The organism is Vagococcus sp. 211 (assembly GCF_056322705.1).
On the sequence record NZ_CM150475.1, the window covers coordinates 1,209,032 to 1,266,702 of the forward strand.

Annotated in this window: 55 protein-coding genes (2 of these 55 running past the window's edge); 5 read left to right on the forward strand and 50 right to left on the reverse strand. The window is 38.3% G+C overall.

All coding sequences use genetic code 11. The features are described from left to right. Positions 1-796, reverse strand: the 5' end (the start) of a protein-coding gene (gene alaS, locus ACVWM0_RS06040; RefSeq protein ID WP_476471747.1) for an alanine--tRNA ligase. 1,847 nt of this gene lie to the left of the window's left edge; the window shows 796 of its 2,643 coding nt (coding positions 1-796); its start codon is at positions 794-796; its stop codon lies beyond the left edge, outside the window. A gap of 381 nt (positions 797-1,177) precedes the next feature. Between alaS and ACVWM0_RS06045 the strand changes: the two genes are divergently transcribed. Then, entirely contained in the window at positions 1,178-1,654 is a 477-nt protein-coding gene (locus ACVWM0_RS06045) for a GNAT family N-acetyltransferase (RefSeq protein ID WP_476471748.1), read from the forward strand. A 41-nt stretch (positions 1,655-1,695) separates the two neighbouring features. Here ACVWM0_RS06045 and clpB read toward each other — a convergent pair whose 3' ends face one another. From clpB to ACVWM0_RS06070, 5 genes are all read right to left on the reverse strand, one after another. After that, a complete protein-coding gene (gene clpB / locus ACVWM0_RS06050) occupies positions 1,696-4,299 on the reverse strand; it encodes an ATP-dependent chaperone ClpB (protein ID WP_476471749.1) in 2,604 nt (867 codons plus the stop codon). A 91-nt stretch (positions 4,300-4,390) separates the two neighbouring features. Further along, positions 4,391-5,353 (reverse strand): glycosyltransferase family 2 protein, encoded by a 963-nt coding sequence (locus ACVWM0_RS06055; RefSeq protein ID WP_476471750.1) that lies wholly within the window; start codon positions 5,351-5,353, stop codon positions 4,391-4,393. A gap of 120 nt (positions 5,354-5,473) precedes the next feature. Next, complete coding sequence (gene pepT / locus ACVWM0_RS06060) at positions 5,474-6,709, reverse strand: peptidase T (RefSeq protein WP_476471751.1); 1,236 nt, start codon at positions 6,707-6,709, stop codon at positions 5,474-5,476. Between the two features lie 13 nt (positions 6,710-6,722). Further along, a complete protein-coding gene (locus ACVWM0_RS06065) occupies positions 6,723-7,850 on the reverse strand; it encodes a Nif3-like dinuclear metal center hexameric protein (protein ID WP_476473675.1) in 1,128 nt (375 codons plus the stop codon). Next, positions 7,838-8,542, reverse strand: a complete 705-nt coding sequence (locus tag ACVWM0_RS06070; RefSeq protein ID WP_476471752.1) for a tRNA (adenine(22)-N(1))-methyltransferase — start codon at positions 8,540-8,542, stop codon at positions 7,838-7,840. The genes ACVWM0_RS06065 and ACVWM0_RS06070 overlap by 13 nt, the downstream gene beginning before the upstream one ends. 198 nt (positions 8,543-8,740) lie before the next feature. Here ACVWM0_RS06070 and ACVWM0_RS06075 point away from each other — a divergent pair, with 198 nt between their 5' ends. Beyond that, entirely contained in the window at positions 8,741-9,016 is a 276-nt protein-coding gene (locus ACVWM0_RS06075) for a hypothetical protein (protein ID WP_476471753.1), read from the forward strand. Between the two features lie 39 nt (positions 9,017-9,055). Here the strand turns inward: ACVWM0_RS06075 and ACVWM0_RS06080 are convergent, their stop codons facing one another. From ACVWM0_RS06080 to ACVWM0_RS06205, 26 genes are all read right to left on the reverse strand, one after another. Further along, complete coding sequence (locus ACVWM0_RS06080; RefSeq protein WP_476471754.1) at positions 9,056-9,589, reverse strand: DUF3278 domain-containing protein; 534 nt, start codon at positions 9,587-9,589, stop codon at positions 9,056-9,058. Between the two features lie 3 nt (positions 9,590-9,592). After that, on the reverse strand, positions 9,593-9,781 hold the full coding sequence (locus ACVWM0_RS06085) for a helix-turn-helix transcriptional regulator (RefSeq protein ID WP_476471755.1): 189 nt from the start codon (positions 9,779-9,781) through the stop codon (positions 9,593-9,595). A gap of 168 nt (positions 9,782-9,949) precedes the next feature. Then, positions 9,950-10,735, reverse strand: coding sequence for a zinc ribbon domain-containing protein (locus tag ACVWM0_RS06090; protein WP_476471756.1), 786 nt, complete (start codon positions 10,733-10,735; stop codon positions 9,950-9,952). A 25-nt stretch (positions 10,736-10,760) separates the two neighbouring features. After that, positions 10,761-12,323: a zinc ribbon domain-containing protein gene (locus ACVWM0_RS06095; RefSeq protein WP_476471757.1), complete on the reverse strand. Its 1,563-nt coding sequence runs from the start codon at positions 12,321-12,323 to the stop codon at positions 10,761-10,763. A gap of 100 nt (positions 12,324-12,423) precedes the next feature. Beyond that, entirely contained in the window at positions 12,424-14,019 is a 1,596-nt protein-coding gene (locus ACVWM0_RS06100; protein WP_476471758.1) for a zinc ribbon domain-containing protein, read from the reverse strand. Beyond that, positions 14,016-14,933 (reverse strand): serine hydrolase, encoded by a 918-nt coding sequence (locus ACVWM0_RS06105; RefSeq protein WP_476471759.1) that lies wholly within the window; start codon positions 14,931-14,933, stop codon positions 14,016-14,018. The genes ACVWM0_RS06100 and ACVWM0_RS06105 overlap by 4 nt, the downstream gene beginning before the upstream one ends. Before the next feature lie 9 nt (positions 14,934-14,942). Further along, a complete protein-coding gene (locus ACVWM0_RS06110) occupies positions 14,943-15,905 on the reverse strand; it encodes a zinc ribbon domain-containing protein (RefSeq protein ID WP_476471760.1) in 963 nt (320 codons plus the stop codon). Positions 15,906-15,908: 3 nt separating this feature from the next. Next, positions 15,909-17,123, reverse strand: coding sequence for a glycoside hydrolase family 3 protein (locus tag ACVWM0_RS06115; RefSeq protein WP_476471761.1), 1,215 nt, complete (start codon positions 17,121-17,123; stop codon positions 15,909-15,911). Positions 17,124-17,126: 3 nt separating this feature from the next. After that, complete coding sequence (locus tag ACVWM0_RS06120; RefSeq protein ID WP_476471762.1) at positions 17,127-18,626, reverse strand: zinc ribbon domain-containing protein; 1,500 nt, start codon at positions 18,624-18,626, stop codon at positions 17,127-17,129. A gap of 188 nt (positions 18,627-18,814) precedes the next feature. Further along, positions 18,815-19,942: an RNA polymerase sigma factor RpoD gene (gene rpoD / locus ACVWM0_RS06125; RefSeq protein WP_476471763.1), complete on the reverse strand. Its 1,128-nt coding sequence runs from the start codon at positions 19,940-19,942 to the stop codon at positions 18,815-18,817. 14 nt (positions 19,943-19,956) lie between these two features. Beyond that, complete coding sequence (gene dnaG, locus ACVWM0_RS06130; protein WP_476471764.1) at positions 19,957-21,804, reverse strand: DNA primase; 1,848 nt, start codon at positions 21,802-21,804, stop codon at positions 19,957-19,959. A gap of 128 nt (positions 21,805-21,932) precedes the next feature. Next, complete coding sequence (locus ACVWM0_RS06135; RefSeq protein ID WP_476471765.1) at positions 21,933-24,257, reverse strand: cation-translocating P-type ATPase; 2,325 nt, start codon at positions 24,255-24,257, stop codon at positions 21,933-21,935. Between the two features lie 70 nt (positions 24,258-24,327). Further along, a complete protein-coding gene (locus ACVWM0_RS06140) occupies positions 24,328-25,842 on the reverse strand; it encodes a PASTA domain-containing protein (protein ID WP_476471766.1) in 1,515 nt (504 codons plus the stop codon). Further along, positions 25,835-26,509: an ABC transporter ATP-binding protein gene (locus ACVWM0_RS06145; RefSeq protein WP_476471767.1), complete on the reverse strand. Its 675-nt coding sequence runs from the start codon at positions 26,507-26,509 to the stop codon at positions 25,835-25,837. Before ACVWM0_RS06145 ends, ACVWM0_RS06140 begins: the two co-directional genes overlap by 8 nt. A 15-nt stretch (positions 26,510-26,524) precedes the next feature. After that, positions 26,525-28,078 (reverse strand): ABC transporter permease, encoded by a 1,554-nt coding sequence (locus ACVWM0_RS06150; RefSeq protein ID WP_476471768.1) that lies wholly within the window; start codon positions 28,076-28,078, stop codon positions 26,525-26,527. Positions 28,079-28,212: 134 nt separating this feature from the next. Beyond that, positions 28,213-30,288, reverse strand: a complete 2,076-nt coding sequence (glyS, locus tag ACVWM0_RS06155; RefSeq protein WP_476471769.1) for a glycine--tRNA ligase subunit beta — start codon at positions 30,286-30,288, stop codon at positions 28,213-28,215. Position 30,289: 1 nt separating this feature from the next. After that, the gene (gene glyQ, locus ACVWM0_RS06160; protein ID WP_476471770.1) at positions 30,290-31,186 is read right to left on the reverse strand and encodes a glycine--tRNA ligase subunit alpha; all 897 of its coding nucleotides are present in this window, start codon (positions 31,184-31,186) and stop codon (positions 30,290-30,292) included. Positions 31,187-31,462: 276 nt separating this feature from the next. After that, positions 31,463-32,236, reverse strand: a complete 774-nt coding sequence (gene recO / locus ACVWM0_RS06165; protein WP_476471771.1) for a DNA repair protein RecO — start codon at positions 32,234-32,236, stop codon at positions 31,463-31,465. Between the two features lie 30 nt (positions 32,237-32,266). After that, positions 32,267-33,172, reverse strand: a complete 906-nt coding sequence (era, locus tag ACVWM0_RS06170) for a GTPase Era (RefSeq protein ID WP_476471772.1) — start codon at positions 33,170-33,172, stop codon at positions 32,267-32,269. Positions 33,173-33,185: 13 nt separating this feature from the next. Continuing rightward, positions 33,186-33,578: a diacylglycerol kinase family protein gene (locus tag ACVWM0_RS06175; protein WP_476471773.1), complete on the reverse strand. Its 393-nt coding sequence runs from the start codon at positions 33,576-33,578 to the stop codon at positions 33,186-33,188. Beyond that, on the reverse strand, positions 33,562-34,038 hold the full coding sequence (gene ybeY, locus ACVWM0_RS06180; RefSeq protein ID WP_476471774.1) for an rRNA maturation RNase YbeY: 477 nt from the start codon (positions 34,036-34,038) through the stop codon (positions 33,562-33,564). Before ybeY ends, ACVWM0_RS06175 begins: the two co-directional genes overlap by 17 nt. A 1-nt stretch (position 34,039) precedes the next feature. After that, positions 34,040-36,244, reverse strand: coding sequence for an HD family phosphohydrolase (locus tag ACVWM0_RS06185; protein ID WP_476471775.1), 2,205 nt, complete (start codon positions 36,242-36,244; stop codon positions 34,040-34,042). A gap of 34 nt (positions 36,245-36,278) precedes the next feature. Continuing rightward, entirely contained in the window at positions 36,279-37,238 is a 960-nt protein-coding gene (locus ACVWM0_RS06190; RefSeq protein WP_476473676.1) for a PhoH family protein, read from the reverse strand. A gap of 116 nt (positions 37,239-37,354) precedes the next feature. Then, complete coding sequence (locus tag ACVWM0_RS06195) at positions 37,355-37,798, reverse strand: GatB/YqeY domain-containing protein (RefSeq protein ID WP_476471776.1); 444 nt, start codon at positions 37,796-37,798, stop codon at positions 37,355-37,357. A gap of 24 nt (positions 37,799-37,822) precedes the next feature. Then, positions 37,823-37,999 (reverse strand): 30S ribosomal protein S21, encoded by a 177-nt coding sequence (gene rpsU / locus ACVWM0_RS06200; RefSeq protein ID WP_476471777.1) that lies wholly within the window; start codon positions 37,997-37,999, stop codon positions 37,823-37,825. A 110-nt stretch (positions 38,000-38,109) separates the two neighbouring features. Continuing rightward, entirely contained in the window at positions 38,110-38,523 is a 414-nt protein-coding gene (locus ACVWM0_RS06205) for a Fur family transcriptional regulator (protein WP_476473677.1), read from the reverse strand. A 104-nt stretch (positions 38,524-38,627) separates the two neighbouring features. On the opposite strand from ACVWM0_RS06205, the gene ACVWM0_RS06210 reads away from it, so the two are divergent. Continuing rightward, positions 38,628-39,461, forward strand: a complete 834-nt coding sequence (locus ACVWM0_RS06210; protein WP_476471778.1) for a pyruvate, water dikinase regulatory protein — start codon at positions 38,628-38,630, stop codon at positions 39,459-39,461. A 30-nt stretch (positions 39,462-39,491) separates the two neighbouring features. Here the strand turns inward: ACVWM0_RS06210 and ACVWM0_RS06215 are convergent, their stop codons facing one another. The 16 genes from ACVWM0_RS06215 to ACVWM0_RS06290 all read right to left on the reverse strand — a co-directional run bounded on the left by ACVWM0_RS06215 (position 39,492) and on the right by ACVWM0_RS06290 (position 55,218). Further along, the gene (locus ACVWM0_RS06215) at positions 39,492-40,364 is read right to left on the reverse strand and encodes an aldose 1-epimerase family protein (protein ID WP_476471779.1); all 873 of its coding nucleotides are present in this window, start codon (positions 40,362-40,364) and stop codon (positions 39,492-39,494) included. A gap of 15 nt (positions 40,365-40,379) precedes the next feature. Beyond that, entirely contained in the window at positions 40,380-41,174 is a 795-nt protein-coding gene (gene codY, locus ACVWM0_RS06220; RefSeq protein WP_476471780.1) for a GTP-sensing pleiotropic transcriptional regulator CodY, read from the reverse strand. A gap of 25 nt (positions 41,175-41,199) precedes the next feature. Next, positions 41,200-42,597, reverse strand: a complete 1,398-nt coding sequence (hslU, locus tag ACVWM0_RS06225) for an ATP-dependent protease ATPase subunit HslU (protein WP_476471781.1) — start codon at positions 42,595-42,597, stop codon at positions 41,200-41,202. A gap of 14 nt (positions 42,598-42,611) precedes the next feature. Then, the gene (gene hslV, locus ACVWM0_RS06230) at positions 42,612-43,160 is read right to left on the reverse strand and encodes an ATP-dependent protease subunit HslV (protein WP_476471782.1); all 549 of its coding nucleotides are present in this window, start codon (positions 43,158-43,160) and stop codon (positions 42,612-42,614) included. 28 nt (positions 43,161-43,188) lie between these two features. Further along, positions 43,189-44,082, reverse strand: a complete 894-nt coding sequence (gene xerC, locus ACVWM0_RS06235; RefSeq protein WP_476471783.1) for a tyrosine recombinase XerC — start codon at positions 44,080-44,082, stop codon at positions 43,189-43,191. Between the two features lie 191 nt (positions 44,083-44,273). Next, complete coding sequence (gene trmFO / locus ACVWM0_RS06240; RefSeq protein ID WP_476471784.1) at positions 44,274-45,587, reverse strand: methylenetetrahydrofolate--tRNA-(uracil(54)-C(5))-methyltransferase (FADH(2)-oxidizing) TrmFO; 1,314 nt, start codon at positions 45,585-45,587, stop codon at positions 44,274-44,276. Between the two features lie 115 nt (positions 45,588-45,702). Continuing rightward, entirely contained in the window at positions 45,703-47,784 is a 2,082-nt protein-coding gene (gene topA / locus ACVWM0_RS06245) for a type I DNA topoisomerase (protein ID WP_476471785.1), read from the reverse strand. Positions 47,785-47,904: 120 nt separating this feature from the next. Beyond that, positions 47,905-48,771, reverse strand: coding sequence for a DNA-processing protein DprA (dprA, locus tag ACVWM0_RS06250; protein WP_476471786.1), 867 nt, complete (start codon positions 48,769-48,771; stop codon positions 47,905-47,907). A gap of 57 nt (positions 48,772-48,828) precedes the next feature. After that, entirely contained in the window at positions 48,829-49,593 is a 765-nt protein-coding gene (locus tag ACVWM0_RS06255) for a ribonuclease HII (protein ID WP_476471787.1), read from the reverse strand. Beyond that, a complete protein-coding gene (gene ylqF, locus ACVWM0_RS06260; protein ID WP_476471788.1) occupies positions 49,586-50,434 on the reverse strand; it encodes a ribosome biogenesis GTPase YlqF in 849 nt (282 codons plus the stop codon). The genes ACVWM0_RS06255 and ylqF overlap by 8 nt, the downstream gene beginning before the upstream one ends. Positions 50,435-50,449: 15 nt before the next feature. Continuing rightward, positions 50,450-50,992: a signal peptidase I gene (gene lepB, locus ACVWM0_RS06265; RefSeq protein WP_476471789.1), complete on the reverse strand. Its 543-nt coding sequence runs from the start codon at positions 50,990-50,992 to the stop codon at positions 50,450-50,452. A gap of 83 nt (positions 50,993-51,075) precedes the next feature. Then, complete coding sequence (locus ACVWM0_RS06270) at positions 51,076-52,527, reverse strand: S41 family peptidase (protein WP_476471790.1); 1,452 nt, start codon at positions 52,525-52,527, stop codon at positions 51,076-51,078. Between the two features lie 20 nt (positions 52,528-52,547). Next, on the reverse strand, positions 52,548-52,766 hold the full coding sequence (locus ACVWM0_RS06275; protein WP_476471791.1) for a YozE family protein: 219 nt from the start codon (positions 52,764-52,766) through the stop codon (positions 52,548-52,550). Between the two features lie 31 nt (positions 52,767-52,797). Then, the gene (locus tag ACVWM0_RS06280; RefSeq protein WP_476471792.1) at positions 52,798-53,436 is read right to left on the reverse strand and encodes a YpmS family protein; all 639 of its coding nucleotides are present in this window, start codon (positions 53,434-53,436) and stop codon (positions 52,798-52,800) included. Positions 53,437-53,446: 10 nt separating this feature from the next. Next, on the reverse strand, positions 53,447-54,322 hold the full coding sequence (locus ACVWM0_RS06285; protein WP_476471793.1) for an SGNH/GDSL hydrolase family protein: 876 nt from the start codon (positions 54,320-54,322) through the stop codon (positions 53,447-53,449). 56 nt (positions 54,323-54,378) lie between these two features. After that, positions 54,379-55,218 carry a DegV family protein gene (locus ACVWM0_RS06290; protein WP_476471794.1) on the reverse strand — a complete coding sequence of 280 codons (840 nt, stop codon included), beginning with the start codon at positions 55,216-55,218 and terminating at the stop codon, positions 54,379-54,381. A 115-nt stretch (positions 55,219-55,333) separates the two neighbouring features. Between ACVWM0_RS06290 and trhA the strand changes: the two genes are divergently transcribed. After that, on the forward strand, positions 55,334-55,978 hold the full coding sequence (trhA, locus tag ACVWM0_RS06295; protein ID WP_476471795.1) for a PAQR family membrane homeostasis protein TrhA: 645 nt from the start codon (positions 55,334-55,336) through the stop codon (positions 55,976-55,978). A 119-nt stretch (positions 55,979-56,097) separates the two neighbouring features. Further along, complete coding sequence (locus ACVWM0_RS06300) at positions 56,098-56,649, forward strand: hypothetical protein (RefSeq protein WP_476471796.1); 552 nt, start codon at positions 56,098-56,100, stop codon at positions 56,647-56,649. A gap of 44 nt (positions 56,650-56,693) precedes the next feature. Here the strand turns inward: ACVWM0_RS06300 and ACVWM0_RS06305 are convergent, their stop codons facing one another. Further along, positions 56,694-57,188, reverse strand: coding sequence for a dihydrofolate reductase (locus ACVWM0_RS06305; RefSeq protein WP_476471797.1), 495 nt, complete (start codon positions 57,186-57,188; stop codon positions 56,694-56,696). 28 nt (positions 57,189-57,216) lie between these two features. Then, positions 57,217-57,671: the final stretch of a thymidylate synthase gene (locus ACVWM0_RS06310; protein ID WP_476471798.1), read on the reverse strand. 493 nt of this gene lie beyond the right edge of the window; the window shows 455 of its 948 coding nt (coding positions 494-948); its start codon lies off the right edge, out of view — the gene reads right to left on this strand; its stop codon occupies positions 57,217-57,219.

Genomic DNA, 57,671 nt, shown 5'->3' on the forward strand with positions numbered 1-57,671 from the left:
TAGCAGTGTCAGTTAATTCAGACGTTGCCGCGATGATTGGTAAGAATAGATCCGTTTCAAAGTTAGTTGGTGCATCTTGGAAGATTGACACCATACGTTCTAATCCCATCCCCGTATCAATGTTTTTATGTGGCAATGGTAAGTATTCATTGTTATCTGTGTGGTTAAATTCAGAGAACACTAAGTTCCAGATTTCTAAGTAACGTTCGTTTTCCCCACCCGGGTAATTTTCTGGATCGTCTTCTGCCACATCATTGTACTCTTCCCCGCGGTCATAGAAGATTTCAGAGTTAGGACCACATGGACCTGCGCCAATGTCCCAGAAATTATCCTCAATATCAATAATAGATGTTTGAGGTAAGCCAATTTCTTCATGCCAAATACGACGCGCTTCTTTGTCGTCTGGATGAACCGTTACATATAATTTATCTTTGTCCATAGCATACCACTCTTCAGACGTTAGTAACTCCCATGCCCAGTGGATCGCTTCGTTTTTGAAGTAGTCTCCAACTGAGAAGTTACCTAACATTTCAAACATGGTATGGTGGCGGGCTGTTTTTCCCACGTTCTCGATATCATTCGTACGGATACTCTTTTGTGCATTGGTGATTCTTGGGTTTTTCGGTACAACAGACCCATCAAAATATTTTTTCAATGTAGCAACCCCAGAGTTAATCCATAAAAGGGTTGGGTCCTCTACAGGAACGAGAGATGCACTTGGCTCAATACTATGGCCTTTAGCTTTAAAAAAGTCCAGATACATTTGACGGACTTCACGACTTGTTAGTTGTTTCATTTGATTTCCTCCTAAAATAAATAAAAAGACCCCTTGCAGACAAGGACGAACACACGCGGTACCACCTTGATTGCAACGATGCCTTTGACATTCATTACCTCTTCGCTTCCTTAACGCGGAAAAGACGTGACAGTTTCCTGCCAACATTAAAGGGAGCATTTTGTATTTAAGTTGCTTCTTTTCCACCAACCAAGAAGCTCTCTGAGTCTTACAAAAATAGAAAATATGGCCTTTACTCGCATACAAATTATAATGAAAAACACAGACTATGTCAACCACAAAAGTCGGTCTTATCCCCTTTAAAAGACAAAAAAGACCCCTAACATTCTTCACAGAGTATGATACACTTAATATAAGAAACTTAAAGGAGAGAAGCTTTAAATGATTAACGTTCAATTCAGCAAACAACAATGGGTGAAAGCCGCGTCCTTTTACCTCAGAACTTTAGTCTTTGTCCGAGAACAAAAGATTTCACCAAAGGCTGAATTTGATGCCTTTGACACAGACGATACCTTTTATTTGGTGATTTTTCATAACAATGAGCCCATTGCAACAGGTCGCTACCAACAAGATAGCCCTGATGTGGTGAGACCTGACCGGTTGTGTGTCCACCCTTCGTGGCGTCAAAAAGGATTAGGACGTCGTGTTATTTTAGAACTAGAACATCAAGGGCGTCACAATCACTGTACCTTATCACGCATTCATGGAGAAAAACATGCCATTCCTTTTTACGAAAAGCTTGGGTACACCGTGGTCTCTGATGAATTCATTGAAGATGGTATCATTTGTGTCAAACTCGAGAAAAACCTCTCGCCCTTAACAAGACCCGTACCATCCTTTGCACAAAAGACAAAATAAAACAGGGTTACACGCCATTACGGGTGTCCCTGTTTTATTTTTTAGTCTTCCCTTACAGCGGATTCAAAGGCTAAAGCATTGTCTTTCAAAGCAACGGTAACGAGAGATTTCGGCATCACTCGACCGGACAATATTTCTTTGGCTAAAGGTGTTTCTACTTCACGAGTTAAGAAGCGTTTAATTGGACGTGCGCCATAAATCGGATCATAGGCTTGTTCAGCAATCCAGGTTTGTGCCTCTTCTGATATACGCAAGGCAATGTCTTGCTCTTCTAAGCGTTTTGTTAGAGAACTTACCATTTTAACAATGATGCCTTTCACGTTATCTAAACTTAATGGTGTAAAGAGAATCGTATCATCAATACGGTTCAAGAATTCTGGCTTGAAGTGGCCTTTTAAGAGCGTCATCACAGCTTCACTTGTGGCTTCTTCAATGTGCCCATCTTCTGATACTCCTTCAAGTAACAACTGAGAGCCTATGTTGCTTGTCATAATCAACACCGTGTTTTTAAAGTCAACCACGCGTCCTTTAGAATCTGTTAAACGACCATCGTCTAAGACTTGAAGTAAAATATTGAACACATCTGGGTGTGCTTTTTCAATTTCATCTAATAACACGATGGTATAAGGCTTGCGACGAACAGACTCTGTTAATTGCCCCCCTTCTTCATACCCTACATAACCAGGAGGTGCGCCAACTAAACGAGAGACACTGTGTTTTTCCATGTACTCACTCATGTCTAATCGCACCATGTGTTCTTCTGAATCAAACAAGTTTTCAGCTAAAGATTTAGCTAGTTCTGTTTTCCCTACTCCTGTTGGTCCTAAGAATAAGAACGAACCTAAAGGACGATTCGGGTCTTGAAGGCCTGCACGAGCACGAATCACTGCATCTGACACAGCATCTACGGCTTCATCTTGCCCAATCACCCGTTCATGAAGGGTTTCATTCAAGCGCAGGATTTTTTCCCGTTCTCCTTCTTCAAGTTTGGACACAGGAATACCTGTTAAACGGCCAACCACTGTGGCAATTTCTTTTTCTGTGACCACTTCTTGAACCAATTGACGGCTCGTATCTTCCGTTGCCGCTTCTAATTCTGCTAATTCTTTTTGAAGTTTTGGAATCGTGCCATGGCGTAAAATAGCCGCTTGTTCTAAATCATAGTCATTTTCAGCATTCTGAAGAGCCGTTTTGGCTTGGTCAATTTCGCTTCGTTTGTCGCTTAGCTTATTGACTTCTTCTTTCTCTGTTTCCCATTGCATTTTCAAGGCATTGGTTTCTTCTCTCAGTTCTGCCAATTCTTCTTGAAGAATACCTAAGCGTTTTTTACTGGCTTCGTCTTCTTCTTTTTTTAGTGCCGCCTCTTCAATTTCTAACTGCATCAAACGTCGAGTCACTTGGTCAAGCTCTGTTGGCATGGAATTCATTTCCACACGAATAGTGGCACAGGCTTCATCCACCAAGTCAATGGCTTTATCGGGTAAGAAACGGTCCGTAATGTAGCGGTTCGATAGACCCGCTGCTGCTACTAAGGCATTGTCATGAATGTTCACCCCATGATGAATTTCAAAACGCTCTTTCAAACCTCTTAAAATACTGATGGTATCTTCTACTGTTGGTTCTTTCACTAATACTTTTTGGAAACGTCGTTCTAACGCTTTGTCTTTTTCCATGTTTTCACGGTACTCATCTAAAGTGGTCGCACCAATACAGTGCAATTCACCTCGAGCAAGCATAGGTTTTAGTAAGTTACCTGCATCCATACTGCCTTCTGTTTTACCTGCTCCTACAATGGTATGAATCTCATCGATGAAGAGAATAATCTGACCATCGCTTTTTTTGATTTCTTTTAACACAGCTTTCAACCGTTCCTCAAACTCACCACGGAATTTTGCCCCCGCAATTAGTGAGCCCATGTCCAAAGAAAAGATAATTTTATCTTTTAAGTTTTCTGGGACGTCTTTGTTTACGATACGTTGAGCCAACCCTTCAATGATCGCTGTTTTACCTACCCCAGGTTCCCCGATTAAGACAGGGTTATTTTTTGTTTTTCGCGATAAAATACGTACCACATCACGAATCTCTTCGTCACGCCCAATGACTGGGTCTTGTTTACCACTTTTTACCGCTTCGTTTAAGTTCACTGCGTATTTTTTTAATGCTTCATATTGTTCTTCTTGATTTTGTGATGTCACACGCTCTCCTCCTCGTATGTCTTTGATTTTGTCCTCTAAAGCTCGGTACGTTAGCCCTTGTTTGACCAACTCTTCTGTTAAACTAAAGCGTTTCATGGTCATCAAAGCCAACAACACGGTTTCTGTGGCTAAATAGTCATCTTCAAATTGCTCTCTTATTTTGTCTGCTTCTTGTAATAAGTTAAATAAATTTTGGCTTAGGCTTTGACCATATTGCACGTTTCCACCAGATACACTTGGATAACGGTCTAATTCTTGATCAATTACAGCCTCAAATCCAGCCACATCCACACCTAATTCTTGGTACAGATTGCGAGCAAAGTGGTTCGGTTGCATCAATATCTTAAACACATGAAGAATGTCAATATCTTGATGCTGTCTTGTGATCGCCACTTGTTGCCCTTGTGCGATGGCTTCTTGCAAGGTTGTTGTCATTTTTTCAATGTTCATAGTCATTCCTCCTCTTGCTTACATTCTTAGTTTATTACATTGGTCAAAATTGGTCAAATAATACGACTTGAAAAAAGAACCTTCATAAGCATTACTTATCAAGGTCTTTCTTCGGGCGTGGCATACTGGATTCTCTTAAAATATAAATGGGGCGTTGCTTGGTTTCTAAAAAGGTTTTGCCTAAATACTGACCTAGAATACCCAAACAAAATAACTGCAAACCGCCCAATGCTAAAACAATGGATACCATCGACGGCCAACCTGATGTGGGATCGCCAAACAGTAACGCACGAATCACAATAAAGATTAAAGACACACAAGCTACCACAAAAGATAACATGCCTACAATGGCTGCAAAAGCTAAAGGCGCAATAGAAAAGGCCACAATGCCGTCTAAGGAATAACTCACTAATTGCCAAAAAGACCAAGAGGAGTTTCCTTCTTCTCGCTCAATGTTCTCATATTCTAAGTAATAAGTCTCAAAACCAACCCAACTAAATAAGCCCTTAGAAAAGCGATTGTATTCTTTTAACTCTAAGATAGCATCTACCATTTGCCGTGTCATCAGTCTAAAGTCCCTAGCACCATCAACAATTTCAACATCAGATAATTTATTATAAATTTTATAAAATTTCTTAGCAAAATAGGACCTTATCTTAGGTTCCCCTTCACGACTCACTCGCCGTGTGCCGATACAGTCATACGTACCAGATTGAAGCAAAGCATACATCTCTGGCAACAAACTAGGTGGGTCCTGTAAATCCGCGTCCATAACGGTGACGTAATCACCTGTCGCATGTTCTAATCCGGCATAAAGGGCCGATTCTTTTCCGAAATTTCTAGAAAAAGACAAATAATTCACTTTATCAGGATATTCCTGTTCTAACGCTTTTAATTTTGTTAACGTGTTATCTTTTGAACCATCGTTAACAAACAGATACTTAACATCAACTTCTTTGATTTCCTTGACCGCTTCTTCCACGGCAGAAAAAAAAGCACTCACGGTTTCTTCCTCATTATAACAAGGCACTACAATGGATATAACATCCTTCATATTATTTACCTTCCTTTTTTAATCTCTTATCCCTATTTTAGATTATCTACCCCATAAAGGAAAGCCATACCAAACAAAAAAGCAGGAGAGCCTTCAGAAAGCTCCCCTACTCTTCAGTTATTATGCTTTTGCTTCATTCAAACGAGCAATTTCAACAATCAAGCTTGTTGCTTTTTCCATGCTTTCAACGGCTACGTATTCAAAACGGCCATGCATGTTTTCCCCACCAGCAAAAATGTTTGGTGTTGGTAAGCCCATGTATGAAATTTTAGACCCATCTGTTCCACCACGAACAGGTTCTTTGTTTGGTTCGATATCTAAGTTACGCATAGCCTCTTCTACTAAATCAATGATGCTCATGTCTTTTTCAATCACTTCACGCATGTTGTAATATTGGTCAAATAAGTTCATCTTAATGCGTTCTTGACCGAAATCAGCATTCATTTTATCAACGATTGCTGTTAACAATGCTTTGCGTCCTTCAAATTTATCATGATTGTGGTCACGAATAATATACGTCATCGTTGCTTCATCTGGCACACCATCCAATTGTAATAAATGGAAGAAGCCTTCGTAACCTTCTGTTTTTTCAGGTACTTCATCTGCTGGTAATTGGTTATGTAGATTAATCCCAACTTGCAACGCATTAATCATGGTATCTTTCGCTGTTCCTGGGTGAACGTTTTTACCTTCAATAGAAATCTCGGCTTGTGCCGCACTAAAGGTTTCAAATTGTAATTCCCCAACAGGACCACCGTCCATTGTGTAAGCAAAATCAACGTCAAATTGAGACACGTCAAACTTATCAGCCCCGACACCAATCTCTTCGTCTGGACCAAAAGCAACCATGATTTTCCCATGTTTAATTTCTGGGTTTTCGATTAGGTGTTCCATGGCTGTCATAATTTCAGCAATCCCTGATTTGTCATCCGCTCCTAAAAGAGTGCTACCGTCTGTTGTGATCAATGTTTGACCTTTGTAATTTTTAAGATTCGGGAAGTCTGATACCGTTAATTTGAATTTTCCTTCTTTATCTAAAGGAATGTCTGATACGCCGTCATAGTTTTCAACAAACTGAGGGGTCACATTCACTGCGTTAAAGTCTGCTGTGTCCATGTGAGCGATGAATCCCATGCTACGAACCTCTTTGTCAGTGTTGCTAGGTAATGTAGCAATCACAAAGCCGTTTTCTTCGTTATAAAAAACATCTGACATGCCAATGCTTTCTAGTTCCGCTTTCAATTCTTTCGCAAAAGCGATTTGCGTTGGTGTTGAAGGGGTAGTTGTACTTGTTGCGTCTGAGCGTGTTTCTGTTTTAACATATTTGATAAATCTAGGTACTAAATTCGTATACATAAAATCTCTCCTCTTATATGATTTCAAAAGGATTGGTGTCTGTTTCACTAACAAAAAAGGACACATCCCATTGGTTCTCTTCTTTCCATTCGTTGAATAACTCAACAAATTTTTCCTTACATAATTCCTCAATATAATGACCCGGATCAAGCACTGTTAGCTGATCTTCAATCATGTCGTGAGCCGTGTGATAATACACGTCACCCGTAATATACACATCTGCGCCCTTTTTCAGAGCCTCTCGGTAAAATTTCTCTCCACTACCCCCACAAATGGCGATGGTTTTGATCATTTTATCCTTTCGGTCTGTCACCAAGCGCAAGTGATCCACTTTAAAGACCTGTTTCGCTAAGTCAATAAAATCAGTTAAAGGCATCGCTTCAGGCAGCGTTGCCATACGGCCAATCCCATAATCTTTTGTCAAATGACTCAATTCAAAAACATCAAAGGCTGGTTCCTCATAAGGATGAACCGCACTGACTGCTTTTAGTACCTCATTTACCTGATGACTCAAAATAATCGTCTCGATTTTTTCTTCAGGTACGGCTTCTAATGTATTCAATTGACCAATATGCGGGGTCGCGTGATGAATCGGTCTAAACCTACCCGTTCCTTCACTAGTAAAACTACACCCATCATAGTCTTCTCCGTATTGTCCAGCACCAACAGACATCAAGGTCTGCCTAACATCTTCTACCGCACTTTTAGGCGTATAGACTACGACTTTGGAATAAGGGTAAGAATGGGTTTGTTGAATGTAATCATAAGGCTCTGCCCCAAGTTCTTCGCAAAACCAATCATTCAGACCATTCTCAATAATATCCATGTTAGTATGCGCTGCATAGATAGCAATGTCATGCTTCAATAAATCAGCATACATGTTTGTTTGAAAATCATCCGTTGTCAATCTCCCAATTTTTCTGAAAATAGGCGGGTGCTTGGCAACAATTAAATCAATGTTTTTGTCAATGGCTTCTTGCACCACGGCTGGACGAACGTCTAATGTCATCATGACGCGTTGAATGGGTTTATTTAATGTCCCAATGTGTAAGCCCACAGGATCTCCTGATTCAGCTAATTCTAAAGGACAAAAGGCTTCAAATCTTTTAATAAACGTCTGGCCTGTTATCACGACTCTAATACCTCCTCAATCATTCGAATCTGCTCTTCAAATTCTGCTTGTTTGACACGGTTGTCTTTGTCAGATTGTTTTATTTGTTTCAAGACATAACGGCGTTGTTGTAATTCTTGTTGCCATTTTTCTTTAAATATATCACTTTTTTCTCTCACTAGATGAGGGCCAAATAACAGCTCTCTTGGCGTTAAGGCCACGGGTTTATCTGATTTTTCTGCTACGATGATTTCGTAGCGCTTTTCATTTTCTTCTAGAATTTCCTCTGCCACAATCGCGTACTGATGGGCCACTAACCACTGTCTTAAGGTCGGTTCCCCAATATTTGGCTGTAAAACTAAGCGCTCTTTGCCAGATAAACGCCCCCCCTTAGCACCTCGGTCTAAGATATCTCTAATCAAGGAGCCTCCCATACCACAAATACTAATCGCGGTCACTTCATCGGCTAAACTGACCACATCTAGTCCATCTCCAAGACGCACGTCAATGGCATCTGTTATCCCTAGAGTCGTCACAAGATGCTTGGCTGATTCAAAGGGACCCGTCACCACTTCTCCAGCAATCCCACGAGACATTTTTTCATTTAAATATAAATATGCGGGTAAATAGGCATGGTCTGACCCAATATCTGCTAATACCGCTCCTTTTGGAATGTAAGTTCCTGCTTGATGCAAACGTTTTGATAATTTTGTATGATCCATAAATGACCCTCTCTGATTTTAATCGATACTCGTATTATAACACTCTTTTATTATTTTTAAATTGATTCAAACTGAAAAAGCAAAAAAAGAAAGTAAAAAGCAACTCCTTTGTCTCCACACATCACTATTTTATATAAAACCTAGCTTTTTTGACTTAATAGGCAAAATGTGGTATAATTGTATATAAGGAGGGATAGTATGAAAAAATTAACGCTTTTCATATCAACTCTAGGACTTTTTGGTATGTTAGCTATTGCCCCAATGACAAACGTGACAGCTGAAAGTCAACTATTACCACGGGGTGTGACTGAGTGTCCATCACCCAATCATCACCCACAATTCAAACAACATCAAGGGCATAAAAGCAAACACAACCAAGAAGAGAGACGAGAGCACGGCAGAGGACATGGACATAAACGTCATGCTACAAACAAACATTACCAAAGACAAACCCACTGCTATCGTCTCCAATAAATGAAAAAGTAAGGGCGTGTTAACGCGCCCTTACTTTTTTTATTCTTCCACAGTTTGAATGTTCGTCACACCAATAACATACATCACCGAACCAAAAAACAGACCACTAAGACTATAAATCAAAATATTTTTCAAGGTGAAGGCATGTAACAAGTTGCCTTTTTGGGATATCTCTGTAAAAATAATCTCGTTCATCACAAACATCCACCCTCCAAAGAAAAGACCTGCACGTCTTCCCTTTTTCTTCATGCGTTGTTTTTCAACGTCGTACTGTTTCTTTTCCACTTCTACTTGCCCTAAGCCTAAAGAGATTGTCGCAGACATAATGTACAACCCAATCCCAAAAATTCCCACCACAGCATTCCCAATGAGTAGGATCCATAGAGCCCATGTAGGATGGTTCATTCCCACCACGACTGCTACAAAACTCGACAGCAACATGTACGCCCACAACATCATGAAGCTATTATTCCCGATGCGATTGATTTCTTGTCTTTTATATTCATCCAAGACACCACTCACACCATAAAAACGTTTGACGGCCTTAACCCCAATACTCTCTTTTTTCTCCATTATCTATTCCTCCCAAAATAACCCATTCAAATCAGTCCCTAAAGCTTTTGCTAGTTTCAAACACAAGTCAAGAGACGGGTTGTACTTGTTGTTTTCTATTAAATTAATGGTCTGTCTTGCCACGCCAACTTCTTTAGCTAAGGCAAGCTGTGATACTTTTTTCTCTGTTCTAAAAGCTTTCACACGGTTCATAATAATCCTTTCTTTTTGTCATATATATATGACATTTATTCTATGACTAGCATATAACTCTCACACCTATATGTCAACTATATATGACACATTTTCCGATAACCATCCCATAAAAAAACACCCCACATTCATTCCTATCGAATGGATGAAGGGTGTTGAAAGTGCGACTTATCTGCGATTTAATTCAAGGACATCAATTCCACTAAATGACCAGACCAGAGTATCCTTGCCTTTTTTGGTAAAGCCGTACTCTCCTACCATAGCCTCACTGAAAAGATCAACGAAATCACTCATAATATCCACATCGGATTGATCAAACTCAGTAAAACTATCTAAATCTTTTGCTTTCACTGTAAAAGAAATGCCGTTGTCTTTGTATTTAATCGATTTAATAAACTGCTTCATTTGCTTACGTTGAGCCGTGGTTAAAGTGGCTTCGCTTAATTCATCTTCAAATTCTTTTATAAAGTCATCGTACTCTCCTCTATTATCAAACTCATCAGCAAGGACCACATGAGCCGTCATACTTGATAATGGCATCTTATAGGTTTCGCCTTTATCTTTGGCTAATTTCCCAGAGATTGCTACATCTGTATCTGAGCTGTATGGCGTATTGATCGTGATTTTACTTCCTTTAATCGTCACCACAATTTCCTCATCACCTGCCTTGTATACCCACTCTCCACTCAACGGGCTACGGTTCATTAGAAAAATAGCTGCTATAACAACTACTACAACAACGCCCGCTATCATCATGTTTTGTTTAACCCAATTCACCAAACTTGCTAGATTGAAAGCTCCAGAAGCTCCTTCTTTTATGGGTTCTTTCTCAATGCGTCTCGCTTGTCCCAATTCCACTTCCTCTACACTTTCACCAAATTGAGTCCCACATTTTGTACAAAACTTGCTTTCTTCTGGTAATTGATTCCCACACTTATTACAAATTTTAGCCATTGTCATTCTCCTTTTATTCTTGCTATTATAGGTCTTTTAAATCTTTTTCTTTGATTACTTTTCCTGTGTCAAGATTGACCAACATCACTTTATTTTCTTCTTGGATCAATAAGGTATTGTCTACAAACTGGTAAAAGACAGCCTCTTCTGATAACGTCGTTCCATCTTCATACAAAATCCACATCTCTTTCCCATCGTTATCACGAGGTAGGATATAGGTATTCCCTCTGTATCGACTCAGTGCTGGTATGGCAATAGACGCATTTAAGACCTCTTCCCCTTGACTGTTATAAACTTTGGTATACATCTCATCTCCAAATAATTGTTCTTCAAACAAATTCGTATCTGCAATGGCATAAAAATTTTCTTTAAAATCATCTTTTATGACGTCTTCTTCTATTGTCATAATCCCTTGGTGTTCTCCTTTTTTGAAGGTTAACACCCCTTCTTTATTAGGAGAACTTAAAGAATCATACTTAGCATCGATCACGACATCCCCTGATAAAGTTGCCAGACCGTCTTTATCATTATCTCTAAACACAAAGTATTTCCCATCAGATGAAACACTAGAAGAGATGTACGTCCATTTAGGTGGTAGGACTTCTTCTAGTTTATCATTCATGATTCCTTTTTTACCTAAAGCATTTGTCACAACAAAATAGCCTGGTAAATCATAAAAGGAAGATATGTCATTATAAGACGTTTCTTCTAACACATTGCCCTCCATATCAACAATCATAAAAGAATCAGACTCATTTTTTTGAATACCTATTAATTTTTCACTAATGATTGTTACCCAATTGTTAACAGGTTCAACCACAACCTCCCCTGTTTCTGATAAAACACCTTGACCACCAGACCCATTTGTCTTGTAATATTCTGTCATGGTTCTTCCCATAAAAGGACTAATAAAGACTTCTCCAGGTTCAAATACTATGTCTCCTTTGGTATTCATTAACCCCATCAAACTGCTATCAGATTCTAACACTTGGATATCCAATACCCCAGATTTGGACTGATAAGAGACAACTGGATACCCATTACCATGCATCACACCAAAGTGGCCCATATTAGAATCGGTCATCTCTGACACAGCTTCTCCTTTAATATCGATTAATCCTGCCTTCCCATTTTGATAAGCCACACCAACACCATGCTTATTAAATTCTACAGGAGAAGCACTCACATTTTCGTTAATTACCGTTAATTTACTATCTAATATCCCGTAACCTTCTCCATTTTTATAGGCATAGATTTTGGGACTCTCTGTTTTGATTGCCTTTTCTTTTTGTTTTTTGATTTCTTTTTCAGATGCTTTCTTTTTCACTTTGGCTGTTTTAGGTTGTTTGTCTGAAATATTAAGAGCATCGTCCCCTAAAAAAGACATAACGCCAAACAACACAACAGCTCCTAAAGCACAAGCGCTACCAATAACGATCCATTTATTCAAGCCTTTCTTAAGGGTTTGTCCCACCACAGTTTGATCCGTATCAATACCAAAATCAGTCCCGTCATTTAATGTCCCACAGCTCGTACAAAATTTGGCTCCCTCAATCAAAGGTTGCCCACATTTTTTACACTTATCCATCTTTATTCCTCCTACTCATTCCTTTTATATCTCTGTTTCTCGGATAATTTTACCCGTTTCTTTGTTTACTAATCTCACCGTTGTCATTTCCTACAACTCCTTATTCATTTGCCATGTTATCTGAGACTTTCACACCTCCATCGCCCATATTCATAAATTTGAACCCAGTAATGCGTTTCCCACCTTCATCGTACTCTAACTTGACTCTTGCCCTAGTATAATCAAAGCCTTCGTCCCGTCTTTTTTTCTTCGTTTTATAAGGGTACGTGGTGGAATACATCACATTGTAATTGATGTCGTAGGTATCATTTGTCACAAGCTCTATGTCATTTACTTCAATAGAGAAAGACACACCTTGATATTCTCCCTTAGCAGAGCGATCACGGCACCACTGGATGTAATCTCTAATCCCAGTAAAGCTATTGTTGTTCTCGCCACCCTCATAAAAAGTATTCGCGAAAATTTCCGCATCAAAAGGATTTTCTGCATCCACAGCTTGTCTAAAGCCATCGTAAAACAAGCGTAAGCCCGTTTTTATTTCTGAATCGTTGGCCTCTCTGATTAGTAAGTTCATGGTATCTGAATGGACATTTTTTCCAGTGCCCTTTGGTTTCTTGATTTCTTCTTTCTCCGTTCTTACTTCCCCATCCTCTGTTTCTTTGACGACTTCCACCATCATGCCTTCTCGCCATAAAAAGGGCCCGATTTCTTCCGTACCCTCAGTGATTTTACCCACTTCTTTACCATCTAATAGTATTTTGCTATTTTTGAGGTTAGAATACACACCCACTGTGGTCATCTGAAAGGACATATCCACTTCTTTTGCCTTCTCTTCTTTCCTATCAGGCAGCAAGTTCACTGTCTCTTGTTTCGTTTCTTTTTGCTCTTTTACAGTGGCTGTAAACGTGTACTCACCAGGGATTAAAGGGCCAACCTCTTGTCTAAAATCATCCCCTTTTGTTGTGGCAAGTAATTCACCGTTCATTTCAATCACACTGCCAGAGACATTTGACGTAACGGTGGTATAAACAGGGGTTACTTCTACTTTGTATTGAGGGAAAAAGACCATCTCTTTACCCGTTTCTTTTAATTTAAACCCTTGATACGCTTTTCCTTGCTCAAAGGCTTCTTTTATTTTAGATACGTCCTCTTTATTGTTCTTAAAATAGACAAACATTGGAGACAACCCTTCTTGTGTCACTTTCAAGTCTCCCTCGCTTACGACCATGTTATTGGCTAAAAAGGCCCCATCTTGTTGATTCATTGCCTTGATTAGCGCGTCAATTTGTTTGTCTTGGCTATACTTATCTTTGAAATAAAGAAAGCCACCGCCTGCACCTATAACTATCAGAGCAACCAAGACAAGACTGATTTTTTTCCCTGTCCCCATTTTCTTTTTATCCTTAGGTAAGGGTGTGATTGGTTCTGTTGGTGTGGGGGTTACCTGTTCTGATAGGACCTGTGGTTGCGGTGGAACTGGAGCTGCTTGGCGTGTGTGCTGTGGCTGTCTTTTTTCTTGTTCTGGAAATTTAGTCCCACAACCTTCACAAAAAAGGGAATTAGCTACTCGCTCTGTTCCGCAATGCTCACAAAATTCTTTACTGACGGGCTCAAACTGTACGATTTTTGTTCCACACTGTTCGCAAAAAACAGCCCCTTGTTCATTTCCATGCCCACATGTTTGACACTGACTCATTTTGTCTCTCCTCCCTCTAATAACGCATCGATTTCTTTGATAATCTTCTCGAGTTCCTCATTGCTATATCCTTCACTCAAAACACTTAACACATAAGGTTTATGACTCATCACAATACCAACATCGTGATTAAACGCCTCGTTTGTTCCAATTTTATGATAGGTCGGTTTATCCAACACCCCAATTTTTTCCTTTTGCCATGCAGTCTCTTTAAAATAATCCAAACCAACCTGATTATGATAAATAGCCTGCATCAAGTTTCCTGCCGTTTGTGCTGTCATATTTTTAGTAAATACAGGTAGTTCAAAAGTGTAATAAGGCTGTATGGCTTGAAGGAACGCCTCTCCGTTCCTTTGTCCCACATAATAGCCCAACATATTGCTGGCTAAATTGTCAGACTGAGTAATGCTCCACCCCAACAACTCATCCACTTGAAACGCTTGACGTATCTCTAGCATGCCTTGCATGATCCCTGTACCTCCTCGAATCATAGCCCCAGGAATCTCATTGACCGCGCCCGTATAATCGTAATAGGTATCACCTGTGATTGTCTCGGCTTTTAATTGCTCTTGGGTGTACAAAATAATCGGTAATTTCGCAATGCTCGCTCCGTACATAACTGTGGTCTCATTAACCCCGTAGCTTGCCTCACCCTCTATTTCTTTAATATAGATACTCAACGGCTTCTCTTTAAATTGGGTCAAATACAATGTAAGAGCATCTTCTGAAAAGGTCTCAGAAGATGCTTCGCTTGTTGATGCTATTGTTTCTAATGCTGTCGTGCTACTTATGATAGGGACCTGTTCCGTGGAAATATTTGCGGACGAACCAGTTGTGGCAGTATCCATCCCTCCACAACTCGTAAGTCCTAACAGTAACATCCCTAAAGACGCAATGCGTTTATTCTTTATCATCAGAAACGATTAGAATCCTATAATACGGGAAGTAATTGACTTAGTCGCTGTCTCGAATAATTCCATGATGCTTGTCCCAATCATATCGCTTAATAACACATTGATAATCAGTTGTACAATCAACGTGCCAACCATGATACCAATCGTCCAATAAAATTTATTTCTCGTAGAACCAAGGTTCTCAATTGCCCAAATGTTAGCGAAATACGAAATGTTGATAAAGAACATCGTCAATAATAACAACATAGTGTACATGAAACTAAAGCCGTATTTCGAAACAAAAGTTAAGAAAAACATCACAGCAGCAAAATAGAAAACAATACTAATAGGAGCATAAATGTGTTCAAAAATATCTGCCATATTGGTTTTGTTCTTAAATATTTTGCTAGATAACACATAAATCGCTAACACATTAATAAATTGGCCGATCATCAACAACATTAATACTGGGAACAACATTTCAAACTTAAAGTTCATTCCATGAATTGATTTTCCTAAAGCATGACTAATTGCTAAACTAATCAATAGGTTAAAAACAAAGAAAGATATTACACCAAATGATCGATTTTGACTCATGCCACCTAACAACGGGTTTTTAATATTACCATTAATATATGACAAATAATTTTTACCTTTATCAGCAAATTGATTCACAGATTGATTGACCGCTTCTTGATTAATATTAATGAGTGGTGTCTGTTGAGACTGCTGCGTATTCTGAGTTTGTTGTTGGTACTGTTGTTGCGTGTTCTCTTGTTGTTGGTAATGGTTTTGTTGAGACTCTTGGTAAGTATTTTCTTCCCCAGATTCGTAATTCGCTTCCTGAATAACTTCTTCTTCATAAATAGGTGCGTCGTCCATGATAGGCGTTTCTTGAGACGTTGGTTCTACTTCTTTTTGCACCCCACCACAAAATGCACAGAATTTTACCGTATCTTTAATTTCTTTCCCACAATGCATACAAAATTTCATTTCCTATTCCTCCAATGTTATAATTCCTAATTTGTGTTTCCATGTCATAATTCTTGTGACCGACCTATTCAAGTCCTCTTCTTTATAATCACCCGTCGCTATAGCTGCTTTAATCGCAGGAATCTGTGTTTTATAACTAGACGATAAGATAAGGTCATTGCCGGCCTTCACAGCTTTTAGTCCCGCTTCTTCTTGGCTAATAAAATCTGCCAAACCGTCCATATCCATGTCATCTGTCATCACAACGCCCTCAAAGCCTAATTCCTTGCGTAACACATCGTGCACACGAGGGGAAATAGACGCTGGTAAGCTGTCATCTAGTGCCGTCACAATATTATGGGACACTAGAATGCTATCTGCTCCGGCATCAATCCCAGCTTTAAAAGGAGGGATGGCTTCTTTGTCCAATTCCTCCCTACTCCGATTGTCGTGAACAATGTCTGTATGAGAATCCTCATTGTCCCCATATCCTGGGAAATGCTTCAAGGTAGAGCCCGTGCCTTCCTTGGTTAGCTCTTCCACCACCGATGTGACAAATGTCGACGTCCCTGCCACATCTAACCCAATCGTTCTTGGATAAATAAAACTTTCCTTATGTGTCGATACATCTGCTACAGGATACAATCCCGTATGAATCCCTAGTTCTTTAAAAATAGCTGACTTAGTCCGAACGTCCTGCCTGATACCAGTCATGCCATCTGTGTCATAAATCTTTTGTGGCGATTTAAACTGCTCCGGCACGACCTCTTTGTTTCGACTAATTCGAGTCACGGTGCCACCTTCTTCGTCTGAAGCAACCATAAAGGGCGTCTTAGCTGTGTCTTGATAGCTTTTGATTTTTTCAGTTAAACTCTCTTTGGTTTCTCCCTCAATGTCACGGCTAAAGAGCAGATACCCACCTAAATGGTATGTGGCAATATCCGCTAGTTGGTCCTCAACAGGTACCCTCACTAAGAATAATTGGCCGATTTTTTCATCCAATGTCATCTGCTGAACCAAGTCATCCAGTTGCTCCTCAAGGCTTGGAAGTACCTCAACCGTCGAATTGACCTCCAACTCTGTGCTTGATTCTGAGATAGAGCTATACTGCGTCTGACTAATGTCCGTTGAGTTTTCCTTGGGTGGTGAGGACTCTTTCACAAGCAACACAATGCCTGTCGCCACAGCACCTATCAAAAGAATACTCGCAAAGATGGCCTTTTTAGTACTTGTTGTCATCTACTAAGACACGCCTCCATCATCTATGACTTCAAAATTTTCTTTCCCACCTAAATCAACAATCTGTAACTTATCCTCTTCCTCGTTATAGCGTAACGTGGCTTTCGTGTACTTAAAGGTTTGAACCACTTCATCTCTTTTCATAGCCTTATATCGCGTACGGTATTCGATGAAATATTGGACTTCATACAAATCTTTCCCAATCATGTCAAAACTTTCAACCTTCGGGGTTCCCATAACACTTGATTTTTCTTCGCTTTCACGAACACTTTTAATAAAGGTAAGAAAATCATTGTAATCCTCATTGTTTGCCCCCTCGTCAAAGTATCCCGTTAAAGACTCAATCTGATAATCTCTCAAACTACCCGAGCCTCGAGTCATATCTGTTACATGACTATACATCTCGTCTAATGAAGATTGAGCCATCTCTTTTGTTTGGACTCCTTCAACTATTAAGTTGATCTCCGAGCCTACGTCCTCGTAATTCTCACTCCAATAGATGCCTTCTTCCACTTCTCGTTCTTCAGATACAATCGTTTCTTTGTTGATTTTTTTCTCCACTCTAACCGACATACCTTGATGCCACACAAGGTCTTTAACCTCAAGTTCTCCTTTTTTTAGGGTGCCGATTTTCTTATTATCTACAAAAACATCCCCACCCTCTAAATTAGACATTACTTTAAACGATACTTTATGAAAATCCATTTTTAAGGTGCTCGCTTCCTCAAAATCAGGATGGTCATATCGAACCAATACAACGTCGCTTTCAGTGTCCACTTTATCTAAACTACCTTTCACCTTGTATACGCCTGGAGTCAAAGGTCCAATCTTCATTTCTCCTGTATCATCCATCGTTTCTTCTTTATTATCTACCGTTACTTTTACATCTGGTTCATTCGCATATACCGTTAAATACACTGGTGTTAGTTCTAAGCTATAATGATCAAATAAAAAGAAGTCCTTCCCTTCTTTAACCACAGAGAAGTCTGTCGCTTCCTCCTGTTTCTGGCTTAATCCTTTAACTATGTCAGAAAAAGCCTCTTTTTGATCCGCTTCACTGTAATAATCTGTCATTTTTTTTAAGCTAGCCGCGCTGATTTTAAAATTAGGGTCACTAGATATCGTAATCTCTGCCCATTTCTTAGGATCCTTTGTCTTTATCACTTCTTGCATCCGTTCAACTTGTTGATCATAACTGTAGTAATTTTCGCCATATTTGTACGTTCCTACAATCGCTGATACAAGAATGACCCCTACAATCGCCCCTGCTTTTTGTTTTTTAGACCACTTTTTCTTTTCAATTAATGGCCCCTCAAAATAAGGGACACTCTCTGGTTCTTTAGGGTTACCATTTTCTTGTTGGGTTACCATCATCGGTGACGCCTCAGGGATATCACTGGTAACCAAAGAATGATCTTCGACTCCTAAACGAAGATCTGAACCACAATTTTCACAAAAATGAAAATCTTCTTCATTTTTATGACCACAATTCCAACAAAACATCCTTTAATCTCTCCTTTTCGAATAATATATATACAAAACTATCATACCCTTAGGAAAAGTCATATTACGACTCTCTGTTACAATAATTCTGCTTTTTTTATATTAAATAGTATTATCATGCTCATTTTATACATTTCTATACAAAAAAAGACTTTAGAACACATGTCCTAAAGCCTTGATTGCTTATTTTATTCTAGAAAATCTTTTAATTGTTTTGAACGAGATGGGTGGCGTAGTTTTCTAAGAGCTTTCGCTTCGATTTGTCGAATTCGCTCACGGGTCACCCCAAATACTTTCCCAACTTCTTCTAATGTACGTGTGCGTCCATCATCTAGACCAAAGCGTAAACGTAGTACGTTTTCTTCACGGTCTGTTAAGGTATCTAACACACTTTCAAGCTGTTCTTTTAATAATTCATAGGCTGCATGATCTGCAGGGCTTGTTGCTTCTTGGTCTTCAATGAAATCACCTAAGTGCGAATCATCTTCTTCACCAATTGGTGTTTCAAGCGACACTGGCTCCTGAGCAATTTTTAAGATTTCTCTGACTTTTTCTGGTGGAAGGTCCATCTCTGCACCAATTTCTTCTGGTGTCGGTTCGCGTCCTAAGTCTTGCAATAATTGACGTTGGATACGGATCAATTTGTTGATGGTTTCAACCATATGTACCGGAATACGAATGGTTCTTGCTTGGTCGGCAATCGCACGTGTAATCGCTTGACGAATCCACCATGTGGCATAAGTTGAGAATTTGAACCCTTTTTCATGGTCAAATTTTTCTACAGCTTTCATTAATCCCATGTTACCTTCTTGGATTAAATCTAGGAACTGCATACCACGGCCTACATAACGTTTCGCAATACTAACAACCAAGCGAAGGTTGGCTTCCGCTAATTCTTGTTTCGCTTCTGGGTCACCTTCTTGAATACGTAAAGCTAACGCTACTTCTTCTTCTGCTGTTAAAAGAGGCACACGACCAATTTCTTTTAAGTACATTCTTACGGGGTCGTTGATTTTAACCCCAGCAGGAGCTAATAAGTCTTCAGGTTTTTCTTCTTTTTTCGCTTTTGCTTCTTTTTTCTTTGCAGCGCTCAAACTTCTCTCGCTTGGTTCCCCTTTTTCGTCCACAACGCTAACACCAGCGTCTTCAACTTTTTGAATTAAGTCATCCATTTGATCTGAATCTAATTCAAAAGGAGTGGCGATTTCATTAGTTAAGTCATCAATAAAAACAGAACCTTTTGGTTTGTTCGTTCTAATGAATGAATCGACTGTTTTTTTGTACTCTGCTTGATTTTTAACTTCCTCTTTTGACATAAAAGAAAGCCCCCTTAATTCAATATATTTTTTAATTCCTTTTGTAACGTGATAATGTTAATTGTTGCCTCAAACTCTAATTCTTTATTGCCTAGCCGTTGAGCTTCTTGTTGAGCTCTCATCTGCTCTTCCATTTGCTTTTGAATCGCAGCGGTCGCAATTATTTTAACACAATCCTTTAACTCTTCAACGGAACTTTCTTCACTATAATTTTGCAAAGAGATACTGACTACTTTGTGCTTCAACGTATCTTCTTGTAAATAATCAATAAAATCAGCTACCTCAAGTTCACCGTGTAAACTCATATAATTACTAATATGAAGGTATAACTCTTGATAGATATCGTGAACAAAAGAAAAATTAACTTGTTGAGCTAAAAAATTATGGGCGTTCCTTTCATTCATCAACCGGTAAATCAGCTGTAATTCTGCTTTCTCAACAAGGCTTACCTTTTTGACGTCTTGAAATTGTGGTATCACTGGTTCAAAGGTTTGTTGAAAATGTTGGGTAGTTCCTTGGCGACGAACCGCCTTTTTCTGGTTTAACTCACTTTGTAAGCTCTCTTTGGATAAACCAAATTCTTCTGCCAGTTTCGTCACATACAAGTCCCGCTCAATCACAGAATCTACCTCAGATAGTTCTGTTAGAATACTATCAATGTAGGCTAGTTTATCAGATTCTATGGACAAATCATACTGCTTTTTAATAAACTCATTTTTGAATTGAAAAATGGTTTCTCGGCTTGCATGAAGTAATTCTTTTAATGCTTTTGGTCCGTAGTGTCTACGGTAATCATCTGGGTCCATTCTCTCAGGCATTCGGATGATTTGAATGTCCAAAGCACTCTCTTCTTGTATTACATGCACTGCTCGGTTAATCGCGTCTTGGCCAGCACTATCTCCATCGTAACAAATCAATACGTCTGTTGCGACACGCTCCATGGCTTTTATTTGCTCAATGGTCAAACTAGTCCCCATTGTGGCGACCCCGTTTTCTATCCCACTCATCCAAGCAGAGATAACATCCATAAAGCCTTCAAACAAAATAATCTCATTGCTTTTACGAATAACTGGCCTTGCCTGATGAAAGTTATAGAGAACGAAACGCTTATTGAAAAGTTTCGTTTCTGGGCTGTTTAAGTACTTAGGTTGATCCGAGCTGTCGAACATCTCATCTTCCAAAATCCGACCAGAAAAACCAATCACTTTCCCTTGATAATTTTTAATCGGAAACATAATCCGTTGATAGAACCGGTCCAACCATTGGCCAGAATCTAACATAAATAACAGACCTGTTTCTTTTAAAACCTCTTCTGAATAATTGTCCTTCTGTAAGATTTGATGAACGACTCGTCGGTCCTTCGGTGCAAAACCAATCTGAAATGTCTCAATCATCTCATCTGTCAAACCTCGTTCATGTAGGTAAGCCAGCGCCTTTTCACCAATTTGTGTGTTCATCAAAATATGATGATACAACTCGGTTACTTTTTGGTGAATGTCTAACACTTGACGCTCTTCTAAAGAAACATTCCCTTGGCCACTTGGAGATGCTTCTGCCGTATAATTAGTAGGTAAATCAATGTTTGTTTGACTCCCGATTTTTTCCACGGCTTCTGGAAAAGACAATCCTTCTATTTCTTGGACGAATTTAAACACACTACCGCCTTTACCACAGCCAAAGCAATGATAAATTTGTTTGTCTTCTGCTACTGAAAACGATGGGGTTTTCTCGTCATGAAATGGACATAAGCCTAAATAATTTTTACCAGATTTTTTCAGTTGAACGTATTCCCCAACAACATCCACGATGTTAACTTCTTTACGAATGGCATCAATCGTTGCTTGTGGAATCATTTGTGACATCGGTTTACGCTCCTTTATAAAGCCACAAAAGTCGCACTGCAGACAGCGCGACTATTTGGCATAAATATACATATTAAAGTATACCATATTTAGTTAGTAATGCAATTCTTATGACCTCGTTTCTCTCATTAGTTTGTTACTGGTCTTTTGATCAACCATTTATCCAGCATGAACTTGCCGCATAAAGAGAGAACAACTAATACGAAAAAGACTGGTAATGTCGCACTTGTTAAATAAGAAATCTCTAGAATTCCTTTAAATAGCATAGCAGCCACATATGTTCCTACAACCGTTGTTACAGCTAAGAACACGCGTAGTGGATTAAACGGCAGACAGGCTTTCACCACTGCCATACTGCTAACAGCAATTAGCATGTAATACATTAATGTGGTTGTATCTATGGTTGACCACGCATAATGTTGGCCTAGGAAATAAATAACTAACACGTTCATTACTACTAACAACGCATTCGGTAACGCATTTCTAAGAGCCGTTGGTAAGAAACGCGTGTCTACTTTTCGGCGGTCATTCTCAAAAGATAAGAAGAACGTTGGGTAACCTTCAATCGCCAAATCCAGTAAGGTAATTTGGATGGGGATAAAAGGAAAAGCCACAGCACTTAAAGCACACAATACTGACAGTATCAAAGAATAAATGGTTTTGATAAAGAAGATACTCGCTACCTTTGTCACGTTATTGACCACACGACGTCCTTCAAACAACACATCTGGTAACGTGGTAAAATCAGAATTTAGTAATACTAAATTGGCAATCTGACGAGTGGCATTGTCCCCCTCAGCCATAGCGATACTACAATCAGCTTCTTTTAAGGCTAAGACATCGTTGACCCCATCTCCAGTCATTGCAACAACATGGCCTTGGGATTTCAATTCTTGGACAAGTATTTTCTTTTGTTGGGGAGACACGCGCCCAAATACTGTGTAGTGATTCACCAAAGAACGAACCTCTTGTTCCTCAGTAATAGCGGATAAATCCACATAAGAAGCATACGTTTCAAGACCTGCACGTCTTGCTACGTTAGACACAGTGACCGGATTATCTCCTGAAATCACACGAATATCTACGCCCTCTTCTTTTAAATAGGCTAACGTCTCATTGGCGTTTTCTCGAATCGGATCATCAATCAGAAGAACTGCTAACGGCCTCAGTTCCGGTAAGACGTCGTCCTCAACTCCCCCGTCGCTTAACCCTAACATCAACACTCGGTACCCTTCTTCTTGACCTACTACAACAGAACGTGGCAACTCTGAATCACTCACTAAACGTTCCGGAGCGCCTAGTACTACTGTACCTAATCCTTTAAATTCAACGGCTCCCCATTTCTTCTCAGAAGAAAAACTGACCACTTGGCCCGCTTCAAAAACGTCAGATTCTTTAAACGCTTGACGTAACGCTTCCATCGTTAAATTGTTATCTTTAGATACTCGCAAATAGCTGCCAATAATATCATGGAAATCTGCTCGGTGCTGTGGGTCTAATACATCTACATCCAACACTTTCATTTTACCTTCCGTGATGGTCCCTGTTTTATCTAAACAAATCACATCCACATGAGCCAAGGTTTCTACAGCATACATGTCTTGTACAAGCACTTGCTTGTTTGCAAGCTTTGCCACAGCTGTTGCTAAGGCGATACTAATCAAGAGCACCATCCCTTTAGGCAACATTCCTAAGAGAGCTGCTGCAGAAAAGACGACGGAAGATTTAATATCGGATTGTCTCACAAAAAACGCTTCAACAAACAAGATTAAGCCTAACGGCACAATGACATAACTTGTAAACTTTGAGACTTTTCTAATGGAAGACACCAATTCTGATGTCATCGGTTTGTGCACTTTGGCTTCATTGGCAATCTTTGTCGCATAGTTGTCTTTTCCAACATGAACCACACGGCCATAACATTGACCACTGGCAACATAACTTCCTGATAATAGTGCTGTACCAGGTCCTTTTTTTATCAAGTCTGATTCTCCAGTCAATAGCGCTTCATTCACTTCAATATGACCTTCGACTACCTCCATATCAGAAGGTATCTGATCCCCAATGCCAAGCTTAACAATGTCGTCCATCACAATGTCTATGGACTCAATCACAACTTCTTGCCCATCTCGCATTACCCTCGCTTCGTCTTTGTTGACGATGGATAATTTTGCGACAAGATTTTTTGCTCTGATTTCTTGGGTAACCCCGATAATAACATTGACCATGATAATGGCCATAAAGAATAAATTACTAAAAGCCCCAACCATCCCTAAACAAATGGCAATCATGAGATTTAATAAGTTAAAGAGGGTCATAACATTATCTTTAATAATATCTTTGTTCGATTTTGCTACATTCTCTTCATAATTATTGTGCAATCCTTGTTGCACGCGTTGTGTTACTTCTTCCTTCGTTAAACCATGTAACGGTTTTTCCATTGTTTCATTCATTCCTTTGCAACCATAATGGGCTTTTTTATTAATAAAAGACCTCTATACTTTATCATATAGAGGTCTACTCTCACAACTCTGGGTCATCATTACTTGGTTCTGTGGGTGAGGCGCTGGGTGCATCCGCAAATCGGCCATTGCTAATACCAAAAACAACAGTATCATTTAAACCAATGTATTGATTGAACACACTCATTTTGACAATTTGTCCTTTTTCTTGTGATGAATCCACGTAGTACACATCATAAGTAATGCTTGCTCCTTTGGAATTAAAATCATCGTATAGCAGTTTAGGGATGTCTCCTTCTAACTGACCATAATAAGATTTAATATAAGGGCTACCCATGGAATACACCACTTTAACAGGTTTAACCTCTTTCCCTGTCATTTTCGTACCTGCTTCAATCGATTGACTAATCAAGCGGCCATAAGGGACATCGTTTGAAAAGACTTGTGTCATATTTACTACGAGTCCTTCCACAGCATCACTTGCCGCATCTGGACGCATGTCTGAAAAATTAGGTACTACTACGGCTTTACCTAATGATTCTTCAAAAATCACCGTGTCATTTTTAGCAATTTTCGTATCTTTCTTTACGTTTTGAGAAATAATTAAGCCTTCTTCAATTGTATCTGAATCCGTCTTTTCATACTTAACTGACACACCATTCTTCTTAGCCCATTCATCCACAGTCGCTTTGTCTTTCTTAGTAAAGTCTGGCATGGCAATGTTTTTCTCAAAGACCTCTTTCCCTTTAGAAAAATACACATTCGCACTGTCTCTGCGTCGATAATTTTCTGCGGTGATGTCTTTGTTGCTAAAATCAATTTTGATAAACGACCCTTTGTCAACTTTATTATCGTATTCGGTAATCACCGTTAAATTCTCTGCTTTATTCTTCTCAATAAACGCAGCAACGTCCGATTCAGTCATTTCTTTAAAATTCGGTAAAGGAATCAACTCTTCAGGATCTGGACCATCACTGACAACCACTGTTACATCCGAGCCCTTTTTCACATTTTTACCAGGTTTAATCGACTGTTCTACCACATCATTGCTCGCCTTTTCAATAGAAAAAGTACCATCATAGGTTACTTTCATCCGGTTCTCAGCCGCCCATTTCCTAACCTCTGTCACAGACTTGTCGGTAAACTCAGGCATTTTAACTCGGCTTATATTAAAATAAATAGCATATATAGCAATCATCGCTAGAATACTGCCGCCAATAATGACTAATTTTTTCCGTTTTTGCTTCGAGGCATAGGTTGGATCAATCGCTACTTCATGATCAGAAGAACTGTCGTATTCCAAATCATCTTCTTGCCCCTCATCGTCTAAAAAATACGCCGATTCGTCGGTATAATTCGGCGTATCGATTGGAACAAACACTGGTTGATTGTCTGAGGTAGAAGAGGTACTAGGTTTTCTTTTTCGTTTTTTGCGGCGAACGGGAGGACCGGTTACTGGTGTTACCTCTTCTTCTTGTTCCTTTGTAATGGGACGTTGGCGTTTTTGAGATGACTTTTTCTCTTCTAATGTCTCTTTATAATTCTGAGCATCAAAATTAGATAAGAAATCACTCATAATCTCTCAAAACTCCTTTGCGTAGTAAAAATGCTTTATCTGATTGTTTGGCTATCTCTTGAGAATGGGTTACCATGATGACACATTTATTGTGGTCATGAGCCAATGACTTGAAGATGTTCACAATTTCTTGTTCCATCTCTTCGTCTAGGTTTCCTGTTGGCTCATCTGCCAAGATAACGTCCACGTTAGTTGCTAAGGCTCTAGCAATAGCAATACGCTGTTGTTCCCCACCTGACAATTGATTGACCATGCGTTTGGCTTTCTCTTCTCCAATCCCAATATAATCTAGTAGATTGTAGGCTACTTTTTCGTGATTATCTGGTAGTTTATTCTCTGTAATTGACATTGGCACAAGCACATTTTCTACGCCTGTCAAATAAGGAATTAAATTATATTGCTGGAAAATAATGCCAATATTGTTTCGTCTATAGTTATCATAGCCAATCGACTTAATGTTTTTCTTATTGTAGAACAAGTTCCCTTTTTTAGGTTCTTCAAGCCCGCCAAGAATAGAAAGTAAGGTTGTTTTACCTGAACCAGACTGTCCCACGATACAATAGAACGTTCCTTGCTCAAAATCAACATTGGTATTCTTCAAGATATAACGTAGTTTGTCACCATCTTGATAATAATAATCTAATTTTCTCGCTTTAATAATCGACATGTTCATTCACCTTCCTTACATCATTATTTTCTTCGGATTGAGTCGCATAATATAGATTAACGGTGCGACTGCAGACAATAACACCACACCCAAACCAACCACATAGAATAAAGCAATGTATTGAGGGGTTAAGGTGATTTTATAGGCTTCTACCACATCATCTTCTGTCACCGTATTATTAGTCAATTGAGATATTTCCCAATCTCCGCCCATCATAAATCCACCATCTAAGACGTCTTCTTGACGTTGCGTTTGGATCAAGGAATTAGAGAATCCTTTGGCTAACATATTGCCTGTAAACACAGAAATCGTAATGGCAACTAAAGAAATCAAGACCACTTCTGTCACAATCTGTCCGACCACTCGGCTACGTTTTTCTCCTAATGACAAGTAAACGCCTAACTCATGTTTACGATCACGTAAAAATAATATAACAACTAATGTAATAATTAAAACGGAAGCAACCACTGAAATAATCAAGACTAAATTAGAAATTTTCGCCATACCTTTCACAGGTCCTGCCACTGAATCGTACTGGTCTGAACTCGCTAGTACTCTATAGTACTTAATATTATGACTATCCAATACTTTTTGGGCTTCTATTCTAAAATCTTCTACTAATTCTGGTTTTTCAATAATATACATTGATGTGCCACGGTTATTTTCCCCTGTCATAGCTTTTAACACATCGTCTAACTGAGGTTGTTTACCATCTTCAGCGACCCAACTGTAGTTATTCGGGAATTTTTCAAAGGCAAATGTCGTAAATTCTTTTGCTGTATTAGAGATATACGCATTGGGAGCGTAGATGGTGTTCATTTGTTCATACAAATTAAAATCAGCCATCCCGTCATCTTCTTTTTTACGTTTTTTCTCATCTTCCACTTGGACTACTTGGAAGGTACCTATTACTTCCATAGGGTAATCTTTAGTGGCTGTATCAACTTTACTTGCCTCTTCCCCGTCAGAATTCATCATGCCTTCATCATCTTGTACTGTCCGGTCAACAATCATTTTGTCTCCCACAGCCAAATTATTTTCTTTGGCTAACTCTTCAGAGATGATTGCCACAGCTTTCCCTTCTTTGACTTCTTCCTCAGTAAAGACGCGACCATTCGTCATTTTAATTTTTTGACTCTTCACGTCAATCACTTCAGGGTAATTAACCCCTTTGAAATTCATGTAAGATTGCCCTTCCATTCCAATAGAAAAAGACTCATCTTTAGGCTGAACACTTTTCAGCTTTTGTGTCATCTCAAAGTCAGTTACTGAGTAATCAAAGTACTTTACTTGTGACAACGCTCCAATTTCATTGTAAATGTCTGGTGTCGGATGGGCTACTTTATCGTAGTCCTCTAGCTCAGATTTTTCCATCTTCTCATAATCAAAGGATACCGTTGCCGTAGCCCCTAATTGTTTCTTAATGGTTTCCTCCACACTCTTGGTTCCTTGTTTAATTGAGATAGCCCCAGCCATCACATTCCCTAGAATAAAAATCACAGCAAAAAGGATGAGGGATTTTCCTTTTCGGCGAGTTACACTATACATAGCTCGTTTAAAAAAATTCATATCTTTCACTCCTCACATTTATCCCTAGTTTTTTTTCATCTTCACTCTTAATTTTATCATTAAAGACTCATAAAACCTATTCTTATTTTAAAAAAAGAGCGACTCATAATGGGCCGCTCTTTAAGTACTACTATTTATTTAACAATTAGTAAATCAAGGCTTGCAAAGGATAAAGCTATTTTAGCAATCTCTGTTAATTGGTTCAGTCTATTTTGACGACGTTCTTCGTCTTCTACCATGACCATGGTTTGTTCAAAGTAAGCTTCAATTAACGGATTCAATGCTTTAAGACCTTCAAAGTTCTCGTTAAGCGTTAACTCTCCAGCTTTTTCTTTCAAAACATTGACAGCATCGTATAACGCTTTTTCTGCCTCATTTTCGAATAATTCTGGTTGAATCGTGCTTTGGTTGTCTGCGTCATTTTTCATAGATAAGTTAATAACACGTGTCAACGATTCTACTGTTGGTTTGAAATCTCCTTGTTCTGCTTGGTTTTCTAGAATGGCTGCTGTTTCAAACATTTGACTTAAGTCATCTTGTTTGCTTTCAACGACAGCTTCAATAATATCGTGGCGAATGTTCTTACCACTAAACCATTGTTTCATGCGGCCTTTAACAAAATCTTGAATGCTCTCTTTACCATCTTCAAATTTCAGACCAAAAGTATCGTAGTCACTGTTAATTAATTCCTCAATTTTCCCTTGTAATTGATTCAATGGGAATTCCCATTCTTTGTTTTCTACGATACGAATCACACCATATGTTTGACGACGTAATGCGTAAGGGTCATTTGATCCCGTTGGGTTTAAGTTTACAGTAAAGAAGGCAAATAACGTGTCTAATTTATCAGCAATCGCAAGAACAGCTCCCACATCGCTTGCTGGCAATTCTCCATCGCTCGATTTTGGTAAATAATGTTCACGAATGGCTTGGGCCACTTCTTTTGTTTCACCTTTGCTTATCGCGTATTTTTCTCCAATAACGCCTTGTAATTCAGGGAATTCCCCTACCATATTTGTCATTAAATCAAATTTGTATATCTCACTAGCACGTTTCAATGTGCTTAATTGATCGGCATCTAAGCCAACGTATTGTCCAATTAACTGCGCAATCGCACCCACACGTTGCATTTTCTCATAAACTGACCCAATTTTTTCATGGAACGTCACATTTTTTAATTTATCAACACTTGTTTCAATGCTCACTTCCATGTCTTCTTTGTAGAAGAATTCAGCGTCTTCTAGACGTGCTTTTAATACTTTTTCATTACCAGAAATGACATTATCAATGTATTCACTATTACCATTACGGACAGAAACAAAATGATTCAATAAATTACCTTGAGCATCTAGTACTTCAAAATAACGTTGGTGCTCTTTCATTGAGGTAATCAGCACTTCTGACGGGATACTCAAATATTGTTCTTCAAAATTACCTACAAAAGCAGTTGGGTACTCGATCAAGTTATTGATTTCTTCAAGTAATGTCTCATCCGCTGGAATTTGCCAGTTGTTCATTGACTCAATCTCTGTTAATTGTTTGGCAATCATGTTTTTACGAATAACTGCATTCACAATCACGCTTTGTTCTTCTAATTTTGTTTCATATTCATTGGCATGGTTAATCGTTGCTTCTTGTCCTAAGAAACGATGACCACGAGACGTTTTGCCACTCTTAATGTTGAAAACTTCAACAGGTACTAACACATCATCTAAAAGAGCCACTACCCAATGAACGGGACGAATAAATTTATAATCGAACGCTGCCCAGTGCATAGAAACAGGGAAGGTTAAGCTCATTACGACTTTCCCAATACCTTGCAATACGTCAGCAGCTGGCTTGCCTTCAATAAATTTATTGATATAAACGTATTCTTCTCCTTTGAATTCTTGGAAGAATAAATCCTCTCCGGTACCACCTTGGCCACGGGCAAATCCTAATGCAGCCTTGCTCCAATTCCCCTCAGCATCTTGTGCAATTTTTTTAGAAGGGCCTTTAGCAACTTCTTCAATGTTCTCTTGTTTATCTACTAATCCGTTGACACGCACTGCCAAGCGGCGAGGTGTTGAAAAGATATCTACGTTGTCAAAACTCAAACGCTCTTCAATTAAGTAATCTGATACTTTTTTTGCTAATTGATTAATCGTCGGTGTCACAATATGTGCCGGCATCTCTTCTAAACCAATCTCTAATAAAAATTGTTTCGACATATTATTTCTCCTCCAACGTTTCTTTTAATAATGGGAATCCTAATTTTTCACGTTCAGCAACAAAGGCTTTCGCTAAAGAACGAGCCATGTTACGAATACGTGATAAGAAGCCTGCGCGCTCTGTTACAGAAACAGCACCACGAGCATCTAATAAGTTAAAAGCATGGCTACATTTTAATACATAGTCGTATCCTGGATGAACTAATCCTTTTTCAATACAACGCTTCGTTTCTGTTTCATACATATCAAATAATTGTAATAACATGTCTTGATTACTTACATCAAAAGAGTACACTGAATGCTCGTATTCAGGTTGAACAAAAATTTCACCGTATTTAACGCCTTTTGTCCATTCTAAGTCATAAACACTGTCTACTTCTTGAATATATGAAGCCAATCTTTCTAAACCATAGGTAATTTCTGAGGTTACAGGTTTACATTCTAACCCACCTACTTGTTGGAAATAAGTGAACTGAGTGATTTCCATTCCGTTCAGCCAAACTTCCCAACCTAAACCAGCACATCCCATAGAAGGATTTTCCCAGTTATCTTCAACAAAACGAATATCATGTTGTAATGGATCGATGCCTAATACTTTCAAACTCTCTAAATAAAGTTCTTGAATGTTATCAGGTGATGGTTTCATCACTACTTGGAATTGATGATGTTGGTATAAACGGTTTGGGTTATCTCCGTAACGACCATCATCTGGTCGACGTGACGGCTCAACATAAGCCGCATTCCATGGCTCAGGTCCGATGGCACGTAAGAACGTGTAAGGACTCATTGTTCCTGCCCCTTTTTCTGTATCGTAAGATTGCATCAACATGCACCCTTGGTCTGACCAATATTTTTGTAGTGCCGCAATCATTTCTTGAACCGTTAATTTTTGACTCATGCTTTTTTCCTCCTGTCGTTAGGCACACAAAAATCCCTATGCCTAACAAAATATGTTAAACATAGGGACGATAATTCGCGGTTCCACCCTACTTCCGAATACTTTCGGCAGCTTCATTTGATGATCACTCCAGAGTGCCTTTTCCAAAGACTCAAAGATGTTTGACTTTCACTCACTCAAACTCGCTTTAATCTTGATGTCTTCTTACTTCTCTCTTTCAACGTGATGCCTTTATATTACAATAATCATAATAATTATCTATGGATTTGTCAATTCTTAATCTTCTTTTTTTAACATCTTTTCCCAAGATTTCATATTATCAATAAATTTTTTGCTTTTTAAGTGAACCCCTACATACTCATCATACAAAATGTCCAAGGCAAACCGGATACTATCTTTTGTGTCTTGCTTTAGATTAATCTGATTAATTTGACTCAATTGAATGTGAGAAAAAAGTCTTAAAAAATGAATGGCTTTAGCATCTAGATTAAACCGTTTCACACCAGGTTGAAAATGTTTGTCACAAATAATCCCTTGATATTCAGAAGAATAATCAAACTTTCCCTGTTGTTCTCCGCAAATCGCACACTTGGACCAATCTATCTTAATCCCAAATCGGTTGAGTAGTTGGACCTCAAAAATGTTAGTAATAATTTCAGGGTCATAATGTTCATCTAGTAGTTGTAAGGCCTTTTTTAAGAAACCGTACAACGCAGGATCGTAGACATTGTCCTCAATCGCCACATCCGCTAAGTTACAAAGATACGTACCGTAAGCCGATACCGTAATATCTGTTTGCATCGTCTTGAAGCTCGAAACATCTTTAGAACTGTTTAGAAAAGACAAGCCTTCCCCTCTCAGATCCATAATATAAGTCGCACAAGTAAAGGGTTGAATCGCACTTAAGATATCTGAATTTTTTCGGTTCGCATTTTTGACAAAAAACATCTTTTTCCCGTAAGATTCAGTAAAAATCTTTACGAGTTTATCTTTTTCACGGTAATTACGAGTAAACAGAATGATGCCTTCTGCTTCTTGTATATTTTTCAACCTACCACCTCATTTGTTACAAGCTGATGCTTAATAATCCATTTCACGGTAGCCAAAGTTTTGAAGATCTTTGTTTTTATCTCGCCAATTTTTTTGAACTTTTACCCAAAGTTCTAAATAAACTTTATTACCTAACAAGTTTTCGATGTCTCGACGGCTCTTAATTCCAATGTTTTTTAGCATTTTGCCGCCTTTACCAATAATAATCCCTTTTTGACTATCACGTTCTACAATAATCGTGGCTTGAACATGGACTTTATCAAACTCGTCTCGTTGCATGCTCTCTGTGATTACTGCTACAGAATGAGGCACTTCTTGTTCTGTTAATTCTAGTACTTTTTCACGAATCAATTCAGACACAATGAAATACTCCGGATGATCCGTTACTTGATCTTTCGGATAAAACTGTGGTCCTTCTGGCATATCTTCTACTAAGGTTTCTAATAAACGTGGTACGTTATTTCCCTCTGTTGCTGAAATTGGGACAATCTCTTTAAAGTCTAACTGTTGACGATAATCATCAATAATTGGTAATAAGGCATCTGGATGTACCGTATCAATTTTATTAATTACCAAGTAAATAGGGGCCTCTGCTCGTTGCAAGCGTTCAATGATAAAGTCATCCCCACGGCCTCTTGGTTGATCTGCACTAACCATAAACAAGATAGCATCCACTTCACGTAAGGCGCTATAAGCTGTTTCAACCATAAAATCACCTAGTTTTGTTTTAGGCTTATGGATACCAGGCGTATCGATGAACACGATTTGTTCCGTATCAGTCGTATAAACCCCTTGAATTTTGTTACGTGTTGTTTGTGCTTTGTTACTCATAATCGCAATTTTTTGCGCGACTACTCTGTTTAATAATGTTGATTTCCCAACGTTTGGTCTCCCAATTATTGCTACAAAACCTGATTTAAATCCTTCGTTTGTCATGCTTAATCTCCCATCATCTTATCCATTGTATTAGTTTCGGTATAAATATAATGCCCCCTACAATTAAGGATAGCACCGCTGACAATAACACTGCTCCAGCTGCCATGTCTTTGACTTGTTTGGCTATAGGATGAAACGACTCCCCTACAACTAAGTCGACTAAATATTCAAAGCTTGTGTTAATCACTTCCACTATGAGGACGATGAAAATAACCCCTACAAGCCATAACCATTCGCTCACGCTCAAAGGAAAAATAATGCCTAAAATAAGAGCTAAAACACCAAAAGAAACATGATATTTCATGTTTCTTTCCGATACAAATGCAGTCTTTATCCCATTTTTGGCATGTTTAAACGACGCGTTCATATCTTTGTTTTTTCCTACTTGCTTATCTTTTAAGTCCATAATTATCTAAAATCTTTCTTTGTAAATCAAACATTTCTTTCTCGTCTTCTTCCGTCATATGGTCATAACCATTTAGATGCAGAAAACCGTGGACAATTAAAAAGCCCAATTCACGGTCAAAGGAATGAGCGTATTCCTCCGCTTGTTCTTTGATTTTATCCACTGAAACAAAGATATCACCAATGTCTCGAGGTAGATCGAATTCTTCAAACACTGCTGAAAATTCTTCCTCCATCTCGTCTTCGATGGCAAAGCTAATAACATCTGTTGCTTGATCTTTATTGCGATATTCTCGGTTGATCTCTTGAATTTCTTGATTGTCAACAAATGTAACGGACATTTCTGTGTCATCTTTTAATTGTAATTCTTCCACAGCTGCCGCACATTGAATGATTTTATCCACTAGGGTCAGTTGTTCCTCTGTTAATGACTTCGTTTTATCTAATACAGTCATATCCATCTTATTCGTTCCTTCTTCCTTCTTGTTCTTGTATCATTTTTTCTGCTTCTGATTTCATTTTCGGGTATTTAATTCGCGAATGGAACGTACTGCATAGACCATCGATAATCGATTTTTCTACGATAGCAATTTCATTCAATGTAAGACCCGTTTCAATCAGCTGACCATCTTCTAATCGTGAACGAATCAACCCATGAACAAACTCTTGAATTTTTTCGTTGGACGGATGATCCATTGCTCTAACAGCCGCTTCTGCGCTATCAGCGATGTTAATAATACCAGCCTCTCTGGACTGTGGTTTTGGTCCTGGATAACGGAACGCTTCTTCCATTGTTTCAGGATTTCTTTCGCTTTCTTTTATGTAAAAATACTTCATCAGGGTCGTGCCATGATGCTGTTGGCAGACGTCAATAACAAATTGGGGCATTCTTTCTTTTTTAAGAATCTTAACCCCTTCTGTCACGTGACCAAAAATAATCTCTTTACTATCTGAGGGTAATAAGAAATTATGTGGGTTCTCAGCTCCTGCTGGTAAATTCTCCACAAAAAAGTTCGCATGTTTAATTTTGCCAATATCATGGTAATAACACGCTACCCTAGTCAATAGAGAACGCCCCCCTATTTCAGCGACTGCATTGGCACTTAAACTGGCTACCATCATACTATGATGGTACGTTCCAGGCGCTTCTTGAAGCAACTGTTTTAATAAAGGATGGTTCGGATTACTTAACTCATTTAAAACAATCACACTGTCATCGTTCAATATAAGTTCAATGTACGGATACAGGCCAATCGCCAAAATGAAGGAGAACAGGCCACTACCAGAAGCAATAAAGATACTGGTTAATGTCCGACTGTCACCAAAGTCTAATCCTTGATACGCTGTCAATACAGTAATAAGCAAGATAGGAATCACAATTAATAAGAAGAAAGCTTCTTTTAATTGGGTTCCAATTCTTTTGCGATTTAACAATGTTGCGATACTCCCACAAAATGAATAAAATAAGGAAATAACTAACAAGGAAGTGGTTCCAGCCAAGTTATAAAAGATAAAAATGGAGAACACTGATTGGAATACTGCTGACATAAGCCCCCACTTTCGGTTCAGGAAAATTGTTAACAACACAGGAACAAAGGCTGCAGGGTACAACAATCCCACATTAATAGAGGTATCTTTTTGGAATAAATATAAAAATTTCATAAAGATAACGCCTACTAAGATAGCGATGGCATAAAACGTAATCTGTTTCACTTGTTCCCTACGTTCATCTTGTTTTCGTAAAATGTAGACTAGAAGTAGCACTTGAATGCCTAAAGCTAACATCATCGAAATAAGTGGGAACACAGATGTAGACTGATTACGAAGGCCTAAAAGATCGATTTTTTCAAGTGACTTCTCATCAATCTGCTCCCCTTCACGCACAATGATCTCGCCTTGATAAATCATGACAGGTTGGACGTTATGTTTGGCATTTTCTCGGATTGATTCGGTTACTTTATCATTGGCGATTTCATTAACAACAATGCTTTTATCCGTGATTGTCACAACTGACTGTTGCATCTCTGTTGTCATACCAATGTATTGAATCGCGTCTTTTGCTTTTTGTTTCTCCATGTTTAATGTTGAATTACGAATTTTTTTGGACATCGCTTCGCCAACTACATCTAGGGTTTCTTCTTGCACTTGCTTAAGTTGCCCCGTACTCATAGTGAACAACGTCTCATAAAAAGCATCTGTAAAAGAATTAAAGTAAGCTAAGTCCCCAGGGTTTAATTTTTCAAATTTGGACTTCAATAAAGGCAAGAGATCTTCTGCAACCAACTCGTTGCTCGTTGTTTTACTCTTAGACTTTGATTTATCCTCTGTGTTTTGCAATTCTTTTGCTTCCGTCATTACGTCATCAATCATGGTGAACATGGCATTGATTAAACGTTCTTGATTTTGAGCCTTGTTTGGTTCATACGTGTACTCAGGAAGGACCGCCTCCATTGCTAAGCGTTGCTTCTCTTCTGTTTCTTTTTTGTTTTCTACGGTTTTACTCGCTCGTATCGTCTCTTCGGCTAATTGCCCCTCGTTAAAGGTAATCGTTTTTTGTCTCACACTGCCAAACAACATAGCAAAGAGCAAGACCGAGGTCACAATTAGAACAAGGGGTAAATATTTTTTTCCTAATTTCTCAGGAATCTTCCTTACATCTATTTTCATCGGATCACCTCTTTTATCTCAGCGACTATCACAATTACGACAACTCTGCATAAGCTTTAATAATATCAGCCACTACAGGGTGTCTAACAACATCAGTAGCAGAAAATCCAACAAACTGAATGCGTTTAATTCCCTTTAAGATACCTTCAGCTTGAATTAACCCGCTTTGAACGCCTCTAGGTAAATCGATTTGTGTTTTATCACCATTGACGATCATTTTTGAATCATTACCTAACCGGGTCAAAAACATCTTCATTTGCGACGCTGTGGTGTTTTGAGCCTCGTCCAATATAACAAAGGCATTTTCTAATGTACGCCCTCTCATGTAAGCTAAGGGGGCTATTTCGATAACGCCACGCTCCATGAGTCGATTCGTGTGCTCTGTTCCTAATAATTGATACAACGCATCATAAATCGGACGTAAATAAGGATTCACTTTTTCTTGTAAGTCCCCTGGCAGAAAGCCCAGATTTTCTCCAGCCTCTACCGCAGGTCTTGTTAACACTATTTTTTCTACTTGGCCTTTTTTCAATGCAGCAATGGCCATCACTACTGCTAAGAATGTTTTACCTGTTCCAGCGGGCCCAATACCAAACACGATGTCATTTTGTTTAATGGCATCAATGTAGTGTTTTTGACCCATGTTTTTGACTTTAATTGGTTGTCCTTTAAAATCTTTGATTAATGTGTTTTCAAATAAGGCTAAAAATTGATCTAATTCATCTTTCTTTGCCATCTGAATCGCTGTTAAAACATCTGTTGATGTCACACTATGACCACGATTAACTAATTTATGTAAGTCGCTTAATATGGCATGAACCTGATTGACTTGGGTCTCATTCCCACTAATGTGAACAATTTCTCCTCTGTTGGAAATCACTACATTGAGAGAGTCTTCCAACATTTTTAAATGTTTGTCGTGATTTCCAAATATCTCGTTTAAATCACTGGCATCGTTAAGAACAATATCCATCGTCTTTTTCTCAGTATGAATCAAATACTTTACAACTCCTTTAATCATCATTATCTATAAATAATACCATAAATATCACTTATCATAAAGAAAAGGGCAAAAAAGAAAAAGCGGTGAGTTTCCTCACCACTTTTTTATTAAGACAATTGCTCTTTTACAAAAGCGTTTACCTTTTGGCCGTCCGCTTTACCTTTTGTTTTTGGCATAATAGCGCCCATCACTTTACCAAAATCCTTCATACTAGAAGCTCCGGTTGCATTAACCGCTTCTTGAATCAATGATTTCAACTCGTCATCTGACAATTGTTCAGGCATATACTTAGAAACAATCAGAATTTCTCGTTCAATCTTCTCAACTAAGTCCATACGGTCAGCTTTTGAAAATTCTTCAAGAGAATCTTTACGTTGTTTCATTTCGCGAGATAAAACAGTTAGCTCGTCATCAGGTGTTAAAGACGTACCTGACTTAATTTCTTCGTTTTGGATAGAGGCTTTCATCATTCTAAGAACAGATAAAACATCTTTATCCTTACTTTTCATCGCTGTTTTGATATCATCATTTAATCTACTTAACAGTGACATAAATATCAGATCCATTCATGAAAACTAGAATTTTTTACGTTTTCTTGCAGCTTCAGACTTTTTCTTACGCTTCACGCTTGGTTTTTCGTAGTACTCGCGTTTGCGATACTCTTGCATAGTACCAGTTTTAGAAACGGAACGTTTGAAGCGACGAAGAGCGTCATCTAATGATTCGTTTTTACGAACAACAGTTTTTGACATATAAATCCCTCCCTCTAAACTTTTCTGGTAACCGTTTTTTATAAAAAAATATTAAACAAAAAACCGTTCGTTATACATTATAACTAATAGCTTTTTTTCAGTCAACTATTCTAGACAATATTTTTTAAACAATTTTCACATTTACCCAAAATTTCGAAGCGATGGCCCTCAATTTCGCATCCTGGTAGCTGCTCTTTAAAGAAGTCCATTGGGCAAAGATGAATCTCCTTAGTCGCCCCGCAACCCGTGCAAATAAAGTGATGGTGGTGATGATCACACGCTGAAACGTCGCAATGAAAACGGTATTTTTTCTCCCCCATAAGCTCTGTTTCTTCAAGTACCCCCATTAAAGAAAAATCTTTCAAATTTCGGTAAATTGTGTCGTAACTAATGCCAGAATACAAAGAATTCATGTAATCGAAGACCTCAACGGCTCCTACGTACCGATTTTCCCTGATTAAAAACGTCAAAATTTCCACACGACGTTTTGTGTTTTTAAATCCTTTATTTTTCATAATGACCATTGCTTGATCTAGTTTTTCTTCCAAATTTTTCACCTCTTGCCTAATTCCCCTTTATTATATGCTATAATTGAATGAAAGTAAAAACATGAGAAGGGTACGAGATTATGTCAAAAAAACACCTTTATTTTTATATCATTTCTGATTCTGCTGGGGATACAGCCTCAAAACTTGCCTCTGCTTCTGTGGCCCAGTATGACCGCGCTGACGTTGAGATACACATGGTTAAGCGAACGTTTGTCCAATCTGCAGAGGATTTGTTAGAATGCCTTCAGGAAGCTAAATCTGTTGATGCGATTGTCCTACAAACCCTTATTGCTAAAGAGCTTGTAGACATCTCTCACGCTTTTTGTGCAGAGCACAACATCTTTACTATTGATCCTTTGTCACCTCTCATCGATGAAGTAACAAGACGAACAGAAATAGAACCTAAGCGTGTCCCTGGCGCTATGCATTTTCTTAACAAAAGCTATTTTGAAAGAATTAGTGCCATGGAATTCGCTGTTAAATACGATGATGGGAAGGACCCGAGGGGATTTTTAGAAGCGGATATTTTATTACTGGGTGTGTCAAGAACGTCTAAAACACCACTTAGTCTCTTTTTAGCAAATAAAAACTTAAAAGTTGCGAACTTACCTCTGATTCCTGAGGCTCATATTCCACAACAATTATGGGAAGTGAACCCTAAAAAAATTGTTGGTCTAACTAACGACCCAAAAATCTTGAATTCCATTCGTAAAGAACGGATGAAAGCTTACGGCCTTAACCCTGATACAGCATACTCTGATATTAATAAAATCAAATTAGAATTAGAGTTCGCCCACAATTTGTATCAAAAATTAGGCTGTTTAACAATCAATGTGGCCCAAAAATCAATCGAAGAAACCGCATCAATTATATTAAGTGAATTGCACCTTGACGATCATAGTTATATCAATTAAAAACAGCCCTCTTTTTACAGAGGGCTGTTTTTAATTGACTGATATCGTATATGTTCTACTAAACACTTCTCCATGTCCTAGATGGTTCATACCAAACTTTTCAGTTAATTCTCCTGTAGCGTCTAGCGTGTCCGCAATGCCACACCAAGGCTCTATACAGACAAATGGTGCTTCTTTATCATATGGCGTCCAAAAACCAACGTAAGGAAAATCATGGTAACTCAACGTAACAGAATGATCTGTTTTTTCAGACGCAATCGTAAAACTATTTTTACCACTGGTTTCTAAAATAACAGCGTCGTTTTCAAATAAAGACCGCTTAATTTGAATCGGCGTATTCGTTTGTCCTAATGTTTTTTCTGACAAGTTAATGAATGGGCCTTCTAACGGAATCATCAATCGTGATTTTAATGGGTTAAAATTCAAATAAAAATCATCGTACTGACAACCTTCCACTAAGGGAACGTTAAAGGCAGGATGCCCCCCTATCCCAAAAATCAAAGTCTCAGACAAACTCGTCACATGATACGTCACGTGTAAATCATGCTGACATAATTGATACCCAACCCTAAGTTCAAAGTCAAAGGGATACATACTCAAAGTATGAGGGTTACTTTTCAATAAAAAAATGACACTGTCTTCGTTTACCTCTTCTACCTCAAACACTTCATCTCTTGCGAAACCGTGCTGTGTCATTGTATATTGTTTGCCCTCATAGGTATATGAATCATTCTTTAAACGACCTACAATTGGAAATAGCACTGGTGCACGTCTTCCCCAAAAGGTCGGATCTCCTTGCCATATATACTCTACTTCCTGTTGTTTATCTTTAAAACTAAGCAATTCTGCCCCCATTGTTGTCAGATTCACCACATGGGTCTCATTTTCTAAAGTAACACTCACCTCAAGCACCTACCTTTAACTTAATGATTGTTTCGTCAATTCTTCTTTAAACAAGGGATTGATAATTTTAATATATGTCCCCTTCATTCCCAGAGAACGTGTTTCGATGACACCAGCTGATTCTAGTTTCCTCAGAGCATTAACAATCACAGACCTCGTAATACCAACCTTATCTGCTACTGTGGACGCTGTTACCCGACCCTCATCTTCTTCTAGCTCATAAAAAATAGCTTCGACTGCTTTTAATTCACTGTAAGACAAGGTACTCATAGCTAATTGGACAGTCGTTGTGTGGCGAATGTTTTCTTCTTGTTCTCTTGATTGTTGATAGAGTATTTGCATCCCTATAACAGTAGAACTGTACTCTCCAAGAATCAAATCAATGTCATTAAATTTCTTACCGATACGACCTAAGATAATTGTCCCTAACCGCTCTCCAGCACCAAACATTGGTATAATCGTGGTATAAGCATCCGGTAATTCCTCTCTTAACTCCACAGGAAAAACCGTGCTATCATGCTCAATCCCGACATTTTCCACCGTACTGTCAAAAGTATGAAGGTGACGAATATAAGCATCCGGAAATTGTTGATTGTGCACCATTTCCTGCACGCGTTTTGTGTTAAAATCATGGACAATCATATAGCCAAGTAAGACGCCTTCTTTATTTAGAATATAAGCGTTACTCTCTAAAATATCCCCAAGAATATCTGCCATATAGTTATATGGCAGAATCTTCTCCATGCTTAAAGTATTTTCTTTTTGTAATAATTCATTAATCATGCGTGTTTTATTTAATAGTTGCTTCATGGTTGAAACCCTTCCTCATCACTGCTTATAGAATGAAGCGACTTAAATCTTCATCCTTAGCAATATGATCTAATTTCTCATTAACATAATTTTCTGTAATGGTAATTTCTCCCATTTGCATATCTGGTGCTTCAAATAATAAGTCTTCTAATAATTTTTCTAAAATGGTATGAAGGCGTCGTGCCCCGATGTTATCTGTTTCGCTGTTAACATCATAAGCAATATGAGCAATGCGTTCTATGGCTTCCTTCGTAAAGGTAATGTTAATGTTTTCTGTTTCAAGTAAAGCAATGTATTGCTTGATTAACGCATTATCAGGCTCTGTTAAGATACGGACAAAATCCTCTGCAGATAAATCGTCTAATTCAACACGAATAGGGAAGCGACCTTGTAATTCAGGAATCAGATCACTTGGTTTGCTTAAGTGGAAGGCTCCTGAAGCAATGAATAAAATATGCTCTGTTGAAATAGCTCCGTATTTAGTATTCACTAAAGAACCTTCAACGATTGGTAAAATATCTCGTTGTACTCCTTCACGCGATACTTGGCCTTGTGATTCTGATTTCGATGTAATTTTATCAAACTCATCAATAAAAATAATGCCGTGATTTTGAGCTAATTTAATAGCGTCACTATTAATATCAGCATCATTAACTAATTTTTCAGATTCTTCGTTAATTAAAATCTCACGAGCTTCTTTTACTGTTAGTGTGCGCTTGATTTTTTTCTTAGGCGTTAAAGCACCCAAGGTATCGTTTAAATCAATGCCCATCTGTTCTAAACCGTTGTTCATTGATGGCATTTGTTTTTTCTCTTCTACTTCAATTGTGATTTCACGGTCTTCAAGCATTCCTTTTTCAAGCTGAGACTGTACTGTTTCACGGCTCACACGAATCGTGTCGGTTACTTCTTCTGTATCCTCTTCTTTATCCGCTTGGAAAGAATTCATCATTTGCATCATCATATCAAATTGGTTACCAGATTGACGTTTTTCTTTTTTAATCCCTGGTACAAGAAGTTTCACTAAGCGTTCGTCAGCGGCTTTCGCTGCTTGACTGTAGACATTACTGTATTGTTGTTTCTTAACAATGACAACACTTGCTTCAACTAAATCACGAACCATTGACTCAACGTCACGTCCGACATAACCAACCTCTGTAAATTTTGTCGCTTCCACTTTAACAAAAGGCGCACTCACAATTTTAGCTAAACGGCGTGCGATTTCTGTTTTACCGACTCCAGTTGGCCCTATCATTAATAAATTTTTTGGTGTAATTTCTTGCTTCATCGTTTCTTCTAATTGCATACGACGATAACGATTTCTCAGCGCAACAGACACTGATTTTTTAGCAGTGTGTTGCCCAATAATATATTTATCTAATTCTGATACGATTTCTCTTGGTGTTTTTTCCATCATTCCCATGTTAGACCATCCTCTTACAATTCTTCTACAATGATATTGTGATTTGTGTAGACGCAAATGTCTCCTGCCACATGCAACGCTTCACGAGCAATGTCTCCAGCAGTTAAATCCTCACGTCCATTTTGTTTCATAGCTCTCGCTGCAGCCAGAGCATAGTTGCCTCCAGAACCAATAGCTAAGATACCATCATCCGGTGCAATCACTTCCCCTGTTCCTGATACAACAAGCATTTCCTTATCGTTCATAACAATTAGCATCGCTTCTAATTTTTGCATCATTTTATCACTGCGCCATTCCATAGCAAGTTCTACCGCTGCACGCATTAAATTCCCTTTATATTGATTCAATTTAGCTTCAAATTTTCCTTCTAAATTAAAGGCATCTGCGACACTTCCTGCAAAACCTACAACGACCTCATCGTTATAAATTCGGCGAACTTTTTTTGCCGTGCCTTTCATAACAACGGATTCTCCCATTGTTACTTGGCCGTCACCTGCCATTGCAAATTTTCCGTCTTTTTCAACTGCACAAATTGTGGTTGAGTGAAATGTTGTATATCCCATTCGTTAGATACCCCTTTATTATTAATAATCATGCTCTTGGATGAAAATTACGATAGCTTTGTTGTAATTTATCCGTTGTAACATGCGTATAGATCTGTGTAGATGATAGGCTAGCATGGCCCAATAATTCTTGAACCGTTCGTAAATCAGCCCCATTATTTAAAAGATGTGTCGCAAACGTATGCCTCAGCATATGGGGATGTATATTGGTCGTCAGTGTGCTTTTTTTGATTAGTTGATTCAAAATATACTGAACCCCACTGGCTGTTAACGGATCCCCTTTATGATTAACAAATAACACATCATGTGGTTGCTTCGCTTTTACTAAAAGAAGGTCTCTCCCTTTAGTAAGATATTCTTGTATTCCATCGCTTGCCACGGCACCAAAAGGAACATACCTTTCCTTGCCACCCTTACCATGAATCAACATCGTGTCCGTTTGCCAATCAATATCCCCTAAGGTAATGTTGATACATTCCGTCACACGAATCCCTGTCCCGTAAAGCACTTCAAGTAATGCTTTATTTCGGTAATCCAAAGGCCGTTCACCCTCCACTTGAACAAACAATTGATTCAACTCTTCCTCGTAAAAAAACCTCGGTAGCTTCATATTTTGTTTTTTCAATTGGATATAGGAAAAAGGGTTCTCCTCCACGATTTTTTCTCTCATTAAAAAATGATAAAAAGAGCGAAGACTCGATATTTTACGACTCATGGAATTACGACTGTATCCCTTATCTGTTAAATGTGACAAGTAAATTCGAACATCTTGAACAGAGACTTCTGTGACTTCAGCACTTCCTGTTTCAGTTAAAAAGTGATAAAAATCACTAATATCGTCCTGATACGCTCGTTGGGTTTTGTCTGAATAGTCCCGTTCTGTTTTTAAATAACGTAGGAAATAATCCATATATTCTAGCATGTTTACAAGCCCTTTCATCCATTTACAAAAATAATGTATCATATAAAAAATATTAAAACAAACAAATTGTCATAATTTAAAGAATATTGACGGAATTTATCACAAATTCTTCTTATTTTTAGCAATCGAAGGAGAAGAGTGCTAAATCAGGAACAAAAGAAAAGCATACCACTTGAGTATGCTTTTCATAATTAACCGATTTTTTTCTTCATTCTATCGGTCATATCTAAGGCGCGATTAGCAATGGCTTGGTATCGTTCCTTTTTATCTTTTACTCGTCTTGGTAATTCTGGGAATATACCAAAATTAGCATTCATTGGTTGGAAATTAGACGAAGAGGCATGCGTAATATAATTGGCCATGCTTCCCATCGCTGTTTCAGGGAAAAAGATCATTGTTTTCTCACCCTTCGCTAAGCGGGCGGCATTAATCCCTGCAATCAAACCACTGGCTGCACTTTCAATATACCCTTCAACCCCTGTCATTTGACCAGCAAAAAAGATGTTAGGGTTCTTTTTAGATTGGTAGGTTGGTTCAAGTAATTTAGGAGAATTCATAAAGGTGTTACGATGCATCACACCATATCTCACAATATCCGCCTGTTCTAACCCTGGAATCATGCGGACAATACGTTTTTGTTCTCCCCACTTGAGATGAGTTTGAAAACCAACGATATTATATAAAGATGCCGCCGCATCATCTTGTCTTAATTGAATCACAGCATACGGTTTTCTACCTGTTTTAGGATCTTCTAATCCAACTGGTTTCAAAGGACCAAAAAGCAAGGTTTTATCTCCTCGAGCTGCCATAACTTCCACTGGCATACAGCCATCAAAAAACTTTTCTTCTTCAAAATCTTTTAAAGGTGCCACTTCAGCCGTGATTAACGCTTCTTTGAATGCATAAAATTCATCTCTTGTCATCGGACAATTAAGATAGGCTGCTTCTCCTTTATCATAACGTGATTTCAAGTAGACTTTATCCATATCGATACTGTCTTTTTCAATGATTGGTGCCGCCGCATCGTAAAAATATAACCCTTCAGACTCTGTATATTCCCTGATACTTTCCGCTAAAGGTTCACTGGTTAATGGACCAGTCGCAATAATCGTGATACCTTCTGTTGGTATCTCGGTGATTTCTTCATGATGCACTGTAATATTAGGGTGGTGAGTGAGTGTATCAGTAACATGACCAGAGAAACTTTCTCTATCCACTGCCAACGCCCCACCTGCAGGAATCTGATGCTTTTCTGCTGAACGAATAATAATCGAATCAAATTGACGCATTTCTTCTTTCAAAAGCCCTGCAGCATTCGTTACATTGTTCGCTCGAAGGGAGTTAGTACACACAAGTTCTGCGAATTTATCTGTATGATGCGCGGGTGTTTTTTTTATTTGTCTCATTTCGTACAAATCAACCTTCACGCCACGTTCTGCTATTTGCCACGCTGCTTCACTTCCAGCCAATCCTGCCCCGATTACTGTTACTCTGGTTTCTGTCATCTCTCTAGCCTCTTTCCTTTATCCAAACAAATAAGTAAGGGACACAAAACACGTGAATGTTTCTGTCCCTTTTGATTATCTTGATTATACACATTTTTTTAACAGTTGCACATCGTTATTTTTGCTCTTTTTCCTTGTAGTCGCAATCGCTACATTGAATTTGGAAACCGCCTCGAATTTTCTTTTGTACTAAGTACTTAGTACATTTCGGACAATCTCTACCTACTGGCTTATCCCATGTAGTAAATTCACAGGCTGGGTACGTTTCACAACCATAAAAAATACGGTTTTTCTTCGTTTTCTTCTCAATAACCTCACCCTTACTACATGTGGGACACGTCACGCCAATTTTCTTAACAATGGCTTTTGTATTACGACAATCAGGGAAGTTACTACATGCATAAAACTTACCATACTTACCTAATTTAATTAGCATTGGGTTGCCACATTCTTCGCAATCGAATCCTGCGGGCTCATCTTTAATTTGGATTTTTTCCATTTGAGATTCTGCCACTTCTAATTCTTTAGCGAATGGTTGGTAAAAACGATCCACTACCTTGCGCCATTCTTCTTCAGCAATAGCAATCTTATCCAAATCTTTCTCCATTTGAGCCGTAAAGTTAACGTCTACAATACGAGGGAAGAATTCACAAACCAACCCATTTACGATTTCACCTAACTCAGTAGGTTCAAACCGTTTCGCATTTAGCTTAACATAATAACGACGTTGAATGGTTTCAAGGGTTGGTGCATACGTTGACGGACGACCAACACCATTTTCTTCTAAACTCTTAACCAACGTCGCCTCACTAAATCGTGCTGGTGGTTGCGTGAAATGTTGTTTTGGTTCGATATCTGCCGATTTAACAATTTCTTTTTCTTCTAAATCTGGCAAGATGTTTTCTTTGTCTTCTTTTCCTTCGTCTTTACCTTCAATATAAACTTTAGTAAATCCTGGGAATTTAATTTTAGAGCCGTTTGCAACAAACATCACACCGTTTTGTTCTAAGTCAACACGCATCGTGTCCAACACAGCTGGTGCCATTTGACTTGCTAGCATACGGGCCCAGATTAATGAATACAATTTAAATTGGTCTTTATCTAAGAACTCTTTAATTGATTCAGGGGTTCTCATAACAGAAGATGGGCGGATTGCCTCATGAGCATCTTGCGCTCCTGCTGCTTTTTTCCCTGGTTTTTTTGCGCCAGCTACATATTCTTGACCGTATTTTTCAACAATGAAATCATACGCATCTGATTTAGCAGTGTCAGATAAGCGCGTTGAATCCGTACGCATATAAGTAATGAGACCGACTGTTCCTTGGCCTTTACCTAATTTAATCCCTTCATACAATTGTTGCGCTACCATCATGGTTTTACGCGTTCTAAAGTTGAGTTTTCTAGCTGCTTCTTGTTGTAAACTACTTGTTGTAAAGGGTTGAGCTGGGTTACGTTTGCGTTCTTTTTTCGTGATTTTTTGGATTTCGTAGTCACGACCTGTTAAACGCTCCGTCACCTCTTTTACATCTGCTTCTGTTGACAGTTTTTGTTTCTTACCATCTACACCGTAAAAATTAGCTTTGAATTTTTTCTTACCTTTAACAAAGTCACCAGTAATGCTCCAGTATTCTTCTGGTTTGAATTCTCTGATGTCGTTTTCTCTATCAATAATCATTTTTAAAGCAACAGATTGAACACGTCCCGCACTCAATCCTTTTTTAACTTTTTTCCAAAGAATTGGACTAATGGAGTAACCAACTAAACGGTCAAGGATACGTCTTGCTTGTTGAGCATCTACTAAGTCCACGTTAATTTTTCTAGGTTCTTTAAATGCTCCCTTAACGGCTTCTTTCGTAATCTCATTAAACACAACACGGTTATTATCGTTTAAATCTAAATCCAGTATATGAGCTAAATGCCAAGCGATAGCTTCCCCTTCACGGTCCGGATCGGCTGCGAGGTAAACTTTATCCGCCTTTTTAGCGTATTTTTTTAACTCTTTAATAACTGGTCCCTTACCACGGATATTAATATAATGAGGTTCGTAATTATCCTCTATATCAATCCCCATCTTACTTTTTGGCAAATCTCTAATGTGGCCGACACTCGCTACTACCTTGTAATTTTTACCTAAGTATTTTTCTATTGTTTTGGCTTTTGCAGGGGATTCAACAATCACTAAATATTTATAACTCATAAATAATCCCTTCTTTTCCTACTATTTTATGTTTCTTTTTTAAATGTTCAACAATCGTTAATCATCTTAGACTATTAGTTAGGCCTTTGTCAAGCAAGGAATTTATTTATGACGTCAAGTTTAGTCCCATTCCTCCAAAATATCTGAAGGTTTCCAGGTGCATTTTGCCCCCTCTTGAATAAGGTTTAAACAGCCCTGAGAATTTGTATCAAAAGGATGACCCGGTACAGCAAAAACATCTCTTCCTTCCTCTAAAGCAAGCTGCGCTGTAATTAAAGAGCCACTTCGCTCTTTCGCTTCAATAACGCATACCCCTTTACTAATACCTGCTATAATTCGGTTTCGACTTGGAAAATGGTAACTTCTCGGGCCTGTTCCAAGTAAATATTCGCTTATGACTAAGTGGTGTTTCATCATATATTCTTGTAGCCGTCGATTTTCTTTGGGATAATTAATATCCAAACCTGTACCAATCACTCCAATAGTGTTCCCTTTATTTTTGATTGTTAATTGATGGGCCCAAGTGTCATTTCCACGAGCAAGACCACTAGCTACAACAATTTCTTTTTTTACTATCGCCGGAATCATTTCTTCCAGTATTTTTTTCCCTTGAGGAGAAGCATCTCTTGCACCCACCATCCCAATGATAGGTTGTTGCAAGAGCTCTATTCTGCCTACATAGAACAAACAAATAGGTGGGTTATATATCTCTGCTAAACAACGGGGATACTCTTCTTCTAATAAAGTCACCATTTGGTAAGTCTGACTAAACACTAGAAACTCATCGTAAGTAATCTGTTTGGCTTCGTAATAAGAATGCACAAACTGCTCTTTATATCGAGACTGTACGCCTCCATAAGTAAGGTAACCGTGCAAACTTTCCTCTTCTTCTGGGTTCTCCAGATAATGGTTCAATAGGCGTAATAACCCTTTGTTGCCTATTCCTTTTAAATGCTTTAACCGAAACACAAACAATCTTGTATCCATCACAAAAAAACCCCTTTGCTCATTTCTTAATCATAAGTTTCGCAAAAGGGGCTCATTTTATTTATTTTTTATTGGCGCAAAGGTTTTCCGATGAATAGGTGTAATCCCGTACGTCTCTATTCCTTCTAAATGCACTTTTGTACCATATCCAGCATTATTAGCAAAACCATAACCTGGAAATTCTTTATCATAAGCTACCATCATTCGGTCCCGGGTCACTTTTGCAATAATACTCGCACACGCAATGGATATACTCTTAGCATCCCCTTTAATGATATTTTCTTGAGGAATCGGCATATCTAAGGTCATAGCGTCAATCAATAAGAAGTCTGGTTGGATTGATAGCTCCGTCACTGCATCAATCATAGCTAGTTTCGTTGCTTGATAAATATTAACTTCGTCAACAACACTTGCGTCTTTCATCCCAATACCAACAGCTATCGCTTGATCCATAATCTTATCATACAATTCTTCTCGCTTACTTAACGATAATTGTTTAGAATCATTGACTTCTAATACATCAAAACTATCAGGTAAAATCACTGCACAGGCCACAACAGGACCCGCTAAAGGCCCACGACCCACTTCATCAATACCAGCTATATACGTTGCACCCTTTGTTTTAGCTTGCTCTTCGTATTGCCACATTTCTTTGAAGTGCGCTTCTAATTTCTTTTGTTTTTCGAAGCGTTTAAAAGTCGAAGCAATGCTTGTCTGAACAGATTTCCTATCATCGGTTAATATACTTTGAAACCAAAGATCTTCTTCAGTCGTCACTTCTTTTAATCGTAATTTTATTTCTGAGGCCGTTAATTTAGTCATGCTCTCCCACTCTATCTAAGGTATATTTCCCTATGCGTCCATCTCTAATTTCTTGAACGATCATGGTACTCCCTTTATCATAATCTTCCATAAACCCACGTTTTTTTGTGATGATCATTAATAGGTCAACCGTTGATAACTCTAAATCATCTTCACTTAATTGATAGCGGTGCGCTAATTGGCCTGGATAATTCACTCTAAAGAATTCTAAACCGAACAAAGCTAAATCATCCATGTGTAGTAAGGTATCTTTAATAGCTCCAGTTAAGGCTAATTTACGACCAATCAATTCATCCTCGAATTTAGGCCATAAAATACCTGGAGTATCTAAGAGTTCTAACTCATTCCCTGATTTTAACCATTGTTGTCCTTTGGTTACACCTGGCGTGTTCCCTGTACGAGCCATGTTTCGTTTAGCTAAACGATTTAAAAGAGTTGATTTCCCAACGTTTGGAATACCAATACACATCGCTCTAATGGCGCGAGGTTTGATTCCTCGTGATGCTTGTCGTTCTATTTTTTCCTTTAAGACTTCTTTTGCCAAAGGAACAATTTTATTCACACCTTGCCCTTGACTGGCATTAATTGATAGGCATGAATGACCTTGTGCTTCAAAATAAGCTTTCCATCTTGCTGTTTCTATTGGATCTGCCAAATCAGCTTTGTTTAATAAAATAATGCGTGGTTTTTGTTGGATGATGGTATCAAGCATTGGGTTACGACTTGATATAGGTAATCGTGCGTCCACAATCTCTAGTACAATATCCACTAATTTTAATTTTTCTGCTACTTCTCTTCTTGCCTTGGCCATATGACCAGGAAACCATTGAATTGTTGCCATTTTTTTCTCTCCCTGTTATCTGATAATGCCCATGTCTTTCAATGGATAGTAAATAATCTGACCTTTTCCTAGTATACTCTCACCAGAAATGGTACCAAAAGAACGACTATCCTTACTCAACCTGCGATTATCCCCTAGAACAAAATATTGATTCTCGGGTATTTTTTTCCTATTTATAATATCTTTCGAATGAAAATCTGTGGTAAACACATACTCATTCTTCTTTTTCTTCACATCTTTCAAAAAGGGTTCCTCTACTGGGTCTCCGTTAACATACAATTGATCTTTTTCATACATAATTTGATCGCCTGGTAGCCCAATCACTCGTTTTACTAAGGTACCTCCAGTGGGAGATGTAAAGACAATAACATCAAATCGATGGACCTCACTGAAATTTTCAGTAATGATAAAATCATTTTCCTTTAATGTCGGTGCCATGGAATTTCCCGATACTTCGACTGGGATCAAAAAAAAGGCTCGTATCATCATGACAAAAATCGTACACACAACCAACAATTTTGTCCAATGCCAAAAATAATCAAGTAATTTCTTTTCCATGTTTTCACCATCTTCCTTGTTATTCTTCATCATATTCTATAATAACACAAGAAAAAAGGGAACATAAGATGTTCCCTCTCAGTTTATTTTTTTTCTAATAATTCTAACGCTTTGTTGTATTGTACATCATTTGCTTTCCAATGATTGTAAATCGCCTCTTCTAAAGAATAGGCGGTCTCTTTGTCTACAACACCTGTCTCTTTCAAATCGTGATCCTTTTGGAAGGCTCTAACACTTTCAACTGTTTCTTCTGAATAGATGTCACTGTTTTTGTCTCCACCATACCCTAGAACCTCTAAGTATAAATGAATAGTTTCAACATTTTTATTAACAACTCCTAATTGGTAAGTTAAAGAACGATCGAGGACGGTTGTTTTCATGTACTCAGGGTAATCCACTTCCACAGTAGGTTTGACACCTTTCTCGTGAATCCAGTGACCGTCTGGTGTTAACCATTTACTAATGGTTAACTTCACTTCACCACCACTCGGCACAGGAATAAGTGTTTGAACCGTTCCTTTACCAAAGGTTTTGACGCCGACTACATCTAATCCAGCAGATTCCACAAACGCTCCTGCCATAATTTCTGACGCGCTAGCACTGTTACCATCGACTAACAACACTGTCGGTTCCTTTATCTTGTCTCCATTATCGAGTTCTTTACTAGCCACTTCTTTGGATACTTCCTTTTTACCACGCGCTTCAAATGACACGATGGTTTGGTCGTCTTCTAAAAATCGACTGGTAATGCGCTCAACAACACCTAGAACTCCGCCAGGATTCCCTCGAACATCAATAATGAATGACTTGGCCCCCTGCTCTCGCAAAGCTGTTACCTTATCGTTAAACTCATCTGTGGTGGTTTCATTAAAACTAATAATTTGAATGTAACCAACGCTCTTATTTTTAGCATCTATGTTTCCTTTGACAGACTCAACAGGAATTGTATCTCTGACAATTTCTACTGGAAAACTGCTGTCTCCTCGAATAATATCGATTGTCACAGTGGTACCTTTTTCTCCGCGAACATCCTTTACAACTTCTTGCAAGGGGCGTCCTTCTGTTTTTTTACCGTCTACTTTGATAAACACATCACCGGCTTGTAATTTTGCTTTTTCTGCCGGGGAGCCTTTAATAGGAGGTTCTGCTACTGTTGGGTAGTCATTCTCTATCTTCATGACTGCGCCAATTCCTTCAAAACTTCCAGCAACACTGTCATCAAAATCTTTGGCTTCTACTGGAACAAAATAGTCTGAATAAGGATCACCCATGGCGCCAATCATCCCTTTCATCGCACCATCAATCAAATCCTGTTGATCCACTTCTTTAATGTATTGCGACTGGATTAATTGGTTTAAGTACGTCAGCTCAGATAAATCAGCATCGCCACTCCCTAAACCAAGCGTTCCAGATGAGTGTTTTGACTCATAGATAAACATGGTGGTTCCTGAAGCTAATATGGCGACAATAAGAATACTTATAATATACTTGGCCAAAGAAATCCTTTTTTTATTAGATTGGTTCGGTTCTTGCAACGGGGTCACTTCCTTTTAATTTATTTGGTTTGTTCATACAAGGCCCATAATTCATCAAATATATCCATACTCGTGACATAATAGGCATTCGTTTCTAAGTAAAGTGACACCTCATCATAATCAGTCGATTGCTTTGGAAACTGGGTATCATTAAAGATATCTTCTGCCAAACGATGAAGGGCATTCGGATGTAAAGCCCCTCGATACGTTTGGGTAAACTGATAAAAACTGTGTCTCATACATTAACCTCGCTTTATTTGTCCTATGATACTATTTCTTCTTACTTTCCTTAGTTGGTAAGAAAAGACTAAAACTGATTTCATCATCAATCAAGTTAATTTTATTGGCTCTAATACTCATCCCATTTTCTAATGTAAATTGATCTAAATGTAGCGTAATGAGTTGCTTATCTGCGTCAATCTCAACCCATTCAGGAAAATCCATACTTCTTGAAATATAGTTAATCATTGCTGGTATTGGCACATTCAAACTACCTACGGATAGATGTTTGGCTTTTAATTGAACATTACCATCATTTAATACATAAGGTTCAAAATAAAGGTAAAAGTGAGTATCATGACCTAATAATTGAAACGTCCCGTCTAGCATCGCGTCACTACCGAGTGTAAATTGATAGTCCATTCCTGATTCTTTAACAGCATCTGCAAAAAAGAACTCAACGATATTATTAATTTGTCCTTTTTTTAGGACAACATCTAAAACTGGTTCATTTTTGTGCGCTACTTTGGGGGCATTTGCATCGTAAGTCGTTCTTGTCGTCGTCACCCTCGTGTAAACTAGCGCTGTAAAACCTATAACTACCGCTAGTAAAATAAAAAATGCCATTTTCCATAGATTATTAAACCAACCCCTTGGTCTCATGTTTCCTTCTCCTCGTTTCAGCGACATTTATGTCCTCCTAATCTAGCCACAATTCTTTAGTGGCCAACATTTTACTCTTAAAGGCATTGGCAATAATTTGATAACCTAAGTTATTAGGATGAAAGCTATCTTCTTCAGATAGTAAGTTATTTAAAACATCTACCCCATCAAATAACTCATCCAAGTCATGACCTGCTGCGACTTCATCGATTGTTGCCAACCCATTGTAGATGTCTTCGTTAATTGGAACAAAAAAGGCATTATCAACTGACGCTGTAAATTCAGCTGAGCCTTCGTTCCAAAAGTCTACAATTTCTTGCATCTCTTCAATCTCTGAAAAATTCTTGTAGAACGGGTTATAAATACCTAGTTGATAAATAGGAGCATGATCGTTTAAGCTTCTAATTTCTTCGTACAGTTTATCTAATTGTTCTTGGTATTTTTTCCTTGGCTTTTCAAAGGTCTTTAAGGTCATTTTGCCAAACATCTTCGTTTGGATAACTTTCATTAAATCGTTCCCGCCTACTGTAATTAAGATAACATCCGCTTTTTTGACTGATTCTTGCATGTCCTCATTTTTTTTCAATCGTTTCAGTATTTGATCACTACGATCTCCAGACTTACCATAATTTTCAGCCTGAACCACATCAATTGGCTGACTGTCATTTAAGTCACGTTGAAGTAAGGGTAAATACCCCCCTGATTGTGTATTATCGCCAATCCCCTCTGTTAAGGAATCTCCTACCGCACTCAGCCTTAATATTTCTTTATTTTTTTTAACCGTTTCCTCTTTTGTGTTATCAGGCTTAATTGATTCTGCTTTAGGTAAAAGCACACTTGTCACAATAAACGTGGTAAGTATGACACCTAAAAATAAAAAAAGATACGGCATGTTTTCTTTTATTTTCGTCATTTTCATCCCTCTAGTCAAAAAAAGCAGACCCTTCGATCTGCTTTCAACAGTCTATTTTATTTTGTGCAGTACATAATCGCAAAGGCACCTTCACCTGCATGAGTGGCAACCAATGGTGTCGTATGGAAAATAGGCACAGACATATCTGGTTTCATCGTTACTAACATTTTCTTTAACTCTTCAGATAACTCACGACCATCTGCCTCTGAGATACCGATCGTTGTAATATTAGCTTGTGAGATTGAGTCTGTCATCGTTGCTAACCATTTAGTAAAAGTTTTGTTCCCTCTACCTTTAGCTCGTAACTCTAATTCTCCACCTTTTAATTGTAGCAATACACGCATGTTTAAAAAGCCTGATAAAGCACCCATTACTTTACCTACGCGTCCACCCTTAACTAAATTGTCTAAAGTTGACACACCTATATAAAGATGAGTGTTCTCTTTGGTTCTCTCGATTGCTTCCACAATCTCTTCTCTGCTCGCTCCTGCATTAGCCATTGTGGCTGCTTGATACACTTGGAAGCCTAGTGCTTGATCAATGTAATCACTATCAATCACAGTCACATTACTTTTTGACATGTTGGCCGCTTGGCGTGCTGTATTAACCGTCCCGCTTAACTTCTCTGTTAAATGAATGGAAATAATCTCACTGCCATCAGCACCTAAGGTATCATATAACTCCACAAATTCACCAATTGGTGGTTGACTTGTTTTAGGTAAGGTTGAAGATGCCTTCATCATGTTCATGAAATCATGAGGGTCCAAATCACGTGGATTAGCATAAATAACCCCATCAATCATCACGGAAAGATTGATTGTATGAACGTCTAAACCTACCATTTTTTCTGGAGCAATAATGCAAGATGAGTCTGTCACAATTTTTATATTCGTCATTCTCAAACCTCTTTCAAAATAAAACATTATCATGTAGAATTAAATTAATCTATCTGTTGAACAGTATAACAGAAATATAATAGATTTTCACTAAAAAAGAGAGAGGAGCTTTAAGTTGCAACATACAAACGTTTCTAAAAAATACCTTGTTGTTAATGAGGTCTTTAACGCCATTACACATGGTATTGGGACAGGTTTGAGTATCGCAGGATTAGTCTTATTGATTATTAAAGGCGCAAGCATGGGTTCTCCCATTCGCGTGGTCTCTTATAGTATTTTTGGGGCATCCATGATTTTACTTTTTTTATTTTCAACCTTGTTCCATAGTTTAATTTTTACCAAGGCTCGTAAAGTCTTTCAAGTATTCGATCACAGTTCGATTTATTTATTAATTGCTGGGAGTTATACTCCTTTTTGTTTAGTTGTCATTGGCGGTTGGCGCGGTTGGGCACTGTTTAGTGTTATTTGGTTACTCGCTATTGGTGGGATTGTGTATAAATCCATCTGGCTAAGTAAAAGAGGAAAAACGGACGTCATTCTCTATATCTTCATGGGTTGGTTATGCCTACTTGCCATTAAACCTCTCTATCAAGGACTTGGATTCAATGGTTTTTTACTTTTATTCTTAGGTGGGGTTTCCTATACCGTTGGTGCCTTCTTCTACAACTTAAAAAATGTTAAGTTTATGCATGTGGTCTGGCATCTCTTTGTTATGCTTGGCGCGATTTTCATTTTTTTCTCCGTTTACTTGTATACTTAATACCATATTTAGCAACCCTGTCAGGGGTTGCTTTTTTTTAGGACTAAAGTTTGATGACAAACACCCTTTTCTTTTATATAATGAGCTAGGAAAAGTTTAAAAAAAGGAAGTTACTACACATGGAGTTGTTTTTGGTTTACTCAGCCAATAATAGTTGGCTATCTAAAATAATTAAATATTACACAAAAGAACATTATAATCACGTGTCTTTATCTCTTACCAAAGATTTAAATACAACTTATAGCTTTGGTAGAAAAGAATTAAGTAATCCCTTTATTGGAGGGTTTGTTCAGGAAGATTTTTGGAACCCTTTTTTTCTCAACAGTGACTGTAGCATTTATTCTATTACGATTACTCCTGAGCAGTACAACCAATTAGAACAACGTTTGCATCATTTCCACCATAATCAACATGCCTACCGTTATAATTTTTTAGGACTGTTAGCTCTATCTATGGATGTGGATTTTGAACGCAGACATGCTTATTTTTGCTCTGAATTCGTGGCGACGTTACTTCAAGAGTCACGTATTATACCCACTGATAAGAAAGCACAATTCGTCAAACCCCTTGATTTGATTAACGACCAACCTTTTCAGCACATTTTCGAAGGTAAGATGGTTGATTACTTAACCCAAGAGACTTATGTTAACACAAGCATGTCATATAATTAAAAACAAGGGATAATCATTGCTGATTATCCCTTGTTTTTTTATTATTAATTTGATACTCGTTGATACGTCTCAAAATCATGAGGATACGGGTTACTATCGTCCACTGTTCCTTCACTCGTGCTAACAATGTTCCACTCGTCCCAATCTAAATATGGGAAATAAGTGTCCCCTTCAAATTCATGTTTAATTAACGTTCGGTATAACACATCGATATGTGGCAAGAAATTTTTATAAATTTCACCACCACCGGTAATAAAGGTAATCCCTTCAAAGGTTTCTGAGAACCTTAAGATTTCTTCAACAGAATGCATCACCATTGCTCCTGCTCCATCGTAAGATGTATCTGTAGTCAAAACGATTGTTTGACGATTTGGCAATAATTTTTTGCCCATTCCTTCAAATGTCTTACGCCCCATCACAATCACGTTATTTTCTGTCATTTGCTTAAAAAACTGTAAATCATCAGGCAAATGCCAGGGTAAAACGTCATCTTTTCCTATCAGACCATTCTCATCTTGAGCCCAAATTGCTGCTATCATATTTAAAAATCCTCCTATTGTTTCCCTTTTACACGGCGATTGGTGCCTTGATACCAGGGTGTGGCTGATACCCATCCAGCCCTATATCATCCATATCAAAATCAAAAATTGATTGTTTCTCTTTATTTAATACTAACGTTGGCATCTCACGAACATCTCGGCTTAATTGCTCTTTCATTTGTTCAATATGATTGACGTACAAATGAGCATCTCCAAGTGTATGAATAAACTCTCCAACTTCTAGGCCTGTTTCGTGGGCAATCAAGTGCGTTAATAACGCATAACTCGCAATATTAAACGGCACTCCCAAAAAAACATCCCCGCTTCTTTGATATAGCTGACAACTTAGTTTACCATTAGAAACATAAAATTGAAACAACGAATGGCAAGGTGGTAATGCCATAGTTGGGACATCTTCAGGATTCCACGCAGAAACAATCAGACGTCTAGAGTCAGGTGTGTTTTTAATCATATCTATAACAT

Bases quoted from the DNA above. Each gene is read 5' to 3' on its own strand.
- ACVWM0_RS06045 (WP_476471748.1), top strand. From the start codon at position 1,178: ATGATTAACGTTCAATTCAGCAAACAACAATGGGTGAAAGCCGCGTCC.
- clpB (WP_476471749.1), bottom strand. From the start codon at position 4,299: ATGAACATTGAAAAAATGACAACAACCTTGCAAGAAGCCATCGCACAA.
- ACVWM0_RS06055 (WP_476471750.1), bottom strand. From the start codon at position 5,353: ATGAAGGATGTTATATCCATTGTAGTGCCTTGTTATAATGAGGAAGAA.
- pepT (WP_476471751.1), bottom strand. From the start codon at position 6,709: ATGTATACGAATTTAGTACCTAGATTTATCAAATATGTTAAAACAGAA.
- ACVWM0_RS06070 (WP_476471752.1), bottom strand. From the start codon at position 8,542: ATGGATCATACAAAATTATCAAAACGTTTGCATCAAGCAGGAACTTAC.
- ACVWM0_RS06075 (WP_476471753.1), top strand. From the start codon at position 8,741: ATGAAAAAATTAACGCTTTTCATATCAACTCTAGGACTTTTTGGTATG.
- ACVWM0_RS06080 (WP_476471754.1), bottom strand. From the start codon at position 9,589: ATGGAGAAAAAAGAGAGTATTGGGGTTAAGGCCGTCAAACGTTTTTAT.
- ACVWM0_RS06085 (WP_476471755.1), bottom strand. From the start codon at position 9,781: ATGAACCGTGTGAAAGCTTTTAGAACAGAGAAAAAAGTATCACAGCTT.
- ACVWM0_RS06090 (WP_476471756.1), bottom strand. From the start codon at position 10,735: ATGGCTAAAATTTGTAATAAGTGTGGGAATCAATTACCAGAAGAAAGC.
- ACVWM0_RS06095 (WP_476471757.1), bottom strand. From the start codon at position 12,323: ATGGATAAGTGTAAAAAATGTGGGCAACCTTTGATTGAGGGAGCCAAA.
- ACVWM0_RS06100 (WP_476471758.1), bottom strand. From the start codon at position 14,019: ATGAGTCAGTGTCAAACATGTGGGCATGGAAATGAACAAGGGGCTGTT.
- ACVWM0_RS06105 (WP_476471759.1), bottom strand. From the start codon at position 14,933: ATGATAAAGAATAAACGCATTGCGTCTTTAGGGATGTTACTGTTAGGA.
- ACVWM0_RS06110 (WP_476471760.1), bottom strand. From the start codon at position 15,905: ATGAAATTTTGTATGCATTGTGGGAAAGAAATTAAAGATACGGTAAAA.
- ACVWM0_RS06115 (WP_476471761.1), bottom strand. From the start codon at position 17,123: ATGACAACAAGTACTAAAAAGGCCATCTTTGCGAGTATTCTTTTGATA.
- ACVWM0_RS06120 (WP_476471762.1), bottom strand. From the start codon at position 18,626: ATGTTTTGTTGGAATTGTGGTCATAAAAATGAAGAAGATTTTCATTTT.
- rpoD (WP_476471763.1), bottom strand. From the start codon at position 19,942: ATGTCAAAAGAGGAAGTTAAAAATCAAGCAGAGTACAAAAAAACAGTC.
- dnaG (WP_476471764.1), bottom strand. From the start codon at position 21,804: ATGTCACAAATGATTCCACAAGCAACGATTGATGCCATTCGTAAAGAA.
- ACVWM0_RS06135 (WP_476471765.1), bottom strand. From the start codon at position 24,257: ATGAATGAAACAATGGAAAAACCGTTACATGGTTTAACGAAGGAAGAA.
- ACVWM0_RS06140 (WP_476471766.1), bottom strand. From the start codon at position 25,842: ATGAGTGATTTCTTATCTAATTTTGATGCTCAGAATTATAAAGAGACA.
- ACVWM0_RS06145 (WP_476471767.1), bottom strand. From the start codon at position 26,509: ATGTCGATTATTAAAGCGAGAAAATTAGATTATTATTATCAAGATGGT.
- ACVWM0_RS06150 (WP_476471768.1), bottom strand. From the start codon at position 28,078: ATGAATTTTTTTAAACGAGCTATGTATAGTGTAACTCGCCGAAAAGGA.
- glyS (WP_476471769.1), bottom strand. From the start codon at position 30,288: ATGTCGAAACAATTTTTATTAGAGATTGGTTTAGAAGAGATGCCGGCA.
- glyQ (WP_476471770.1), bottom strand. From the start codon at position 31,186: ATGAGTCAAAAATTAACGGTTCAAGAAATGATTGCGGCACTACAAAAA.
- era (WP_476471772.1), bottom strand. From the start codon at position 33,172: ATGACAAACGAAGGATTTAAATCAGGTTTTGTAGCAATAATTGGGAGA.
- ACVWM0_RS06175 (WP_476471773.1), bottom strand. From the start codon at position 33,578: ATGGACTTAAAAGATAAGCAAGTAGGAAAAAACAAAGATATGAACGCG.
- ybeY (WP_476471774.1), bottom strand. From the start codon at position 34,038: ATGGATATGACTGTATTAGATAAAACGAAGTCATTAACAGAGGAACAA.
- ACVWM0_RS06185 (WP_476471775.1), bottom strand. From the start codon at position 36,244: ATGAAAATAGATGTAAGGAAGATTCCTGAGAAATTAGGAAAAAAATAT.
- ACVWM0_RS06195 (WP_476471776.1), bottom strand. From the start codon at position 37,798: ATGTCACTGTTAAGTAGATTAAATGATGATATCAAAACAGCGATGAAA.
- rpsU (WP_476471777.1), bottom strand. From the start codon at position 37,999: ATGTCAAAAACTGTTGTTCGTAAAAACGAATCATTAGATGACGCTCTT.
- ACVWM0_RS06205 (WP_476473677.1), bottom strand. From the start codon at position 38,523: ATGGTCATTATGAAAAATAAAGGATTTAAAAACACAAAACGTCGTGTG.
- ACVWM0_RS06210 (WP_476471778.1), top strand. From the start codon at position 38,628: ATGTCAAAAAAACACCTTTATTTTTATATCATTTCTGATTCTGCTGGG.
- codY (WP_476471780.1), bottom strand. From the start codon at position 41,174: ATGAAGCAACTATTAAATAAAACACGCATGATTAATGAATTATTACAA.
- hslU (WP_476471781.1), bottom strand. From the start codon at position 42,597: ATGGGAATGATGGAAAAAACACCAAGAGAAATCGTATCAGAATTAGAT.
- hslV (WP_476471782.1), bottom strand. From the start codon at position 43,160: ATGGGATATACAACATTTCACTCAACCACAATTTGTGCAGTTGAAAAA.
- xerC (WP_476471783.1), bottom strand. From the start codon at position 44,082: ATGCTAGAATATATGGATTATTTCCTACGTTATTTAAAAACAGAACGG.
- trmFO (WP_476471784.1), bottom strand. From the start codon at position 45,587: ATGACAGAAACCAGAGTAACAGTAATCGGGGCAGGATTGGCTGGAAGT.
- topA (WP_476471785.1), bottom strand. From the start codon at position 47,784: ATGAGTTATAAATATTTAGTGATTGTTGAATCCCCTGCAAAAGCCAAA.
- dprA (WP_476471786.1), bottom strand. From the start codon at position 48,771: ATGGATACAAGATTGTTTGTGTTTCGGTTAAAGCATTTAAAAGGAATA.
- ACVWM0_RS06255 (WP_476471787.1), bottom strand. From the start codon at position 49,593: ATGACTAAATTAACGGCCTCAGAAATAAAATTACGATTAAAAGAAGTG.
- ylqF (WP_476471788.1), bottom strand. From the start codon at position 50,434: ATGGCAACAATTCAATGGTTTCCTGGTCATATGGCCAAGGCAAGAAGA.
- lepB (WP_476471789.1), bottom strand. From the start codon at position 50,992: ATGGAAAAGAAATTACTTGATTATTTTTGGCATTGGACAAAATTGTTG.
- ACVWM0_RS06275 (WP_476471791.1), bottom strand. From the start codon at position 52,766: ATGAGACACAGTTTTTATCAGTTTACCCAAACGTATCGAGGGGCTTTA.
- ACVWM0_RS06280 (WP_476471792.1), bottom strand. From the start codon at position 53,436: ATGTCGCTGAAACGAGGAGAAGGAAACATGAGACCAAGGGGTTGGTTT.
- ACVWM0_RS06285 (WP_476471793.1), bottom strand. From the start codon at position 54,322: ATGACGAAAATAAAAGAAAACATGCCGTATCTTTTTTTATTTTTAGGT.
- ACVWM0_RS06290 (WP_476471794.1), bottom strand. From the start codon at position 55,218: ATGACGAATATAAAAATTGTGACAGACTCATCTTGCATTATTGCTCCA.
- ACVWM0_RS06300 (WP_476471796.1), top strand. From the start codon at position 56,098: ATGGAGTTGTTTTTGGTTTACTCAGCCAATAATAGTTGGCTATCTAAA.
- ACVWM0_RS06305 (WP_476471797.1), bottom strand. From the start codon at position 57,188: ATGATAGCAGCAATTTGGGCTCAAGATGAGAATGGTCTGATAGGAAAA.